The organism is Pseudomonas sp. USHLN015 (genome assembly GCF_037153275.1).
Lineage (GTDB): Bacteria > Pseudomonadota > Gammaproteobacteria > Pseudomonadales > Pseudomonadaceae > Metapseudomonas > Metapseudomonas tohonis.
This window is the reverse complement of the sequence record NZ_JBBCKP010000014.1, coordinates 111178-166358: the sequence shown is the minus strand read 5'-3', so window position 1 is coordinate 166358 and position 55181 is coordinate 111178. Positions and strand designations below refer to the sequence as shown.

The following is a 55181-nucleotide window of genomic DNA, read 5'->3' as shown; positions in this document are numbered from 1 at the left end:
CGGGCTCGCGCCGGGCCTCTCCTCACGGGGAGAGGGTGGACGTCACTTGATTTCGGTTTCGATGAAGACGATCTCGTGGTCGCTGGCGTTGATCACGTTGTGCTCGACGCCGGCCTTGCGGAAGTAGCTCCGGCCGGCCACCAGGGGGGCATGCCTGTCGCCCTCCGGGGTTTCCAGCAGCAGGGTGCCATCGGTCATCGGCACCACCACGTAGTCATGGCCGTGCAGGTGGCGACCGGTCTCGGCACCGGGGGCGAAGCGCCACTCGGTGACGATGACCTCGTCGGTGTCCACCTGCACGGTGGGCACAGCCTGGGGCCGTGCGCTCATCAGTTGACGCCTTGCAGGGCCTGGCCGACGGCGTCGAACACGCGGTCGAGCTCTTCCGGCTTGGCGTTGAAGGTGGGCCCGAACTGCAGGGTGTCGCCGCCGAAGCGGACGTAGAAGCCGGCCTTCCACAGGGCCATGCCGGCCTCGAACGGACGGACGATGGCGTCGCCGTCACGCGGGGCGATCTGCAGGGCACCGGCCAGGCCGCAGTTGCGGATGTCGACCACGTGCTTGGCCCCCTTCAGGCCGTGCAGGGCCTTCTCGAAGTGCGGAGCCAGCTCGGCTGACTGCTGGATGAGGTTCTCCTTCTCCAGCACCTCCAGGGCGGCCAGGCCGGCGGCGCAGGCGACCGGGTGGGCGGAGTAGGTGTAGCCGTGGGTGAACTCCACCGCGTATTCCGGGGTGGCCTGGTTCATGAAGGTCTCGTAGATCTCGCGGCTGGCGATCACCGCGCCCAGCGGGATGGCACCGTTGGTGATCTGCTTGGCGACGTTCATCAGGTCCGGGGTCACACCGAAGTACTCGGCGCCGGTCCACTTGCCCATGCGGCCGAAGCCGGTGATCACTTCGTCGAAGATCAGCAGGATGTTGTGCTGGTCGCAGATCTCGCGCAGGCGCGGCAGGTAGCCCACCGGCGGGACGATGGCCCCGGCGGAACCGGACATCGGTTCGACGATCACGGCGGCGATGTTGGAGGCGTCGTGCAGCTCGATCAGCTTGAGCAGTTCGTTGGCCAGCTCCACGCCACCGGTGGCGGCCATGCCCTTGGTGAAGGCCATGCCCGGCTGCAGGGTGTGGGGCAGGTGGTCGACGTCCATCAGCTGGCCGAACATCTTGCGGTTGCCGCCGATGCCGCCCAGGGCGGTGCCGGCGACGTTCACGCCGTGATAGCCACGGGCACGGCCGATCAGCTTGGTCTTCTGCGGCTGGCCTTTCAGGCGCCAGTAGGCACGGGCCATCTTGATGGCGGTGTCGGCGCACTCGGAGCCGGAGCCGGTGAAGAACACGTGGTTCAGCTCGCCGGGGGTCAGGCTGGCGATCTTCTCGGCCAGCTTGAAGGACAGCGGGTGGCCGAACTGGAAACCGGGGGAGTAGTCGAGGGTGCCGAGCTGCTTGGCCACGGCCTCCTGGATTTCCTTGCGCGAGTGGCCGGCGCCGCAGGTCCACAGGCCCGACAGGCTGTCGTAGATACGACGGCCCTGGTCGTCGATCAGCCAGCTGCCTTCGGCGGCCACGATCAGGCGCGGGTCACGCTGGAAGTTGCGGTTGGCGGAGAACGGCATCCAGTGGGCGTCCAGCTTCAGCTGGCTGGCCAGGGAGGGGGTGGAGGTCTGCGGCATGTTCATTCTTGTCTGCCTCGCGATGGGGCGTGGGTTGTGGGGGAGAACCCAGTGGTTCTTGCAGTCGACATTGCCACGGGCATAAAGTCATGAAAATTCAACTTTTCATATCTTCAGATCACGGAACACTAAACTGATGAGCACCCGTCGCCCGGAAGCGCTGGCCCAGGTCAGCGACTTCGATATCCGCCTGCTGCGCATCTTCCGCAGCGTCGTCGAGTGCGGCGGCTTCTCTGCCGCCGAAAGCGTGCTGGGCATCGGCCGCTCGGCCATCAGCCAGCAGATGAGCGACCTGGAGCAGCGCCTCGGCCTGCGCCTGTGCCAGCGTGGCCGCGCCGGCTTCGCCCTGACCGAGGAAGGCCGCGAGGTGTACCAGTCGTCGCTGCAGCTGCTCAGCGCCCTGGAGAGCTTCCGCACCGAGGTCAACGGCCTGCACCAGCACCTGCGCGGCGAGCTGAACATCGGCCTCACCGACAACCTCGTCACCCTGCCCCACATGCGCATCACCCATGCCCTGGCGCGCCTGAAGGAGCGCGGGCCGGACGTGGTGATCAACATCCGCATGACCCCGCCCAGCGAGGTGGAGCAAGGCGTGCTCGACGGCCGTGTGCACGTCGGCGTGGTGCCGCAGACCGTGGCGCTCTCGGGGCTGGAATACCAGCCGCTGTACGACGAGCGCTCGCTGCTCTACTGCGCCGTGGGCCACCCGCTGTTCTACGCCGACGACGCCCAGATCAGCGACGCGCGCCTTAACGAGCAGGAGGCCATCGCCCCCACCTTCCGCCTGCCCGCCGACATCCAGGCCCACTACCAGGCGCTGCATTGCACCGCCAGCGCCTCCGACCGCGAAGGCATGGCCTTCCTCATCCTCACCGGGCGCTACATCGGCTACCTGCCGGACCACTACGCCACCTTCTGGGTGCAGCAGGGCCGCCTGCGCGCCCTCAAGCCGAACAAGCGCTTCTACGACCTCAGCCTCGCCACCGTCACCCGCAAGGGCCGCCGCCCGCACCTGGTGCTGGAGAGCTTCCTGGAGGCGCTGGCAGCGACGGGTTGAGAGGCAAGCCACGCTCTCGACCGAGCTCCGCAACGCGCCCAGCGATGCAGTGAGCCGTAGGGTGGACATCGCTCTTTATGTCCACCAAGCGGAGCCGCACGCCCGAGTGCACCTGCCGCACCGCTCGGTGGACCGATAAGCGTGGTCCACCCGAAGTCATGCGCCCCGGCCACGGAGCGGTGACCATCACCGCACGCCCAGCAATGAAGCGCCGTACCCCGATTTGGTGCAGGAGAAACCATTCGGTCACGCCTCATGCGGCACGGGTACAGGGCCCGTAGCGCCCGCCCGCCATGGGCTTTGCGGGGCGGCGAGCGAAAAAACCTGCGCACCTGGTCAATTTTTTGCAATGAGCCGGCATCTGCCCCGGCGAGCCGCTCCGGTTCGTCGCTCCCACCTGCCGAGGCCAGCATGCACGCTGAAGAATCAAGCCACTCCGAACTCATCTACGGCCTGGACGACAAGCCGAAACCGCTGCTGGCGTTCTGCGCCGCGTTGCAGCACGTGCTGGCCAGCTTCGTCGGCATCATCACGCCGCCGCTGGTGATCGGTGCGGCGCTGGGCCTGGGCGAGCACCTGCCCTACCTGATCAGCATGGCGCTGATGGTTTCCGGCGTCGGCACCTTCCTCCAGGCACGGCGCCCGCTGGGCATCGGCGCGGGGATGATCTGCCTGCAGGGCACCAGCTTCGCCTTCCTCGGTGCGGTGCTGTCGGCGGGCTTCCTGGTGAAGAGCCGCGGCGGCAGCCCGGAAGACATCCTGGCGATGATCTTCGGCGTGTGCTTCTTCGGCGCGTTCGTGCAGGTCGTGCTGAGCCGCTTCATCGGCCACCTGCGCCGGGTGATCACCCCGCTGGTGACCGGCATCGTCATCACCCTGATCGGCGTCAGCCTGATCAAGGTCGGCATCACCGACATCGGCGGCGGCTTCAAGGCCCCGGACTTCGGCGCGCCGGGCAACCTCGCACTGGGCGGGCTGGTGCTGGCGACCATCATCCTGCTCAACCGCTCGCGCAATCCCTGGGTGCGCCTGTCGTCGATCCTCATCGGCCTGGCGGTGGGCAGCGTCGTGGCCTTCTTCAGCGGCAAGCTGGTGCCCCAGGCGCTGCCCGACCTGCCGCTGGTGAGCGTGCCGGTGCCCTTCAAGTACGGTTTCGCCTTCGACTGGACGGCCTTCGTCCCCGTGGCGCTGATCTACCTCATCAGCACCATCGAGACCGTGGGCGACCTGACCGCCAACTGCATGATCGCGCGCAAGCCGTTCAAGGGGCCGGAGTACGAGGCGCGACTCAAGGGCGGCGTGCTCGGCGATGGCGTCAGCTGCCTGCTGGCGGCCACCTTCAGCGCCTTCCCCAACACCACCTTCGCGCAGAACAACGGGGTGATCCAGCTGACCGGCGTCGCCAGCCGCCATGTCGGCCTGTACATCGGTGCCGTGCTGTTCATCCTCGGCCTGTTCCCGCTGATCGGCGCCGTGCTGCAGCAGATTCCCAAGCCGGTGCTCGGCGGCGCCACCCTGGTGATGTTCGGCAGCGTCGCGGCGGCGGGCATCCGCATCCTCGCCCAGGCGCGGCTGGACCGCCGCAGCCTGCTGGTGATCGCCGGCTCCTTCGGCGTCGGCCTGGGAGTCGCCGCGCAACCGACCCTGCTGCACCAGCTGCCGCCGATCGTGCAGAACCTGTTCGACTCGGCCATCACCTGCGGCGGCATCACCGCCATCCTGCTCAGCCTGGTCCTGCCGGAAGAGAAGCCCGCCGCCCGGACGGACGGCGCCGCCGAGCGCGCCTGAAGGCCGCCGCGCCAGGCCCCGGACGGGGTCTGGCGCGGTGCGCAACGGGGAAAAACCGACCCATCATGGTGCAGGCCCGACAAAACCTGTGGATAACCTGACCGCCGCAACAGTTTTGTCTTGTCGGCGGCCCCACGCTTGGGTTATCAGTGCATTCGCCCGCTTCCTGATACCTCTGGATGACCTATGACTGTCCTGGTCCCCGCCCACAGCCCCAGCTCCACCGGCAAGCCCGCCGGCCGCATCCGCCAGAAGAACGAAGAGACCATCCTCGCCGCCGCCGAGGAGGAATTCGCCAAGCACGGTTTCAAAGGCACCAGCATGAACACCATCGCGCTGCGTGCCGGCCTGCCCAAGGCCAACCTGCACTACTACTTCAGCAACAAGCTGGGCCTCTACGTGGCGGTGCTGAGCAACATCCTCGAACTCTGGGACAGCACCTTCAACACCCTGACGGTGGATGACGACCCGGCCGAGGCGCTGGCCCGCTACATCCGCGCCAAGCTGGAGTTCTCGCGACGCTTCCCGCTGGCCTCGAAGATCTTCGCCATGGAGGTGATCAGCGGCGGCGCCTGCCTGGAGAAGCATTTCGATCAGGACTACCGCGACTGGTTCAGGGGCCGCGCCGCCGTGTTCGAAGCCTGGATCGCCGCCGGCAAGATGGACGCCGTCGACCCCACGCACCTGATCTTCCTGCTCTGGGGCAGCACCCAGCACTACGCCGACTTCGGCTCGCAGATCTGCCGCGTCAGCGGACGCAAGCGCCTGACCAAGGACGACTTCGAAATCGCCGCGCAGAGCCTCACCCACATCATCCTCAAGGGCTGCGGCCTGACCCCGCCGACACCCGCCAGCTGATGCCCTTCACCCTTGCCGCGCCCTGCGAATACCGCGAGGAAATCCGCAAGAGCCGCTTCATCGCCCTCGCCGCGCCGGTCACCAGTGCGGCCGAGGCCCAGGCCTTCATCACCGCCGCCAGCGACCTCGCCGCCTCGCACAACTGCTGGGCCTGGAAGGTGGGCAACCAGTACCGCTTCAGCGACGACGGCGAACCCGGCGGCACCGCCGGGCGCCCCATGCTGGCGGCCATCGAAGGCCAGGACATGGACCAGGTCGCAGTGCTGGTGATCCGCTGGTACGGCGGCATCCAGCTCGGCACCGGCGGCCTCGCCCGTGCCTACGGCGGCAGTGCCGCCAAGTGCCTGCAAGGGGGCGAACGCCTGCCGCTGCTGCGCCTGTCGCGCTTCCGCTGCCACCTGGCCTTCGCCGAGCTGGCGCTGTTCAAGGCGCGCCTGGCCGACCTCCAGGCCCAGCTCGAAAGCGAGGACTACGACGCCGAAGGCGCCTGGCTGCAGCTGGCCCTGCCGGCCGCCCAGCGCGAGCCGCTGCAGCGCCTGCTCGGCGACATCAGCCGCGGCCGCAGCCAACTTGCCGCCATCGAGGACCAGGCGCCATGACCGGCAAGCTGCGCATCCACTCGCCCGCGATCCACTATTTCGACATGGTGCGCCGCTGCAATTCCATCCGCGAGGCCGCGCGCCGGCTCAACGTCGCCTCCTCGGCGGTGAACCGGCAGATCCTCAAGCTGGAGGACGAGATCGGCGCGCCCTTGTTCGACCGCCTGCCCGCTGGCCTGCGCCTGACGCCGGCCGGGGAGATCCTCACCCGCCACATCACCGTGGTGCTGCAGGACGTCGAGCGCGTGCGCTCCGAACTGGACGCCATGCAGGGCCTGCGCACCGGCCACGTGGAGATCGCCACCGTCGAAGGCGTGACCATCGACCTGCTGCCCCGCGTGCTAAAGGCCATGCACGAGCGCTACCCACGGGTCACCATCGGCGTCACCGCGATGGGCTCGCAGGCCATCCCCGAGGCGGTGCTGAGCGGCGCCGCCGACCTCGGCCTGGCCTTCTTCCTGCCCCGCAGCGCCGAGTTGCAGCAGCTCAGCGTCGGCCACTTCCGCCTCGGCGCCATCGTCCCGCGCGGGCATCCGCTGGCCTCGCTGCACGAGGTGAGCTTCGCCGCCTGCGTCGAGCACGGCCTGATCCTGGCCAAGCGCGAGCTGTCCATCCACCACCTGCTCGGCCCGCTGCAAAAGCGCATGAGCCTGGCCGACAGGCCCGTGCTGGAAAGCAGCTCGGTGGAGCTGGCCCGACAACTGGTCAAGCGCGGCATGGGCGTGGCCTTCCAGACCCGCATCGGTATCGAGGCCGACCTCGAGGCAGGCGACCTGGTGCACCTGCCGCTGACCGACAACGGCGGCATCTTCAACGACCTTGGCCTCTATGTGCGTGGCGGCCGTTACCTGCCCGTCGCGGTGGATGCGCTGGCTCGACAATTGACCGAGGAAATCACCTTGCGTGAGCGCGAAGAGCGGCCACAGCCCCGGAGCACCTCGGGCAACCGCCCGTAGGACAGGTCCCGCCCGTTTTTTCATGCCCCCGGCCCGCCACGGCCTCCCGCAGGCTGCACGGCTGCAGCCCGCGCGCTAGAGCCATCTGCGCTCGCGCTTTGTACACAATCCCGCTAAGACCCTGAAAATACTGACTTTCAAGTCAATTCGGTGATGCCGTATCGGCATCGGGATGCTCTACATTCTGTTCTTTGGCGATCAATCCGGATGTGCTGATACTTGCGCCCTCGATGCCCGAGCCACGGCATCGAGATCCCAGGAACAGGAGCCATAACAATGAAAAAAGCACTGCAGGGAGCCACGGTCGCTCTCGCCCTATTCACGGTCGGGGAAGCCTCCGCGCTGGAGTGGATGAACAACAGCATCGGGTTCCGCTACGGACAGCAGTTCACCAACCCGAACAACCCGAACAAGTTCGCCAAGCGCATCTACAGCTTCACCCACGCCAGCGGCTACCGGTACGGCAGCAACTTCTTCAACCTGGATGTCTTCCTCTCCGACAACCGCGACCCGCGCAAGGGCACCGACCATGGCGGCAGCGAGGTCTACGCGGTGTACCGCCACCAACTGTTCGCCTCGCGGGTGTTCGACCAGAAGCAGGGCGACGGCCTGATCAAGGACTACGCCTTCACCGCCGGCTTCGACGTCAACCGCAACAACAACCGCGCCTCGTCCAACAAGCGCGCTGTCGTGTTCGGCCCCACCCTCAAGTTCAACACCGTCGGCGTGCTCGACCTGAGCCTGCTCTACTACCGCGAGCGCAACCAGACCGGCATCCCCGGCGCGCGCCATGAGGAGATGACCTTCGACGGCACCTACAACCTCAACCTCACCTGGCTGCGCCCCTTCCAGGTCGGCGACCACGCCGCCAAGTTCCAGGGCTACATCAACCACGTGGGCGAGAAGGGCGAGGACTACAACGACAGGGACACCGCCGCCGAAACCCTGATGCGCACCTCGCTGATGGTCGCCGCGCGCCCGGGCAAGAACATCAAGCCCAACCTCTGGTTCGGCGTCGGCTACGAGTACTGGCACAACAAGTTCGGCGTCGACGGCGGCCGTGGCAGCCGCACCTCCACCCCGACCCTGAACATGGAGTTCAGTTTCTAAGCGCTCTCCGGGCCGCAAGCAGCACCTCGTAGGATGGGTCGGGCGGCGTTCCGCGAGCGAAGCGAAACCCATCATCGGATGCGATGGGTTTCGCGGGGCTCTACCCATCCTACGGTCCAGCACGGCGCACACGGCCATGTAGGGTGGACCACGCTTCACCGGTCCACCGAGCGGAGTTGAAGGGGCACACATACCCCTCTCCAACGGCCGGCCCCACACAACTGCATCGGATCGACTCCGCTGGTGGACATGAAGAGCGATGTCCACCCTACGTGGCGCCAGCCTGCGGAGGAAAAATCCGCTGTCTGAACCGTCCACACAAAGCGTGGACAAGCCTGTGGATAACCTTTTGAGCAATCGCCCGGGCCAGCGCCGGACGCCGCTTCGCCGGGGCTGCTCGTTTCGTGACCAGTGTGCGAGGGGCCCCGTGTCTACCGCGCAAGCATCTGAAGGGTCTAGCTTTATTTTTCCCGCTTGCGGAGCTTGACGCCGGGATACCGGCGCGACGCACCGCCATTGTCCACATCAGCCGTGGACAGTCCTGTGGATAACCTTGGGAACAACTTCTCCAGGCCAGTGCCCACGGGCGCTGCGCCTGGCTGGTCGAATTTCGTCCAGGCACCGCTGCGCCATTGGGAACCACGCCGCCCCGAAAGCGTGCAGGAAAATGCCCCCGCAATGCCCATTCCACCCGTGGATTTCCCGCAGGCGCTCACGCACGCGAGCCTGCACGGGCCTTCCTGACCCGGTGGCCAGCTTTTTGCTTTGTCAGGCCAGCTCTCTTTCCGGGAAAGACCACGATGAACAGCCCCACTCCCCCACCGCGCCTGGAGATGCTCGGCATCACCAAGCGCTACCCCGGCTGCCTGGCCAACGACCGCGTCGACCTGCGCATCGAGCCCGGCGAGATCCACGCCCTGCTGGGCGAGAACGGTGCCGGCAAGAGCACGCTGATGAAGATCATCTACGGCGTGGTACAGCCCGATGCCGGCGAGATCCGCTGGCAGGGCGAGGCGCTGCGCGTACGCGACCCGGCGCAGGCCCGGGCGCTGGGCATCGGCATGGTGTTCCAGCACTTCTCCCTGTTCGAGACCCTCACCGTGGCCGAGAACATCGCCCTGGCCCTCGGCCGCGAGGCCGGCACGCCCAGGCAGCTGGAGCCGCGCATCCGCGAGGTATCGCAGCGCTACGGCATGGCCCTGGAGCCCGGGCGCCTGGTGCATGCGCTGTCCATCGGCGAGCGCCAGCGGGTGGAGATCGTCCGCTGCCTGATGCAGGACATCCGCCTGCTGATCCTCGACGAGCCCACCTCAGTGCTCACCCCGCAGGAAGCCGACGAACTCTTCGTCACCCTGCGCCGCCTGGCCGCCGAGGGCTGCAGCATCCTCTTCATCAGCCACAAGCTGGGCGAAGTGCGCGCGCTCTGCCACAGCGCCACGGTGCTGCGCGGCGGCCGCGTGTCCGGCCACTGCGTACCGGCCCGGTGCAGCGACCTGGAGCTGGCGCGGCTGATGGTGGGCGACGCCGAAGGCCTGGTCGCCAGCTACCCCAAGGTCAGCGGCGGTGCGCCCTTCCTCAGTTTGCAGGGGCTCGACTGGCACAACCCCGATCCGTTCGGCATGTCGCTGAAGAACCTCGGCCTGGATGTGCGCAGCGGCGAGATCCTCGGCATCGCCGGGGTCGCCGGCAATGGCCAGGACGAGCTGCTCGCGCTGCTCTCCGGCGAGCGTCGCCTGCCCGCCGGCAACGCCGGCGCCATCCGTTTCGCCGGCCAGCCGGTGGGCCAGTTGCCACCGGATGCGCGCCGCGCCCGGGGCCTCGCCTTCGTCCCCGCCGAACGCCTGGGCCATGGCGCGGTGCCGGACCTGAGCCTGGCCGACAACGCCCTGCTCACCGGTTTCCAGCGCGGGTTGCTGAGCCGCGGGATGATCCGCCGCGGCAAGGTGCTGGCCTTCGCCGAAGAGATCATCCAGCGCTTCGCGGTGAAGACCCCGGACGCCCATACCGCCGCCCGCAGCCTCTCCGGCGGCAACCTGCAGAAATTCATCCTCGGCCGCGAAATCCTCCAGCAACCCAAGCTGCTGGTGGCCGCCCACCCGACCTGGGGCGTGGACGTCGGCGCCGCTGCCGCCATCCACCGCGCACTGATCGCCCTGCGCGATGCCGGCGCGGCGATCCTGGTGATTTCCGAAGACCTCGACGAGCTGTTCCAGATCAGCGACCGCATCGGCGCCCTGTGCGGCGGCGAGCTGTCGGCGCAGAAGCCGGTGGCGGACACCAGCCCGCAGGAGGTCGGCCGCTGGATGGCCGGCCAGTTCGACTCGACCCAAGCCGCCTGAGCGCCCGGAGCCTTTCATGTTGCTATCCCTGGAACCCCGCACGCAGCAGTCGCGCGCGATGCTCCTGCTGTCCCCGGTGCTGGCCGGCCTGCTGACCCTGGCCTGCGGCTCGGCGCTGTTCGTCGCCCTCGGCCATGACCCGCTGGAAACCCTCCATGCGCTGCTGGTGGCACCCATCAGCGATCTCTACGGCGTCTCCGAGCTCCTGGTGAAGGCGCTGCCCATCCTGCTCTGCGCCCTGGGCCTGGCGGTGGCCTACCAGGCGCGCATCTGGAACATCGGCGCCGAGGGCCAGCTGCTCATGGGCGCCCTGGCCGGCAGCGCGGTGGCGGTGCACCTCATCGACTGGGAAAGCCGCTGGGCCCTGGTCCTGGTGCTGGGCGCCGGCATCCTCGCCGGAGCCGCCTGGGGCGCGCTGGCAGCCTGGTTGCGCACGCGCTTCAACGCCAACGAGATCCTCACCACCATCATGCTCAACTACGTGGCGCTGAACCTGCTGCTCTTCGCCGTGCACGGCCCGCTGAAGGACCCGGCCGGCTTCAACTTCCCCGAGTCGGCGATGTTCGGCGACGCCTCGCGGCTGCCCCCGGTGTTCGAGGACCTGCGCCTGCACATCGGCCTGTACTTCGCCCTCCTCGCCCTGGTGGCGGTGTGGGTGCTGCTGCACAAGAGCTTCCTCGGCTTCCAGATCAAGGTGCTGGGCCTGGACAAGCGCGCCGCCGGCTTCGTCGGCTTCCGCGAAAAGCGCCTGGTGTGGCTGGCCCTGCTGGTCAGCGGCGGCCTGGCGGGCCTGGCCGGCGTCGGCGAAGTCACCGGCCCCATCGGCCAACTGGTGCCGCAGGTGTCGCCGGGCTACGGCTACGCCGCCATCACCGTGGCCTTCCTCGGCCGCCTCAACCCCTTCGGCATCCTCGTCGCCGGGCTGTTGATGGCGCTGCTGTTCCTCGGCGGCGAAAACGCGCAGATGGCCCTCAACCTGCCGCAGTCGATCACCCAGCTGTTCCAGGGGATGATGCTGTTCTTCCTGCTCGCCTGTGATGTGTTGATTCTGTATCGGCCACGCTTGGCGTGGAGCTACAAGCTGCAAGTGGCAAGCGCCAAGAAGCGTGCCGCCGCATGAGTCACTCCCACACCCGTTCTTCAACTCGTAGCTTGCGGCTTGCCGCTCGAGGCTTCCTTCCATGGATCTAGATCTGCTGACCAACATCCTCTACGCCATGGTCCGCTGCGGCACGCCGCTGCTGCTGGTCGCCCTGGGCGAGCTGGTGTGCGAGAAGAGCGGCGTGCTCAACCTCGGGCAGGAGGGGATGATGCTGTTCGGCGCGGTGGTGGGCTTCATCGCCGCCATCGGCACCGGCAACCTGTGGCTCGGCGTGCTGCTGGCGATGGCCGCGGGCATGCTGCTGTCCGCCCTCTTCGCCCTGGTCGCCCTCGGCTGCAACGCCAACCAGGTGGCCACGGGGCTGGCGCTGACCATCTTCGGCATCGGCCTGTCGTCCTTCGTCGGCGCCGCCTGGGTGGGCAAGCCCCTGCAGGGTTTCGAGCCGGTGGCCATCCCGCTGCTCAGCGGCATTCCGCTGCTGGGCAAGATGCTGTTCAGCCAGGACCTGATGGTCTACCTGTCCTTCGCGCTGTTCGCGCTGATCGCCTGGGCGCTGCTCAAGAGCCGCATCGGCCTGGTGCTCCAGGCGGTGGGCGAGAACCCCGATGCGGCCAGCGCCATGGGCCTGCCGGTGCTGCGCGTGCGCACCCTGGCGGTGCTCTTCGGCGGGGCCATGGCGGGCATGGCGGGGGCCTACCTGTCCCTGGCGTACACGCCGATGTGGGCGGAGAACATGACCGCCGGGCGCGGCTGGATCGCCCTCGCCTTGGTGGTGTTCGCCAGCTGGCGGGTGTTCCGCGTGCTGCTGGGGGCCTACCTCTTCGGCCTGGCCAGCATCCTCCACCTGGTGGCCCAGGGCGTGGGCCTGGCCATCCCCGCCAACCTGCTGGCGATGCTGCCCTACGTGGCGACCATCCTGGTGCTGGTGCTGCTCTCCCGCGATGCCGCGCGCACCCGCCTGTTCGCCCCCGTGTCCCTGGGCCAGCCGTGGAAGGGCGGGCATTGATAGGGCACGGCTCCCGGGCTGAACGACCGTAGGTTGGCGCCGAGCGCAGCGAGGCCCAACGGTGCGATACCCACCCTCGCTGCGTTGGGCTTCGCACCTCAGCGGAACGCCGCCCGGCCCACCTACATCGACATCCCACGCGGGCGCTCAATAAGCGGCTACTCTTGCCGGTCTTCACACGCAGAGGACCGCACATGAGCAGCACACAAACCGCATTGATCATCGGCGCCTCCCGGGGCATCGGCCTGGGCCTGGTCAAGCAACTGCAGGCCGCCGGCTGGCAGGTCACAGCCACGGTGCGCAACCCGCAGGGCGCCGGCGACCTGGCCGCGCTGGAGAACGTCGAGGTACGCACCCTGGAGCTGGACAGCGTCGCCAGCCTGGAGACCCTGGCCGGCGAACTGGATGGCCGCGCCTTCGACCTCATCCTGGTCAACGCCGGCGTCTACGGCCCGGTGCACCAGTCCGCCGTGCAGGCCACCGAGGCCGAGATCGCCCAGCTGTTCCTCACCAACGCCGTCGCCCCCATCCGCCTGGCCCAGCGCCTGAAGAGCAACCTGCTGCCCGGCGGCACCCTGGCCTTCATGAGTTCGGTGCTGGGCAGCGTGGCCGGCAACGATGCCGGCGGCCTGGCGCTGTACCGCGCCAGCAAGGCGGCGCTGAATTCCATGACCCGCAGCCTGGTGGCCGAATGGGCGGAAGCCGCGCCCACGGTGCTGAGCCTGCATCCGGGCTGGGTGAAGACCGACATGGGCGGCGAGTCCGCCGAGATCGACGTCGCCACCAGCGTCCAGGGCCTGGTGCAGCAGATCGAGGCGTATGCCGGGCGCGGCGGCCACCACTACATCGACTACCAGGGCCAGACCATTCCCTGGTGACGCACCAGCAGGCGGCGGGCAGCGCCCGTCGTGCACCATCCGCGCTCGCAGGCGGTGCACATTGCCGGCATCGAGGGGCCTGGCACGCGGCTTTGCGCGCCGCCTGTCCAGTTGGTCAATTTTTTGCAATCGCCTGGTCAGCCCACAGGGCACAGCACAGAACAACAGACCAGGAGCCCCATCCCCCATGTTCGATTCCAAGAAGAACCTGCTGCGCACGCTCGTCGCCGCCATCGGCTTCAGCGCCACCCTCGGCGCCTCCGCCGCCGACCCGCTGAAGGTCGGCTTCGTCTACGTCGGCCCCATCGGCGACCACGGCTGGACCTACCAGCACGAGGAAGGCCGCAAGGCGCTGGTGGCCAAGCTGGGCGACAAGGTCGAGACCAGCTTCGTGGAGAACGTCGCCGAAGGCGCCGACGCCGAGCGGGTCATCCGCAACATGGCCAAGGGCGGCTACGACCTGATCTTCACCACCTCCTTCGGCTACATGAACCCCACCGCCAAGGTGGCCAAGCAGTTCCCCAAGGTCACCTTCGAGCACGCCACCGGCTACAAGCAGGACAAGAACCTCGGCACCTACCTGTCGCGCTCCTATGAAGGCCGCTACGTCGGCGGCTTCCTCGCCGCGAAGATGACCAAGAGCCACAAGATCGGCTACATCGCCTCCTTCCCCATCCCGGAAGTGATCCGCGACATCAACGCCATCCAGCTGGCGCTGAACAAGTACGACCCGCAGGCCGAGATCAAGGTGGTCTGGGTCAACTCCTGGTTCGACCCGGGCAAGGAAGCCGACGCCGCCAACGCGCTGATCGACCAGGGCGTGGACGTGGTATTCCAGCACACCGACAGCCCGGCGCCGATCCAGGCCGCCGAGCGCCGTGGCGTGTACTCCGTGGGCTACGCCTCGGACATGGCGCACTTCGGGCCCAAGGCCGTGCTCACCTCCATCGTCAACAACTGGGGGCCGCACTACATCCAGGCCGCCGAAGGCGTGATGGCCGGCACCTGGAAGTCCCAGGACTACTGGGGCGGCCTGGCCGAGGACACCATCCAGCTGCCCATCAGCGACCTGGTGCCGGCCGACGTGAAGGCCGAGGCCCAGGCGATCATCGCCCGCATCAAGAGCGGCGAGTTCCACCCCTTCACCGGCCCGATCAAGGACCAGAGCGGTGCCATCAAGCTGGCCGACGGCGTGGTCGCCACCAACGCCGACCTGGCGGGCATGAACTACTACGTCGAAGGCATCAAGGCGGAACTGCCGAAGTAAGCGACGCCCTCTCCCCTGGCGCCAGGGGAGAGGGTATTGAACCCTGCGCTCCAAGGATCACCCGATGAACCAGCTTCCCCTCATCGACATCGCCGCGCTCTACGGCGACGACCAACAGGCCTGGCAGCAGGTCGCGGCGCAGATCGACGCCGCCTGCCGCGACTGGGGCTTCTTCTACATCACCGGGCACGGCATCGCGCCCGAGCGCATCGAGGCGTTGACCCGCGCGGCCAAGACCTTCTTCGCCCTGCCCGACGCCGAGAAGCTGCGGATCGACATCACCCGCACCGCGCACCATCGCGGCTATGGCGCCATCGCCACCGAACAGCTCGACCCGAGCAGGCCTAGCGACCTGAAGGAAACCTTCGACATGGGTTTCCACATGGCCGCCGACCACCCCGAGGTGCTGGCCGGCAAGCCCCTGCGCGGGCCCAACCGCCACCCCGAACTGCCCGGCTGGTCGGCGCTCATGGAACAGCACTACGCCGACATGCAGGCGCTGGCGCAGACCCTGCTGCGGGCCATCGCCCTGGCCCTGGGCATCGAGCGCGACTTCTTCGATGCGCGCTTCGCCGAACCCATCAGCGTGTTCCGCATGATCCACTATCCGCCGCGCCACACCGCCAGCTCCGTCGAGCAACAGGGCGCCGGTGCGCACACCGACTACGGCTGCGTGACCCTGCTGTACCAGGACGACGCCGGCGGCCTGCAGGTGCAGGACGTGCGCGGCCAGTGGATCGACGCGCCACCCATCGCCGGCAGCTTCGTGGTCAACATCGGCGACATGATGGCGCGCTGGAGCAACGACCGATACAAGTCCACGCCGCACCGGGTCATCAGCCCCCTGGGCGTGCACCGCTACTCCATGCCCTTCTTCGCCGAGCCGCACCCGGACACCGAGATCAGCTGCCTGCCCAATTGCTCCAGCGCCGACAAGCCGCCGAAGTACCCACCGGTGACCAGCGCCGAGTACCTGCTCTCGCGCTTCGCCGACACCTACGCCTACCGGCGGGAGGAGACGGCCTGAGCGACGCCCGATGAACACGAGCGCCCCTGCCGTACAGGCGCTCGCTCGGCGAAATCCTGTCCGGGAAGTTAAACTTGCCGTCGACCTTGCCTGATAACGAGAAACCACCATGTACGACTGGCTCAATGCCTTGCCCAAAGCCGAACTGCACCTGCACCTGGAAGGTTCGCTCGAGCCCGAGTTGCTGTTCGCGCTGGCCGAACGCAACAAGGTCGCCCTGCCCTGGCACGACGTCGAGACCCTGCGCCGCGCCTACGACTTCGGCAACCTGCAGGAATTCCTCGACCTCTACTACGCCGGTGCCGATGTGCTGCGCACCGAGCAGGACTTCTACGACCTGACCTGGGCCTACCTGCAACGCTGCAAGGCTCAGAACGTCATCCACACCGAGCCCTTCTTCGACCCGCAGACCCACACCGATCGCGGCATCCCTTTCGAGGTGGTGCTGAACGGCATCCGCCACGCCCTGGACGACGGTCGCAAGCAGCTCGGCATCAGCTCCGGGCTGATCCTCAGCTTCCTGCGCCACCTCTCCGAGGACGAGGCGCAGAAGACCCTCGACCAGGCGCTGCCCTTCCGTGACGCCTTCGTCGCCGTGGGCCTGGACAGCTCCGAGATGGGCCACCCGCCGAGCAAGTTCCAGCGCGTGTTCGACCGCGCCCGCGCCGAAGGCTTCCTCACCGTCGCCCACGCCGGCGAGGAAGGCCCGCCGGAATACATCTGGGAGGCCCTGGACCTGCTGAAGATCCAGCGCATCGACCACGGCGTGCGCGCCATCGAGGACGAGCGCCTGATGCAGCGCATCATCGACGAGCAGATCCCGCTGACCGTCTGCCCGCTGTCCAACACCAAGCTGTGCGTGTTCGACCACATGAGCCAGCACAACATCCTCGACATGCTCGAGCGCGGCGTGAAGGTGACGGTCAACTCCGACGACCCGGCCTACTTCGGTGGCTACGTCACCGAGAACTTCTTCGCCCTGCACGAGCACCTGGGCATGAGCGAGGAACAGGCCCGGCGCCTGGCGCAGAACAGCCTGGATGCCCGGCTGGTGAAGTGAACGAAAAGGGCCGCGATGCGGCCCTTCTTGCAGATGGACATGGAGGAGCGGTGGGCTGAAGCCCACCCTACGCACACCCTGCAAGCCCGTAGGATGGGTAGAGCATGGCGAAACCCATGCTGCCGGCTGATGGGTTTCGCTTCGCTCGCGGAACGCCGCCCGACCCATCCTGCGGCCCCTGCGAGGAGCTTCGCGAGCAGAGCTCGCTCCTACGACCTAGGTGAAGCTCAGGCGGCGCGTTCGCTGCGCGGCGTGATGGCGCGGAGGATGCCGTTGAGCAGCACGCCGTAGAGCGGCACGAACAGCACCAGGCTGACGCTGAGCTTCACGCCGTAGTCCACCGTGGCGATCTCCACCCAGTGCTCGGCCATGAAGGGGTTGTCGCTGTGCCAGAAGGCGACGGAGAAGAAGGTGAAGGTGTCCAGCAGGTTGCCGGCGATGGTGGACACCACCGGGGCGACCCACCACTGGCGCATCCTGCGCAGGCGATCGAAGACCTGGATGTCGAGGACCTGCCCCAGCACGTAGGCGAGGAAACTCGCGAGCGAGATGCGTGCGACGAAGAGGTTGAACTCGCCCAGGGCGCCGAAGCCCTGGAACGCCGCGTCCTGGAACAGCACCGAGACCACGTATGAAGCCGCCAGTGCCGGGAGCATGACCCGGGCGATCACCTGGCGCGCCGCCTGCTTGCCGAGCAGGCGCACGGTCAGGTCGGTGGCCAGGAAGATGAACGGGAAGCTGAATGCGCCCCAGGTGGTCTGCCAGCCGAACAGGGTCATGGGCAACTGCACCAGGTAGTTGCTGGCGATGATGATCAGGATGTGGAATGCGATGAGGCCGGTCAGCGCGGGGCGCCAGACCTTGGGGAGAGCTGCGGGCATGGTGGTTCACGTCCTTTTTGCCGATGGGGTGAGGGAACCCATGTCGCAGCCCCATGGCCACGACGGCGCGCATTCTAACTTGACCCGCGCGTCAAAAAAAGCGTCCGCAAGGGGGTTTCGTCGGCGGCTTTCTCAGCCGTGCTCCAGTGCCTCGACATACACCGCCATGCGCCCGCGCCCGCCATGCTTGGCCCGGTAGCAGGCGATGTCGGCCTGGCGCAGCAGCTCGGCCGGCTCGCTGTTGCCAGCGTGCAAGGGCGCCAGGCCGATGCTGGCGCCGACCTGGAAGGTGCGGCCTTCCCATTCGAAGCGCAGGCCGCGCACCTGCTCGATCAGCCGATCGGCGAGGATTTCCGCCTGGGCCAGGGGGCAGCTGCGCAGGATCATGGCGAACTCGTCGCCCCCCAGGCGCGCCACCAGGTCGCCGCTGCGCACCTGTTCCTGCATCAGCCGCGAGATGCGCCGCAGCAGTTCGTCACCGGCGGCATGGCCGGCGCTGTCGTTGACCTGCTTGAAGAGGTCCAGGTCGATGAAGAACAGCACGCTGTGCCCGGCGTTCTGCGTCACCTCGCGGCAGCTTTCCGCCAACGCGTCCTCGAAGGCCGAGCGGTTGAGCAGGCCGGTCAGGGCGTCGTGGCTGGCGGCATAGCGCAGGTGCTTCTGCATCGCCCGCGCCTCGCTGACATCGGTGAACACCAGCACGCTGCCGAGCAGCTCGCCCTCGGCGCTGCGTACCGGCGCCGCCTGGCCACGCAGGGCGATCAGGCCGCCGGCGGCATGGCGCAGGGACGAGAGCCCGGGGATGCTTTCCTCCGTGCCGCGCTCCAGGCACAGGCGCACCGGGCTCGGCACCGGCCGGCCCTCCTCGCTCTCCAGCGGCAGCACCCGCTCGATCTCCTGGTTGCGCGCCGCCGCCGTGCTCCAGCCGCTGAGGCGCTCGGCCACCGGGTTGAGGAAGCGCACGCGGCCATCCAGGTCCGTGGTGATCACCCCGTCGCCGATGCAGTTGAGGGTCACCTGCAGGCGCTCGCGCTCGTCGTTCAGCCGCTCGGTGAGTTCGCGCAGCTGGGTCACGTCCCAGTTGGTGCCGATCATCCGCGTCGGCTTGCCCTCGGCGTCGAGGGCCAGGCTGCCGTGCCCGCGCAGCGCACGCGTCTCGCCGTTGGGCAGGGAGATGCGGAACTCCACGTCCAGCCGCGCCAGGCCTTCGCGCACCCGCTGCAGCTCGCGGTGCAGGGCTTCGGCGTCGCCCGGGTGGACGAAGCGCGACCACTCCTCGTAGCTCACCGGCCGCCCCAGCGGGCGCATGCCGTAGAGGCGGAACAGGCTGTCGTCCCAGATCATGTCGTCGCTGACCAGGTCCCACTCCCAGACGCCCACGCCACTGGCGTCGGTGGCCAGGGAATAGCGCTGGGCGAGCTCGGCCAGCTCGGCCTCGGCACGCTTGCGCCGGTCGATGTCCTCGATCTGGGCGATGAAGTACAGCGGCTGCCCTTCGGCATCGCGCACCAGGGACACCGCCAGCAGCGCCCAGACCTCGGAGCCATCGCGGCGCAGGTAGCGCTTCTCCAGCCGATAGCTGTCGCGACGGCCGGCGAGCGCTTCCTGCACCAGCTCCAGGTCATCGGACAGGTCCTCGGCCTGGGTGATGTCCTGGAAGCTCATCGCGACCAGTTCGGCCGGCCCGTACCCGAGCATCTCGCACAGGGCGCGGTTGACCCGCTGCAGCCTGCCATCCAGCCCCACCAGGGCCATGCCGATGGCCGAGTGCTCCATGGCGTCGCGAAAACGCGCCTCGCTGATGGCCAGCTCGCGCTGGCGTCGCCGGCCCTGCTCCACGGCAGCGGCCAGCAGCAGCGGGGGCAGCAACGACAACAACAGCGGCAGGTAAAGGGTGATCTCCTGCCACAGGGGCGTCACCGGCTGCAGCGACAACCCTCCCATGGCGACCATCAGGCCGCCGCTGAAGGAGGCCAGGGTCACCAGCAGCGCAGTGCCGGCGAAGGGCAGGCGCACCGCCGCCAGCAGCAGCGGCAGCGACAGGTAGACGAAGGGCGTCGGCAGCAGGCGCAGGGATACCAGGGTCACCAGCAGCACCAGCGGCACGTAGAAGAGCAGCTCGTGGGGGCGCTTCGGCGAACGCAGGGACTGCAGGCCATGCTGCTGCAGCTGCACCGTCAGCGGCAGGATCGACAGGGTGCCCAGCACCGCGCCCTCGTACCAGGACAGCCAGACCCGGCCGAAGCCGGCGTAACCGATGCTCTGCACGATCAGCGCGCCCAGGGTCGAGCTGACCAGCGGCGGCACCATGGCCCCGAGCAGGATGAAGCGGAGGAAGGCCGACGGGCTGCGGCTCATGTTCAGGGCCACGCCGGTGCGGCGCAGCAGGAAGGCGGCGAGCGCCATCTCCAGCATGTTGGCCGGCAGGAAGCTGGCGGACATCGCCAGGGTGTCGCCCATCACCTGACCGGCCAGCATGTTGGCCACCAGCATCACGCCGAGCAGCGCCGGCCAGCGACGCAGTGGCTGGTTCCAGAGGAAGGTGATGCCGAAGGCGTTGGCATACCAGAGGGTGGCGATGGTGCCCGGCTGGCGCGCCAGCCAGACGGCGCCCAGGGCGAGCACCAGGTAGCCGAAGAAGACCAGCGCCAGGGTCGGGCCGAGGCGCGCCGGGGCGGGCGGCAGGGCGTTCACGGCCATGCGCGTCGACAAGGGCAAGGGGCTGGACGGCTGGGGATCACGGCTCATCTCCAGGGCTGGACGGCGGATAGGCGGGCTCGCCCTAGCAACAATAGCGAATGGCGCGGCCCGCACAACAGCTGGCTGTGACGCTCAGCGCGGAAGCCGGGCCACGCCCTCCCAGGGCGCGCCGACCAACAGCTCGCCACAGCGCTGGCGAAGGAACTCGCGCAGCAGGTTCACCGGCTTGCTCAACTGGGCGCGATGGGGGCAGATCAGGTTCAGCGGCGTGGGCTCGCCCAGGTGATCCTCCAGCGCCAGCTGAAGGCGCCCGGCCCGCACATCGGCGGCCACGTCGAGCCAGGACTTGTACACCAGCCCCTGCCCGGCCACCGCCCAGCGGCGCACCACGTCGGCGTCATCGCAGACCCGGTCGCCGGCCACGGTGACGGTCTGGCTGCGCCGGCCCTCGTGGAATGTCCACTGGTCGTGCACGCGGCCGCCCAGCACATAGAGCAGGCAGTTGTGCCGGTGCAGTTCCTCCGGGGTGCGCGGGTGGCCGTGCCGGGCGAAATAGCCAGGTGCGCCGCAGAGCACGCGACGGTTGCCCGGAGCCAGGGGCAGCGCCACCAGGCTCGAGTCCTCCGGCTCGCCGGAGCGGATGGCGATGTCCACCGGCTGGCGGAACAGGTCGGCCACCTGGTCGCTGAGGAACAGGCGGACGGCGAGGCGCGGGTGCTCGGCCTGGAATTCGTCCAGCCAGGGCAGCAACACGTTGCGGCCGAAGTCCGAGGGCGCCGAGAGTTGCAGCAGGCCGCCGATATCGCTCTTGCCGCCGGCCAGCTGCCGGCGGCCCTCGTCCAGGCTCTGCAACGCGGCACGGGCGTGCACCAGGTACTGCTCGCCCTCTGCGGTCAGGCGCAGGCTGCGCGTGGAGCGGGCGAACAAGCGCGCATCGAGACGCTGCTCGAGGCGCTTGAGCGCAGCGCTGGCCACGGCCGGGGAGATCTCCAGCTCGCGGGCGGCGGCCGAGAGGCTGCCACGGTCGGCGGTACGGACGAAGACGGTGAGGTCGTCGAGGCGCAGCATTTTCAAAATTCCATTGAAAGACTGTCGTCTTCTAGCTGATTTTTCTGCGCTACGAAATAGCCCAACCTATGCGCCATCGTCCCCGGAGAAGCCGCCATGACCACGCTGCACCTGATCGCCCATATAGACGCCCAACCCGGCCAGGCCGAGGCGGTGGAAGCCGCCCTGCGCGAGCTGGTTACCGCCAGCCGCAGCGAGCCCGGCTGCCTGCAGTACGACCTGCACCGCGACCGCGCTGACGCGCTGAGCTTCGTCATGCTGGAAACCTGGCGCGACGAAGCCGCCCTCGACGCGCACAAGGCCACCGCCCATTACCGCCACTTCGGCGACGCCCACGGCAGCCGCCTCAAGGGCGTCACCCTCACCCTTCTCGATCGCCTCGCCTGAGCCCAGGAGCCCCCGATGAAAGCCATCGCCTATTACCAGTCCCTGCCCATCGACCATGCCGATTCGCTGCAGGATATCGAACTGCCCGCCCCCACGCCCGGAGCCCGTGACCTGCTGGTGGAGGTCCGCGCCATCTCGGTGAACCCGGTGGATACCAAGATCCGTCGCAACGTGCAGCCGGAGAACGGCCAGGCCAAGGTGCTGGGCTGGGACGTCGCCGGCGTGGTCAAGGCGGTGGGCAGCGAGGTGAGCCTGTTCCAGCCCGGTGACGAGGTGTTCTATGCCGGCGCCCTGACCCGCCCGGGTGGCAACGCCGAGCTGCACCTGGTGGACGAACGCATCGTCGGCAAGCGCCCGCAGGGCCTGGACTTCGCCCAGTCCGCCGCCCTGCCGCTGACCGCCATCACCGCCTGGGAACTGCTGTTCGACCGCCTCGGCATCACCGAGGGCCGAGCCGACCAGGGCCAGAGCCTGCTGGTGGTCGGCGCGGCCGGCGGCGTGGGCTCCATCCTCGTGCAACTGGCCCGCCAGCTCACCGGCCTGACCGTGATCGGCACCGCCTCGCGCCCGGAAACCCAGGCCTGGGTCCGCGAGCTGGGCGCCCACCACGTCATCGATCACAGCCAGCCGCTGGCGGCCGAACTCAAGCGCATCGGCATCGACAGCGTCACCCACGTCGCCAGCCTGACCCAGACCGACCAGCACCTGGAGCAACTGGTGGAAGCCCTTGCGCCCCAGGGCAAGCTCGCCCTGATCGACGACCCGGCCGGCCTCGACGTGCTCAAGCTCAAGCGCAAGAGCATCTCGCTGCACTGGGAGTTCATGTACACCCGCTCGATGTTCGAGACCCGCGACATGATCGAGCAGCACAAGCTGCTCGGCCGCGTCAGCGAGCTGATCGACGCCGGCGTGCTGAAGACCACCGTCGGCGAACACTTCGGCCGCATCGACGCCGCCAACCTCAAGCGCGCCCATGCGCTGCTGGAGAGCGGCAAGGCCAAGGGCAAGATCGTGCTCGAAGGGTTCTGAGATACGCCCGTCGCTGGGGTGCCCTCCCGGGCGCCCCAGCGCGAATGAATTCCCACAACAGCGAACCCCTGCGTGGACATGACCACCGCGTAGGGTGGAGGTCGCTTTTTACCTCCACCAAGCGGGGCCGCGAATGGCATGTCGTTTTGCCTGAGGCTCTGAACCGATGGGTTTCGCTGGGCTCGCGGAACGCCGCCCGACCCATCCTACGAATACGCCGAGCCCACGAGGGAGAGATATCGAGGCGAAACCCGAGCTGGCAGGGTGCACTTCGTGGGCCCGGCGCCCTCAGCCGAACGGTCTTACGCCACCAGTCGGCAATTTGACCCGGATCATTTTCTGTCATCTACCCGGGTCTACACTGGGGGCTCACTTTCTCAGGGAGAGGGCACCATGAAAATCATAGTCCGACCGCTCCGCACCACCCAGGGCAACAGCTGGCAGGTCTGCATGGACCAGCACGCGGTGAGTTTCCGCAGCGAGGCCGAGGCCCGGCGCTTCGTCGCCACGCTGGAAGCGCGCCTCAAGGCGCCCCACGTCCTGCCGGAACCGGCACGACGGGCCGCGGGCTAGCCGAGCACCGACGGCTGGCCACGGGTCAGCCGCCAGGTGATCAGCGACGCACACACGGCTCCGGCGCCGCACAGGCAGATCACCATCGCCATCGGCATCGCCGAGCCATCGTGCAACACCCCGACCAGCGCGGCGGCGCCCGCCGCCACGCTGAACTGCAGGCTGCCCATCAACGCCGACGCACTGCCGGCATGGCGGCCCTGGCCGGCCATCGCGCTGGCCGAGGCGTTGGGGATGATGATGCCCAGGCTGGCGATGCAGCCGAACAGCGGCACCAGCAATGGCCACAGCGCCTCGGTATGCGCGTGGGCTACCGCCAGCAGCGCCAGTGCGCACCCCAGGTAGAACCACACCACCCGACGCATCCAGTAGGCCGGCCCGCCGAAGCGCATCAGCCAGGCGTTGACCTGGGCCACCAGGATGAAGCCCAGGGCGTTGCCGCCGAACAGCCAGCCGTAGTGCTCCGCCGGCACGCCGTAGAGTTCGATGAAGACGAAGGGCGAGCCGGCGATGTAGGCGAACATGCCGGCCATCGACAGGCCGCCGGTCAGGGCGTAGCCGATGAACACCCCGTCCCCCAGCAACCGCTTGTACTGGCCCAGGGCACCGCGCAGCGGCGGCCGCTCGTCGCCCGTGGTGAGGGTCTCCGGCAACCACAGATAGACGCCGGTGAGCACCAGGGCGCTGAACAGGGTCAGCCCGAAGAAAATCGACGGCCAGCCGAACAGGTCCAGCAGCAGCCCGCCGCCCAGGGGCGCGAGGATGGGCGCCAGGCCCATCACCAGCATCAGTTGCGAGAACACCTTGGCCGAGGCGATGGGGTCGCAGAGATCGCGCACCACCGCCCTCGAGACGACCATGCCCGCGCAGCCGCCCAGGGCCTGGACGAAGCGCGCGCCGATCAGCCACTCCAGGCTCGGCGCCATCGCGCAGGCCACCGACGCCAGGGTGAACAGGCTCACCCCCACCAGCAGCGGCAGGCGCCGGCCGAAGCGGTCGGCGATCGGCCCGTAGAGCAGTTGCCCGATGGCCAGGCCGATGAAGTAGGACGCCAGGCTCAGCTGCACGTGCTCGACGTCGGTGGAGAAGGCCAGGGCCAGCGCCGGGAAGCTCGGCAGGTAGAAATCGATGGCCATCGGGCCGAAGGCACTGAGCGACCCGAGGATCAGCAGGATGCGGAAATTCATGGTTCACCTGAAAACAGGGCGCCGCCCCGAGGGCGGCGCCGTTGACTGCAAAAGAGACCGTGGAGCGGGCGTGCGGTTCGATGTCCGGTGGCCTCCCGCGTGCGCGGGGATGGCGCCGGACGTCATTCGGCGGCCGGTGCCTTCTTCTTGCGCCCCAACCTGTCGGCGGCGGATTCCACCAGCAGGTAGAACATCGGGATGAGGAAGGTTGCCAGCAACGTGGCGGCAAGCATACCGCCAATCACGCCGGTACCGATCGAATGTCGGCTCGCCGAGCCCGCGCCGCTGCTGATGGCCAGCGGCACGCACCCGAGGATGAAGGCCAGCGAGGTCATGACGATGGGTCGGAAGCGCAGCTTGGCCGCCTCCAGCGCCGACTCGAAGATGCCCATGCCTTCTTCGCGGCAGAGCACGGCGAACTCGATGATGAGGATGGCGTTCTTCGCCGCCAGGCCGATCAGCGTCACCAGCCCGACCTGGAAGTACACGTCGTTGGACAGCCCGCGCAGCCACACCGCGAGGATGGCGCCGAACACCGCGAAGGGCACCGCGGTGACCACGGCGATGGGCAGGGTCCAGCGTTCGTACTGGGCGGCGAGGATGAGGAACACCAGGATCAGGCCGAAGACGAAGGCCTTGCTGCCCGAGCCCTGGGTCGCCAGCTCCTGGTAGGCCGAGCCGATCCAGCCGATGCTGTAGTCCTCGCCCAGCACCTCGTCCGCCACCTCCTGCATCGCCGCCAGTGCCTGGCCGGAGCTGTAGCCCGGTGCCGGTCCGCCAAGGATCTTGGCCGCCGGGTAGACGTTGAAGCGTGCGTAGGAGTCCGGCCCGAGGATGCGCTGCACGCGCACCAGGGACGACAGCGGCACCAGGTCGCCGGAGGCCGAGCGCACGTACACCTGGCTCAGGTCCTCGGGCTTGCGGCGGAACTCGGACTCGGCCTGCAGGCTCACCTGCCAGGTGCGCCCGTAGAGGGTGAAGTCGTTGACGTAGTAGCTGCCGAAGGTGGACTGCATGGCGGTGAACACATCGTTCACCGCCACCCCAAGCGCACGGGCCTTGGTGCGATCCAGGTCGACGTAGTACTGCGGCACGTTGGCGTTGAAGGTGGTATTGACCCCCACCAGCTCCGGGCGCTTGGAGATGGCGCCGATGAACTTGGTGACCGTCTCCTCCAGCTGCGCGACGCTGCCGCCGGAGCGGTCCTGGATGTACGCCTCGAAGCCGCCGGTGGTGCTCATGCCGGTGATCGGCGGCGGGTTGAAGGTCATCACCACGCCGTCCTTCTGCCCGGCGCCCATGGCCATGAAGGCGGGCGGCAGGTTGCGCGCGTCCAGCTCGTCGGTGGTGCGCTCCTTCCAGTCCTTCAGCGGCACGAAGGACACGCCGGCGTTGCTGCGGGTGCCGAAGGTGAGCACGTCGAAGCCGGCGAAGGTGACCACGTCCTGCACCGCAGGGTGCTTCATCAACTGCTCGGTCACCGCGCTGGTGACTTCCTCGGTGCGGGTCAGGGAGGCGGCCGGCGGCAGGAAGTAGGCGTTGATCACGTAGCCCTGGTCCTCATCCGGCACCAGCGAACCGGGCACGCGGCCGAACAGCAGCACCATCAGCGCGATCATTCCGCCGAACAGGAGCACGCCGATGACGCTGCGTTTGAGGAAGAAACGCACGCCCGCGGTATAGCCGTCGGTGGCGCGGTCGAAGAAACGGTTGAACCAGCGGAACGGCGCCGCCGGTTCGTGATGGGTGGGCTTGAGCAGCAGGGCGCAGAGCGCTGGCGAGAGGGTCAGCGCGACGATGCCTGAGATCACCACCGACACCGCGATGGTGATCGCGAACTGCTTGTACATCTGCCCCGCCAGGCCGCCGAGGAAGCCCACCGGGATGAACACCGCGCAGAGCACCAGGACGATGGCGACGATGGGCCCGGTGACCTCCTCCATGGCCTTGATCGAGGCGTCGCGCGGGCTGAGCTTCTCGGTGCGCATCACCCGCTCGACGTTCTCCAGCACCACGATGGCGTCATCCACGACGATGCCGATGGCCAGCACCATGCCGAACAGGGTCAGCAGGTTGATCGAGAACCCGAGCATGTACATGCCGGCGAAGGTGCCGATCAGCGATACCGGGATGGCCAGCACCGGAATCAGCGTGGCACGCCAGTTCTGCAGGAAGATGAACACCACCAGCATCACCAGTACCAGCGCCTCGACGAAGGTGTGGATCACCTCCTCGATGGAGACCTTGACGAACTTGGTGGTGTCGTAGGGGATCTTGTAGGCGATGCCGTCGGGGAAGCGCTTCTCCAGGCGCTTCATGGTGGCCTCGACCGCCTCGGCGGTGTTCAGGGCGTTGGCGCCGGGCTGCAGGTAGATGCCGAAGGCGGCGTTCTGCTGGCCGTTCAGCGAGGTCATCAGCGAGTAATCCTGGGCACCCAGCTCGACCCGTGCCACGTCCTTGAGCAGCAGGCTGGCGCCGGTGGGGTCGGTGCGCAGGATCACGCTCTCGAACTCCTTCGGCTCGGTAAAGCGGCCCTTGGTGGTGACGGTGTAGGTGAAGTCCTGGGGCTGGTTCAGCGGCTGCTTGCCGAAGCTGCCGGCGGCGAACTGGGAGTTCTGCTCCTGGATGGCCTTGACCACGTCGGTGGGGGTCAGGTCGTACTGCGCCAGCTTGTCCGGCCGCAGCCAGATGCGCATGGAGTAGTCCTTGGAGCCGAACTGGCTGGCATCGCCCACGCCGGGGATGCGCTTGAGCTCGTCGATCACGTTGATCAGCGCGTAGTTGCTGATGTAGATCGGGTCGCGGGAATTGTCCGGGGAGAACAGCGTCACCACCTGGAGGATGTCGGAGGACTTCTTCTCCACCTTCACGCCCTGGCGGCGCACTTCCTCGGGCAGCTTGGCCAGCGCGGCCTGGACCTTGTTGTTGACGTCGATGGTGGCCTGGTCCGGGTCGGTGCCCACCTGGAAGTACACGGTCAGGCTCATGGCACCGTTGCTGTCGGAGTTGGACAGCTGGTAGATCATGCCCTGCACGCCGTTGATCTCCTGCTCCAGCGGCGCCGCCACGGTTTCGGCGATCACCTGGGAGCTGGCGCCCGGGTAGCTGGCGGTGACCGAGACCTGCGGTGGCAGGATCTCCGGGTACTGGGCGATGGGGAGCGCGCGCATGGCCGCGAGGCCGCCGAGGATGATGACGATGGAGATGACTGCGGCGAACACCGGGCGGTCGATGAAGAAGCGTGAGATCACGGCGGACGCTCCTCAGGGCTGTTTCGGCTGGGCGGCGGGCTTGTCCTGCGCTTCGACGGCCTTGACGGGCGAGTCGGGCCGCACCTTCGGCAGGCCCTCGACGATGACCCGATCGCCTTCGGCGATACCGGACTCGATGACCCAGCGCCCCTCGGAGGTGTCCCCGGTCTTCACCTCGCGCATGCGCGCCACGCCATCCTTGTCCACCACGTAGACGAAGGTACCGCGCGGCCCCTGTGCCAGGGCGCGCTCGGGCACGGTGATCGCCCTGGGCCGGCTCAAGCCCTTGACCAGTACCCGCACGAACTGCCCGGGCAGCAGCTTCTGCTCGGGGTTGGGCACCACCGCGCGTGCGCTGACGGTGCCGGTACCGGTGTTGACGAAGCTGTCGGTGAAATCGACGCGGCCCTCCAGCGGGTAGGTGGAACCATCGCCGAACTTGAGCACGGCGGCCATCTTGCCGCCCTCTGGCAGGGTCAGCTTGCCGGTCTGCACGTCCTCGCGGATGCGCTCGGCCTCGGTGTCCGGGTAGCCGAAATTGACGTAGATGGGGTCGAGCTGAGTGAGCTGGGTCAGCAGGCTGGAGTTGGGATCGCCGGCCACCACCAGGCTGCCCTCGGAGCGGGTCTCCTTGCTGGTCATGCCGGTGATGGGCGCCTCCACCGTGGTGTAGTCGAGGTCGATCTGCTTGGCCTGCACGTTGGCCTCGGCGGCCTGCACGTTGGCCTTGCTCTGCTCGAAGTTGGAGACGGCGTTGTCCAGCTCGCTCTCGCTGGCGAAGCCCTTCTTCTGCAGCTCGCGGATGCGCTTGAGGTCACGCTCGGTCTGGCGGTAGCGCGCCTGCTCCTGGGCCAGCGCGCCCTTGGCGCTGGCGAGGGCGGCCTGGTAGGTGCGGGGGTCGATGCGGAACAGCACCTGGCCCTTCTGCACCTTGCTGCCCTCCTGGTAGGTGCGCTCCTGAAGGATGCCGCTGACCTGGGCGCGGACCTCGACCTCGCGATAGCCGGCGGTACGCCCGGCGTACTCCAGGGTCATCGGCAAGGCAGCCGCCTTCACCGTTTCCACCAACACCTCCGGCGGCGGCGGGGCCGCCTTGGCCGGAGCATCGGCTGCCTCGGCGACCAGGCTCAGCGTGGCCAGGGCAAAGGCGCAGAACCGCAGGGGAAAGGTGAAAGAGGGTGTAAACGGCATCGTGCGTCTCCATTCCATGACAGCGCCTGGTTGGCAAAAACAGGAATCAGGTCAAGGCTGGATACATGCATTCACGTGTGTAAAAGCAGTATCCGACTGCAAAATCGGTAAACTCTGGCCCCCGAACAGAAGCCTAGACAGTATTCGTCCAACTGCTATGCGCAGAACCAAAGAAGAAGCGGAGAAGACCCGCAGCGATATCCTGGCCGCCGCCGAGGTCCTGTTCCTCGAGAACGGCGTCGCCCACACGTCCCTCGAGCAGATCGCCCGGGCGGCGGGTGTTACCCGTGGCGCCGTCTACTGGCACTTCCAGAACAAGGCCCATTTGTTCCACGAGATGCTCAACCAGGTGCGCCTGCCACCGGAACAGATGGCCCAGCGCCTGCACGGCGCCGAAGGCCGCGACCTGCTGCAATCGCTGCTCGAGTTGTGCGTGGAGGCCATCACCTCCCTGGCACTGGACCAGCAGCGCCATCGCATCTTCACCATCCTCCTGCATCGCTGCGAGTTCACCGAGGAACTGCGCGAGGCGGAGGATCGTCACAATGCCTTCGTCAACCAGTTCATCGACCTGTGCGAGGCACTGTTCGCCCGCCCGGGCTGCGTCGAGCGCCTCCTGGATGGGCTCACCCCGCGCCTGGCATCGCGCGCCTTGCACGCGCAGATGATCGGGCTGTTCACCGACTGGACGCGCGACCCCGAGCTGTTCGATCCGCAGCGCGAGGCCGGCGTGCTGGTGGGCACCCTGTTCCGCGGGCTGTTCCGCGACTGGGACCAGGGCGCCTGACCGGACCTCAGGCCGCTTCGGCCGCGTAGCCCTCCTCGCGGATGGCCGCCAGCATCTCGTCCAGGGGCAGCCGGCTGGCCACGCGCACCTCGCCCGCGCCCAGGTCGACCTGGACCTCGGCCGCCGGGTCGCGGCTCTGCAACGACTGGGTGATGGCGCGGACGCAGTGGCCGCAGGACATGCCGCTTACCTTGAGAATCTGCATGATCGACTCCTGATTTGATGAGACTGGAGCCAGTCTCGGGCTTGCCACCGTGGCAAGGTCAAGCATGCCGCGATCCCCTACACTCGATGCATGCCGTCCCGGAGTCGCCGCCATGTCCCCCACCCGCCTCTGCCTGATCGCCCTGCTCGCCCTCGCCGGCTCGGCGCAGGCCCAATCCCCCATCGACTATGGCGTGCTGATCGTCAGCCGCGAACGCGTCGAACTGCCCACCAGCTGCGATGTCGGCCTCTACCTGCAGGACCAGCTCGCTGCGCGCCTGGTGCAGGGTGAAAGCATCGCCTTCAACCTCCCGCCAGGGCCGGTCGCCATCCGCCTCGGCCTGCTCGGCCCCGGCCGCTGCAAGCCCGGCATCGAGCAGCAGCGCCTGCAGTCCATCAGCCTGGAAGCCGGCGAAGTCCGCAGATACCGCCTGGCGATGAACACCGCCGGCCTGTACCTGACCCCGGCGCTGGCCAATCCCTGATCGACAGCGCCGGCCCAAGCGGGGCCTCCCGGCTCGCGAGGATGCAGGTGAACGCACCGTCATTCCCGCGAACACGGGAACCCACTGGAAAGGGAGGCCGGGCCATCGCGGATGAATCCGCTCCCACAAAGAAACACGTGCTCATGAGGACGCCGTGCGCGCCGGGTGGATCGCTGGGCGAATGAATTCGCCCCTACAGATGGGGCACCGAAGCGATGCGACAACTCGCCGCTTGACCTTGCCCTCGTGTCAAGGTCGATCCTGTGGGCAATCCAGGAGGAATTGCCCATGAGCCCATCCGTTTCGTTCGACCTGCCCATCGCCGGGATGACCTGCGCCAGCTGCGCCGGACGCGTGGAGCGCGCCCTGGCCAAGGTGCCGGGCGTGGAGACCGCCAGCGTCAACCTCGCCACCGAGCGGGCCCGCGTGCAAGCGCCGGGCGACAGCCTGCCGGCCCTGCGCGCGGCGGTGGAGGCTGCCGGCTACGAAGTGCCGGGCCAGCGCCTGGAACTGGCCATCGACGGCATGACCTGCGCCAGTTGCGTGGGCCGCGTCGAGCGCGCCCTGGCCAAGGTGCCTGGGGTCGGCGAGGTGACGGTGAACCTCGCCACCGAGCGCGCCCACCTGCTGCTGCTCGGCGAGGTGGAACGCAGCACGCTGCTGCAGGCCGTCGAACACGCCGGCTACCAGGCCCGCACCCTGGATACGGGTGCGCCGCGCGGCGATGACAACGCCAGCCGCCTGCGCCACGAGCGCTGGGCGCTGATCGTCGCCCTCGCCCTGGCCGCTCCGCTGGTGCTGCCGATGCTGGTGGAACCCTTCGGCCTGCACTGGATGCTGCCCGCCTGGGTGCAGTTCGCCCTGGCCACGCCGGTGCAGTTCATCCTCGGGGCACGCTTCTACCGCGCCGCCTGGAAAGCCGTGCGCGCCGGCGCCGGCAACATGGACCTGCTGGTGGCCATCGGCACCAGCGCGGGCTACGGCCTGAGCCTCTACCAGTGGTGGACGGCCCACCCCGGCCACGTGCCGCATCTGTATTTCGAAGCCTCTGCCGTGGTCATCGCCCTGGTGCTGCTGGGCAAGTACCTGGAGAGCCGCGCCAAGCGCCAGACCAGCGCCGCCATCCGCGCCCTGGAAGCCCTGCGCCCCGAGCGCGCCATCCGCCTGCGCGACGGCCGCGAGGAAGAGATCGCCATCGCCGAACTGCGCCTGGGCGACGAGGTGCTGGTGAAGCCGGGTGAACGCTTCCCGGTGGACGGCGAGGTGCTGGAAGGCCAGAGCCATGCCGACGAGGCCCTGATCAGCGGCGAAAGCCTGCCGGTGCCCAAGGCCCCGGGCGACCGCGTCACCGGCGGCGCCATCAACGGTGAGGGGCGTCTGCGGGTGCGCACCACCGCCCTGGGCGGCGAGACGGTGCTGGCGCGGATCATCCGCCTGGTGGAGGACGCCCAGGCGGCCAAGGCGCCGATCCAGAAGCTGGTGGACCGGGTCAGCCAGGTGTTCGTCCCGACGGTGCTGCTGATCGCCCTGGCCACCCTCGGCGGCTGGCTGCTGGCCGGTGCCGCGCTGGAGACCGCGCTGATCAACGCCGTCGCCGTGCTGGTGATCGCCTGCCCCTGCGCCCTCGGCCTGGCCACGCCCACGGCGATCATGGCGGGCACCGGCGTCGCGGCCCGCCACGGCATCCTGATCAAGGACGCCGAAGCCCTGGAGGTGGCCCATGCCGTCACCGCCGTGGCCTTCGACAAGACCGGCACCCTCACCTCCGGCACCCCGCGCATCACCAACCTGGCGGCCGCCGATGGCGACGAAGCCGCCCTGCTGCAATGGGCCGGCGCCCTGCAGCGCGGCAGCGAACACCCGCTGGCAAAGGCGGTGCTGGACGCCTGCGACGAGCGCGGGCTGACGGTGCCCGAGGTGAACGACAGCCAGTCCCTCACCGGGCGCGGCATCCGGGGCGGGGTCGAGGGCCGCCTGCTGGCACTGGGCAACCGCCGGCTGCTGGAGGAACAGGAGCTCGATGGCGGCGCCCTGCTGGAATCGGCCACGGCCTGGGAAGCCCAGGGCCGTACCCTCTCCTGGCTGCTGGAACTGCAACCCGAGGTGCGGGTGATCGGCCTCTTCGCCTTCGGCGACGGCCTCAAGGACGGTGCCCGCGACGCCGTGCAGGCCCTGCGGGAACGCCACATCGCCAGCCACCTGATCACCGGCGACAACCGTGGCAGTGCCCGGGTGGTGGCCGAGGCGCTGGGCATCGACGACGTGCACGCCGAAGTGCTGCCCGCCGACAAGGCCGCCGAGGTGGCGCGGCTCAAGGCCGGCGGCGCGGTGGTGGCGATGGTCGGCGACGGCATCAACGACGCCCCCGCCCTGGCCGCCGCCGATGTCGGCATCGCCATGGGCGGTGGCACCGACGTGGCCATGCACGCGGCCGGCATCACCCTGATGCGCGGCGACCCGCGCCTGGTCCCCGCCGCGTTGGAGATCGCCCGGCGCACCTATGGCAAGATCCGCCAGAACCTGTTCTGGGCCTTCATCTACAACCTGGTGGGCATCCCGCTCGCCGCCGCCGGCATGCTCAACCCCGTGGTCGCCGGCGCGGCGATGGCGCTCTCCAGCGTCAGCGTGGTGAGCAACGCGCTGCTGCTGAAGACCTGGAAACCGGCCGGGTACGAACCCAAGGAAGACTGAAGCCAGGACGCTGTTCTGGTAGGGGCGAATTCATTCGCCAAGCGCCCCGCAAGGGGCGCCCAGACACCTCAACCCAAGAGGACAGATGCATGAACATCGGCCAGGCCGCGAAGAAGAGCGGGCTCACCGCGAAGATGATCCGCTACTACGAATCCATCGGCCTGCTGCCGGAGGCCGGTCGCAGCGACAGCGGCTACCGCCAGTACAGCCAGCAGGACCTGCACAGCCTGGCGTTCATCCGCCGTTCACGGGACCTGGGCTTCTCCCTGGAGGAAGTCGGCAAGCTGCTGCAACTGTGGCAGGACCGGGGCCGCGCCAGTGCCGACGTCAAGGCGCTGGCCCGCGACCATATCGACGAGCTGAACCGCAAGATCGCCGAGCTGGCCGGCCTGCGAGACACCCTGCAGGAACTGGTGGACCACTGCCAGGGCGACCACCGCCCCGACTGCCCGATCCTCAAGGACCTGGAGTCGGGCGGCTGCTGCCACTGACCAGGCGGCCCAGCAGCCCCTTGGGCAGCACGGTGATCGCCAGGCCGACGAAGACGATGACGCAGGCCAGCCAGCCCGACGGGCTCAGCGCCTCGTCCAGCAGCAGCCAGCCGGAGAGCAGCCCCGAGATCGGCACCGCCAGGGCGAAGGGGGTCACCAGGCTCGCCGGGTGACGGCTGAGCAGGAAGCTCCAGATGGCGAAGCCCAGGGTGGTGGCACCGAAGGCCACAAACAGCAGCGAGCCGTAGCCCACCAGGGTCGCGTGCTCGAACGCGGCGGCCATCGCCTGCGGCCCCTCGAACACCCAGGACAGCGCCAGCAGCGGCAAGGGCGGCACCAGGCTCACCCAGCAGATCAGCCGCAGCATGTCGCTGGCGCCCGCGCGCTTGGTGGCGATGTTGGCGAAGGCCCAGGCCAGCGCGGCCACCAGCACCAGCGCGAAGGCCAGCAGGCTGTCACCCATGGGCCGCTCCAGGCCGATCAGCACCAGGCCGGAGGCGGCCAGGGCCAGGCCGAGCACGCCGCGCCGGCTGGGCCGCTCGCCCAGCAGCAGGGCGGCGATGAGGATGGTGAAGAACACCTGGCTCTGCAGCACCAGGGACGTGAGCCCCGCCGGCATGCCGATCTTCATGCCGATGAACAGCACGCCGAACTTGAACACCCCCAGCAGCAGGCCGATCTGCACGATCCGCCACAACGGCGCCGGCATCGGCCCGCGCAGGAACAGCAGCGGCGTCGCCGCCAGGGCGAAGCGCAAGGCGCAGAACAGCAGCGGCGGGAATTCCGCGAGGCCGAGCTTGATGACGACGAAGTTGACACCCCAGACCAGGGTGACCAGCAGGGCGAGGAGGATGTGCGGCAAGGGCATGGCGTGCACTCGTAGGGCGGGCAGGCAACGCTAGCAGCTCATCGGGCACCTGTATGGATACAGATGCCCGCAAATGGCGTGATACAGGGATGCGGCCATGAAAAAGCCCCCGGAGGCGCGTCTCTCGGGGAGACGCCCCTCCGAGGGCTCGGCGTGAGTCGGTGCGGACCCGATCAGGCCTGGGATTGCAGGTAGTTCTCCAGGCCCACGCGGTCGATCAGGCCCAGTTGCTGTTCCAGCCAGTAGGCGTGGTCTTCCTCGGTGTCCTGCAGCTGTAGGGCGAGGATGTCGCGGCTGACATAGTCCTTGTGCTTCTCGCACAGGGTGATGCCCTTGCTCAGCGCGGCACGGACCTCGTATTCGAGGTTGAGGTCCGAGCGCAGCATCTCCGGTACGGTGGCGCCGGGATGGATGGCCTTGGGCGTCATGTCCGGGGTGCTTTCGAGGAAGAGGATGCGCTTGAGCAGGGCATCGGCGTGCTCGGTCTCCTCCTCCATCTCGTGGTTGATGCGCTCGAAGAGCTTGGTGAAGCCCCAGTCCGCGTACATCCGCGAGTGCAGGAAGTACTGGTCGCGAGCGGCCAGCTCGCCGCGCAGCAGATCCTTCAGGTATTCGACGACTTCGAGTTGCCCTTGCATGCGTGTTCTCCCCTGCAAACGCGGTGATCCGAGGGCGCAATGGTCCTGCGCGGATCGGCCCCGGTCAAGCGAGCCGATGCCGCAGTGTCAATTCTGCATCCAGGGCGGCGGTGGCGGCTCGTCGCGGGCCTTGTCCTCGTCCTCGTTGAGCAGCGCCTGGCGCCGGGCTTCCTCGGCCAGGGCGGCCTTGATCTCGCGCATCACCGCGTCGACGTCGGCGGAATCCTCCGGCTCGGCGAACTCGCCGGTGAGCTTCGAATCCGGGGTCAGCTTGCCGTCCTCGTAGAGCGCCCACATTTCCTTGGCGTAACGGGTGTAGAGCAACTCGGGGGCGAACTGCCCGAAATAGGACGCCATGTTGCCGACATCGCGCTCCAGCATGCGGAAGGCGTGGTTGTTGCCGGCGGCATCCACCGCCTGGGGCAGGTCGATGATCACCGGACCGTACGGGTCGAGCAGGACGTTGAACTCCGACAAGTCGCCATGGACCAGGCCGGCGCAGAGCATCTTGACGATCTCGCCGATCATGAAGGCGTGGAATTCGCGGGCATCCTCGGGCGTCAGGTCGACGTCGTTGAGGCGCGGCGCGGCATCGCCGTAGCCGTCGGTGACCAGCTCCATCAGCAGCACGCCATCAAGGAAGTCATAGGGCTTGGGCACGCGCACGCCCGCCGCGGCCAGGCGGAACAGGGCCGCGACCTCGGCGTTCTGCCAGTTCTCCTCCTGCTCCTTGCGCCCGTACTTCGAGCCCTTGGCCATGGCCCGGGCGTCACGGCTGTTACGTACCTTGCGGCCCTCCTGGTACTCGGCAGCCTGGCGGAACCCGCGCTTGTTGGCCTCCTTGTAGACCTTCGCGCACCGCAACTCGCCGCCACAACGCACAACGTAGACCGATGCTTCCTTGCCACTCATCAGGGGCCTGACCACTTCGTCGATCAGGCCGTCTTCCACCAACGGTTCAATGCGTTTTGGAGTCTTCATGCTGCTTTGTAGCCAATCCTCTGTTTGCGGGCGGACATCGTCCGACTTTATACGGCATGCGGGCCCGCGCGACTATCCGCGACGCGCCAGACTGTGGCGCAACGCATCCATGGCGTAGCGCACCTTGGCCGGCTGGGCGTCGCGGCGCGGGGTGACGATGTAGAGCCCGATGGGGCCGGGCTGCCAGTCCGGCAGCACACGCAGCAGGCGACCGCTGGTCAGTTCCTCGCTGATCTCCGGTTCCGGCTGCAGCGAGAGGCCGAAGCCGGCCAGGGTGAAGCTGCGGGTGGACAGGATGTTGTTGCACACCACCCGGCTCTCGATGCGCAGGCGCTGCACCTCGCCGCCCGGCCCGTGCAGCGTCAGCGGCCCCTGGTGGCGATCGCTGCCGAGTGTCACCCAGTCCAGCGCCAGCAGTTGCTCCGGGCGCTGGATGCCGGGGTGCCGGGCCAGGTAGGCCGGTGCGCAGCACAGCAGCATCGGCCAGTCGCCGACATGCCGCGCCACCAGGCTGGAGTCGTCCAGGGTGCCGACGCGGATGGCCAGGTCGATGCGCTGCTCCACCAGGTCGATCTGCTCGTCGTGGAAGAACAGCCGCAGGCTCAGCCCCGGGTGCGCCTCCAGCAGGGGCGCCAGGGCGTCGGTCACCACGCGGCCGGAAAAGCCCACGGGCGCTGCGATGCGCAATTCCCCCACCGGCGCGTCACGCAGCTCCGCCAGGCGCTGCTCGGCCTGCTGCGCCAGTTCCAGCACCTGGGCGCAGCTGCGGTAGAACAGGCTGCCGGCCTCGGTCAGGGTCAGCTTGCGGGTGGTGCGATGGAGCAGGCTGACCCGGGTCGACTCCTCCAGCCGGCGGATCTGCTGGCTGACCGCCGAGGCACTCATGCCCAGCGCCTCGCCTGCGGCGACCATCGAGCCCTTCTCCACGACCATGGCGAACACCGCCATGCGTTTGAGCTGCTCCATTCGTAAGCCCTGCTTAATTGTGAAAGCGCTTTCTGCCACTTTTTCCGCTGATTATCCAGAAGTCATGATTCATCACCTCGAATCACCGCCTCGATCCCTGGAGAACAGCATGAAGATCGCCCTCATCGGTGCCACCGGTTTCGTCGGCTCCGCCGTGCTCACCGAAGCCCTGCAACGCGGCCACCAGGTCACCGCCCTGGTCCGCCACCCGGAAAAGCTCGCCGCCCAAGAACACCTGAAGGCCGTAAAAGCCGACATCCACGACGCCACCGCCACCGCGCCGCAACTGGCCGGCCATGACGCGGTGATCCATGCCTTCAACCCGGGCTGGGGCCGCGACGACATCCGCGAGCAGTTCATCGCCGGCACCCGTTCGATCTTCGAAGCCGTGAACCGGTCCGGCGTGCGTCGCCTGCTGGTGGTCGGCGGCGCCGGCAGCCTCTATGTCGCCCCTGGCGTGCAACTGATCGATACCCCGAACTTCCCCGCCGAATACAAGGAAGGTGCCGAGGGCGCGCGCCAGGCGCTCAACCTGATCCAGGCCGAAACCGCGCTGGACTGGAGCTTCATCTCGCCGCCCGCCCTGCTGCAGCCCGGCGAGCGCACCGGCCGCTTCCGCCTCGGCGGCAACGAGCTGCTGATGGACGGCGACCACCCGGCGAGCCTCTCCGTGGCCGACCTGGCCGTGGCCATCATCGACGAGCTGGAAAACCCGCAGCACATCCGCCAGCGCTTCACCGCGGGTTATTGAAGGTTTTCCAGCGGGCCCCCGCTTGGCGGGGATGACGACGGGGCACTCCAGCCGTGGCGTCACCCTCGCGAACGCGGGGGCCCACTGAACGGCCCGCCGCTCCACACGACGAACAGGAACCCAGCATGAGCCTCACCGCCTCCGCCCATGTCGCCACCGACACCCCGGCGCGCTATATCAGCCGCCTGTGCAAGCACTTCGCCCACCGCATCCCGGTCAGCTTCGACCAGCACCAGGGCCGCATCGAGTTCGACTTCGGCCTCGGCACCCTGCACGCCGAAGCCGGCGGCCTGACCCTCAAGGTCGAAGCCGCCGACAACGAGAAGCTGGAACGGATGAAGAACGTGATCGCCAGCCACTTCGAACGCTTCGCCTGGCAGGAAGCCCTGCAGCTGGACTGGCGCTGAGCCTCACTCCGGCAACGTCAGCTCGATGCTTTCGGCGATGGAGTCCTCAAGACGCTGCAGCTCGCCCTCGATGGCGCTGCGGCTGTCGGCGTGGCGTTCCGCGATTCGGGCGAAGCCGTCGGCCACTTCGAGGAAGGCCAGCACCACCAGCGGGTCGAACTCGCTGCCACTGCCGGCGCTGATGCGCATCACCGCCTCGTCGCCGCTCAGGCGGCTGCGGTAGGGGTGGTAGCGGGTGAGCTCGTCGTAGCAATCGACCAGGGCCATCAGGCGTGCGGACAGCGGGGTCTGGTCGCCACGCAGGCCCTGTGGATAACCCGAGCCGTCCCAGCGCTCGTGGTGGCCGTACTGGATCTCCTTGGCATAGGCGAGGAAGCTCTGCCCCACCCCACCCAGGCGCGCCTCGGCGCGCTCCAGCGCTTCGCGGCCGAGCCGGGTATGGCTCTGCATCAGGCGCAGGTCGTCGCCCTCCAGTTGCCCCGGGTTGAGCAGCACGCGATCGGGCAGCGCCACCTTGCCGATGTCGTGCAACAGCGCCGACTTGGCCATCAGCGCGATACGTTCCTCGGTCAGCTCGTCCGCCATCCCCGGCTGCTGCCGCGCCAGCGCCCCAGCCAGCAGGCGCATGTACAGCTCGACGCGCAGCAGGTGGTTGCCGTCGGGGTTGTCGCGCATGTCGGCCAGGCCGGCCAGGGCCTCGATCGTGGCGTAGTGCAGGTGATGGATCTCGCGGGTGCGGCGGCGCACCTCCAGCTCCAGGTATTCGCTCTTGTCGCGCAGGAAGTCGGCCGTGGCCTTGAGCTGCAACTGCGCCTGGACCCGCGCCAGGACGATGGGCGGGCTGATCGGCTTGGTGATGTAGTCCACCGCGCCGAGGTCGAAGCCCTTCTGCTCGTCGGCGATCTCGCTGCGGGCGGTGAGGAAGATCACCGGGATATCGCGGGTGGCGGCATCGGCCTTGAGCCGCGCACAGACTTCGTAGCCGTCCATCTCCGGCATCATCACGTCCAGCAGGATCAGGTCCGGGCGCATGTTCCCGGCGGCGATCCTCAGCGCCTTGGCACCACTGCCGGCGACCTTGACCCGATAGCGGTCCATCAGCAGCTCGCTCATGAGCTCGAGGTTGTCCGGGGTGTCGTCCACCACCAGGATCACCTCGCGATCCGGTCTGTCCAGCATGCCGACCATGTGGCGCACCTCGTCAGAGTGAAATGTCGCGTTGCCCCGCCATCTCCCGCAGCACCGCCAGGGCGGTCTCGAAGTCGTAACCCCGCACCGCCGCCTCCAGGGGGCCATAGCCTTCATTGAAGGCGCTGCGCAGCAATTGCGCCTGTTCTTCGAAGAGCTTTCCGGCGCGCGGATCGTCGTCTTCGAACAGCTGCGCCAGCCGCTTGCACAGGGGCACCAGGTGCGTCGGGTCGCAGGCGGCGGCCTCGGGCTCCGGGCGTTGCTCGCGCAGGAGTTCGTCGATGGCTCCGACCAGCGCCAGCAACGGCGGTTCCAGCTCCAGCAATGGGCGCTCCAGCTGGGCCAGGCGCGCCCCCTGGCGGATGCCGCGCTCCAGCTCACCGGCCTGGGCCTGCAACTGCGCCGCGCCCAGGTTGCCGGCCAGCCCGCGCAGGCTGTGGGCCAGGCGCTCGGCGCGCTCGCGGTCGCCATCGCCGAGGGCCTGGCGCAATTCGCCGACGAACTGGCGCTGGCCCTTGGCGAATTTGCCCAGCAGCCCCAGGTAGGCCTGCTGCTTGCCCAGCACCCGGCGCAGGCCGCTGGCGAGGTCGATGCCCGGAAGCCGCCAGTCCGGCAGGCCGACGGCGGCGCCCGTCTTCACCTCGCCCCGCGGCCCGTCGCTGCGCAGCCAGCGGCGGAGGGTGGCCCACAGCTCCAGGGGCTCGATGGGCTTGCCGACGTGGTCGTTCATGCCCGCCTGGAGGCAACGTTCGCGGTCCCCGGGCAGGGCGTTGGCGGTCATGGCGATGATCGGCAGGTCGCGCAGGCGCGGGTCGCGGCGCAGCTCGCGGGTGGCTTCCAGGCCGTCCATCTCCGGCATCTGCATGTCCATCAGCACCAGCGCGTAGTAGTCGGGCGGCTGCCAGCGCAGGCGGTCGATGGCATCCAGCCCGTTCTCCGCCTGGTCGATGCGCAGGCCGCTCTCCTCCAGCAGCGCGGTGGCCACCTCGCGGTTCAGCGCGTGGTCCTCGACCAGCAGCACGCGCTGGTTCTCGAAGCGCGGCATGGCCTCCAGCAGCGCGGCGGTGCCGGTCGGCTCGGGACTGCGCCGCCGCCCCAGGCTGCTGAGGGAGGCCTCCAGCAGCACCGACGGGTTGAGCGGCTTGTGCAGCACCTCGTCGATGCCGACCTTGCCGGTGTCGCCCAGGTCGTCGAAGCCATGGGCGGTGACCAGCAGCAGGCGCGGCGGCTTGGCCAGGCCCAGCAGGCGCAGGCGGCGGGCGGTCTCGACACCGTCCAGCCCGGGCATCTGCCAGTCGATGAAGACGATCTCGAACGGGTCGCCCTCGCGCTCGGCCTCGGCGACCCGCAGCAGCGCCTCCTCGCCGGACTGCACCGCCTCGACCCGCAGCGCCAGGCTGGCGAGCATGTCGTTGATCACCTGGCGCGCGGCGTCGTTGTCGTCCACCACCAGCACCCGGCGATCGAGCAGGTCGGGCTGCAGCAGCAGCTCGTGGGGCTGGCGCGCGGAAACCTGCACCGGCAGTCGGCACCAGAACAGGCTGCCGACGCCCACCCGGCTGTCGACGCCCACCTCGCCGCCCATGGCCTCGGCCAGGCGCCGGCAGATGGCCAGGCCCAGGCCGGAGCCGCCATAGCGCCGGGTGGTGGAGTTGTCCGCCTGCTGGAAGGATTCGAACAGGCGCCCCTGCTGCTCGGCGTCGAGGCCGATGCCGGTGTCGCGCACCGCCAGGTACAGCTCCAGCTCGCGCCCGCCACGCGGCTCGCCGCGGACGATCACCTCCACCTCGCCCTGCTCGGTGAACTTGACCGCGTTGTTGGCGTAGTTGATGAGGATCTGGCCGATGCGCAGCGGGTCGCCCACCAGCTGCAGGGGCAGTTGCGGGTCGACGTTGAACACCAGTTCCAGCTGCTTGCAGGCGGCCTTCTCGCTGACCAGCCCGGAGAGGTTCTCCAGCACCTGCTGCAGGTCGAAGTCGATGCGCTCGATGTTCAGCTTGCCGGCCTCGATGCGGGAGAAGTCTAGGATGTCGTTGATCACCCCCATCAGGTGCTGGCTGGCCTGCTGGATCTTGCCCAGGTACTCGCGCTGCCGGGGTTCGGGGCCCGCCCGCAGGGCCAGGTGGGTCATGCCGATGATGGCGTTCATCGGGGTGCGGATCTCGTGGCTCATGTTGGCGAGGAAGTCGGCCTTCGTCCGGGCCGCTTCCTCGGCCAGTTCCTTGGCCTGGGCCAGGGCCTCTTCGCTGTGCTTGCGCGCGGTGACGTCGCGGCTGACGCCCACCAGGCCCAGCAACTGGCCCTTGTCGTCCTGGAAGGTGGCGCGGATGGTGTCGAACAGCACCTTGCGTCCATCGCGCTGCACCACCCAGTCCTCGCTCTCGAACGGCAGGCTCAGGGCCAGCGCCGCCTGGTCCTGGATCAGCCGCATGCGCGCCCGTTCGGTGGGCAGCAGTTCGGCGTCGGTGCGCCCCTGCAGTGCCTCGCGGCTCTGGCCGATGAGGTCGGCGAACGCCTGGTTGGCGCCAAGGTAGCGGCCATCGGCGTCCTTGAACCAGATCGGGTCGGGGATGGCGTTGACCAGCGCCAGCAGGGTGCTGCGCTGGCGTTCCGCCTCGGCCTCGGCGCGGCGGCGTTCCTCCACCTGCACCGCCAGCCGGCGGTTCCACAGCAGCACGAAGCCCACCAGGGCGATCACCCCCAGCGCGTAGGGCCAGCCCACCTCCGCGGCCTTGCGCCAGTTGAACTCGGTGAGCGGCGGCAGCCAGCGATCCATGATCGCCTCGCGCTCCTCGCGGTCGATGCTGGCCAGGGCGTGGTCGATCAGCCCGGCCAGCTGCTGCCAGTCGCGGCGCACGGCGAAGTGCAGCTGGCTGCTGCCCAGGCCGGACTCGCCGCGCAGCTCCAGGTTGCTCAGGTTGAGCTGCCGGATCAGGTAGCTGGCGACGATCATGTTGCCCACGTAGGCATCGGCGCGCCCGGAGGACACGGCGCGCAACGCCGCCTCGGTGTCGGCCGCCTCCACCAGCAACAGCCCCGGTGCACGCTCGCGCAGCTTGCCCTGCACGGCGTAGCCACGCTCCACCGCGACACGCTTGCCGGCCAGGTCGCCCAGCCCCTGCCATGCACTCTCGCGACGGGTGAAGAGCAGGCTGGTACTGACCAGGTAGGGCTCGCTGAAGGCCGCCCAGGATTCCCGCGAGGCCACCTTGGCCATGGATGGCAGGACATCGACACGGCGCTCGCGCAGTGCGTCCTGGGCCTGCTGCCAGTCATCGAAGAGCACCGGCTCGATGCCCAGGCCGAGGCGCTCCCCCACCAGGCGCAGGAAGTCGGCACTGATGCCCTGGTAGCTGCCGTCGGCGTCGACCAGGTCGAACGGCGGCCAGCCATGGCGCGGCACGCCGACGCGCACGCGCGGGTGGTCCTGCAGCCAGGCCGCCTCGCCCGCATCGAAGTCGAGCCGCGCGGACCCGCCCAGCACCAGGGGCGCCAGCAGCATCAGCACCAGCCAAACAGAGGCACGCAACATGGGTCTGTCCTTGTGCTCGTCCACCGCAATTCAGCTTAGCCAGCGGCCGGCGGTTGGAAAGGCGGGGCCCGGCGTTCAGTGGAGTCGAGCGCCCGAGTGCGCCTGCAACTCCCGCAGGGTGGGTCGAGCGGAGCGAAACCCATGGCTCTGTCTGCGTTAAGTGTTGCTAGAGGATTTGGAGCCCGGTTGATTGCCGAGTCTTGCGGAGGGGCTTTTTGCCGCTGCCTCACCACCGGGTAAACGCAGCGGCGGGCGGCTTTCGTAGGATGGTGTAGAGCGAAGCGAAACCCATGCGGCGGGCGTTGCAGGAATCCAGAATGGCCCTGAAAGGACCGTGCTTGAGCCTTTTCGAAATCCACAACAGCTAACGCAGACAGAGCCAAACCCATCACCGGAGCCAATGGGTTTCGCGGGGCTCAGGGAAACCGCACCCGACTCAAGGACCTGTCGGAGCGGGCTGCGTCAGCGGAACAGCTCCCCCGGCGTCACCCCGAACAGGCCCTTGAAGGCGGCGATGAAGGCCGAGGGCGAGTCGTAGCCGCTGCCGAGGGCGACCTGGGTGACGCTGTCGCCCTGCTCCAGCGGTTGCAGGGCGGCGAGCAGGCGCAGGCGCTGGCGCCATTGGCGGAAACTGAGCCCGGTCTCGCGCTGGAAGGCGCGCATCAGGGTCTTTTCCGACATGGCGAGCAGGCCGGCCCATTCGCTGAGGGGGCGGGCCAGGTCGGGCTGGGCCACCAGTTCGTTGCACAGGCGCAGCAGGCGCGGCTCGCAGGGCATGGGCAGGGAGAAGCCCGCCTCCGGCAGGGCACGCAGCTGGTCCAGCAGCACCGCCACCAGGCGGGCTTCGGGGCTGTCGCCCTCGGGGTATGCCACCGGCAGTTCGCAGAAGCCCTTGATCAGCTCACGCGCCAGCGGCGTCACCTCCAGCACCCGGCAGTGGTCCGGCGCCCAGGTGCAGGCGTCGCGGCGCACGTAGAGGCTGCGCATCTCGGCATGCATGGAGGTGACCACCTCGTGCTCCAGGCCCGCCGGCACCCAGATCGCCCAATGCGGCGGGGCGAAGAAGCTGCCGGCGGCGGTGTGCACACCGAGCACGCCGCTGATGGCGTAGGAGAGCTGCACCCAGTCATGGCTGTGGCGCGCCGTCCAGGAGCCGGCGCGCAGGCTTTCCGCACGGGCGTAGAGGGGCCGGGGCAACGCGCTGAGGTCGGGGATGCTGCGTTGCAGGTCGAGCTGTCCGTTTGGCGACATCTTCTGATCCGCTGTCGTTAGACGGCCGGATTGTGCGCCCGTTAACCTGCCGCCTCAATCCCATCGGCTGCCCGGAGGTTCCATGTCGGCACTCAAACCCCTCAAGCGCCTGGTCACCGACTGGTTCCTCGGCGGCATGCTGCTGGCCGTGGCGCTGGCCTGGCTGTTCCCGGACATCGGCCGCCACGGCGGCACGCTGCATGCCGAAAGCCTGATCAACGCCGGGGTGTTCCTGGTGTTCTTCCTGCACGGGATCAACCTGTCCACCGAGCAGATCCGCAAGGGCCTGAGCAACTGGCGCCTGCACATCATGGTGCAGGTGTTCACCTTCGGCCTGTTCCCGCTGGCCTGGCTGGCGGTGGACCGGCTGTTCGGCACGCACCTGCCGCCGGCGCTGATGCTGGGCTTCTTCTACCTCTGCGCCCTGCCCTCGACCATCTCCTCCTCGGTGGCGCTGACCGGCAGCGCGGGCGGCAACGTACCGGCGGCGATCCTCAACGCCAGCCTGTCGAGCCTACTGGGGGTGTTCCTCACGCCCTGGCTGATCAGCCTGGTGGCCGACGCCAACGGCAGCATCGACCTGGGCGAGACGCTGATCGACCTGAGCCTGCTGCTGCTCCTGCCGCTGGTGCTGGGCCAGGCGCTGCGCCCGCTGTGGGGCAGGTTCTTCGCCCGCTACAAGCGCTACACGGCGGTGTTCGACAAGCTGGTGATCCTGCTGCTGGTGTTCGCCTCGTTCAGCGATTCGGTGGCCGGCGGCATCTGGCAGCAGCAGGGACCGGCCACCCTGGTCATCGCCTTCGTCGGCAGCGCCCTGCTGCTGGCGGCGATGCTCTGGGCCACCACCCGTTCGGCACGGGCGCTGGGCTTCAACCATGAGGACGAGATCGCGGCGGTGTTCTGCGCCACCAAGAAATCCCTGGCGGCCGGCGCGCCCATGGCGGCGATCATCTTCGGCGCCAACCCGGCACTGGGCCTGATCCTGCTGCCGATCATGCTCTACCACCAGATGCAGCTGATCGTCTGCTCGGTGATGGCCGAGCGCTACGCCAGCCGCGGCCACGCGTTGGCCAGGGCACAGGCAAGCGCCGCCTGACGCAGGCTGGCCCGGGCATCGCACCGTTGGGCCTCGCTGCGCTCGGCGCCAACCTTCGGCGCGTGCGCCCTCGAAAAACGGGCGAAAAAAAGGGCGGCCCAACCAGTGGGCCGCCCTAAATCACGGAGTTGCTTACATCACGCGGCCAGCGATGAATTGCGGCCACGGGTATTGGATTACTTTTCGAGGATCGCGGTCACACCTTGGCCGCCTGCGGCGCAGATAGAGATCAGCCCGCGCCCCTTTTCCGCCACCGAAAGCAGCTTCGCCAGGTTGGCGACGATGCGCCCGCCGGTGGCGGCGAAGGGGTGGCCGGCGGCCAGGGAGCTGCCCTTGACGTTCATCTTGCTGCGGTCGATCGAGCCCAGCGGCTGGTCGAGGCCGAGGCGGGTCTTGCAGTAGTCGGCGTCTTCCCAGGCCTTGAGGGTGCAGAGCACCTGGGCGGCGAAGGCCTCGTGGATCTCGTAGTAGTCGAAGTCCTGCAGGGTCAGGCCGTTGCGTGCCAGGAGGCGCGGCACCGCATAGACCGGCGCCATCAGCAGCCCTTCCTTGCCGCTGACGAAATCAACCGCCGCCGCCTCGCCGTCCTTGAAGTAGGCGAGGATCGGCAGGCCGCGTGCCCTGGCCCACTCCTCGCTGGCCAGCAGCACCACCGAGGCGCCGTCGGTGAGCGGGGTGGAGTTGGCGGCGGTCAGGGTGCCGCGCGGCCCCTTCTCGAACACCGGCTTGAGGGTGGCGAGCTTCTCCGGGTTGATGTCCGCGCGCAGGTTCTGGTCGCGGGTCAGGCCGAGGAAGGGGGTCAGCAGGTCGTTCTGCCAGCCTTCGGCATAGGCCGCGGCGAGCTTCTGGTGGCTGGCCACGGCCAGGGCGTCCTGCTCGTCACGCGGGATGGACCAGGTCTGCGCCATCAGCTCGCAGGACTCGCCCATGGACAGCCCGGTGCGCGGCTCGCCGTTACGCGGGATGTGCGGCGCCAGGTGGCGCGGGCGCACCTTGAGCAGGCTCTTGATCTTGTCGCCGGTGGTCTTGCCGCGATTGGCCTCCAGGAGGATCTTGCGCAGCTCCTCGTGCACGCCGATGGGCGCGTCGGAGGTGGTGTCGACGCCGCCGGCGATGCCGCTGTCGATCTGCCCGAGGGCGATCTTGTTGGCCACCAGGATGGCGGCCTCCAGGCCGGTACCGCAGGCCTGCTGGATGTCGTAGGCGCTGGTCTCCGGGGCCAGGCGCGAACCCAGCACGCATTCGCGGGCCAGGTTGAAGTCACGGGAATGCTTGAGCACGGCACCGGCGACGAACTCGCCGATGCGCTCGCCGTGCAGGTTGTAGCGTTCCACCAGGCCTTCCAGCGCGCTGGTGAGCATCTGCTGGTTGGTGGCGGTGGCGTACACCGTGTTGGAACGGGCGAACGGAATGCGATTGCCGCCGACGATGGCGACCCGGCGCAGCTGGGTCATGGGTGACTCCTTGCCTGGGGAATGGATTGCGGTGCGCAACGTTGGCCACAAGACTAGCCGCCCGCCTGGCCGTCGCATTGGCCGCCTTGCCAACAGAGTGGTCAACACGGTCAATTGCGCGATTGTGTTGTCTGCGTAGAGTGAGCCCCACTTCTTATGCGTGCAGGAGCCTGCCCCCATGTCCGACCGTTATCTCGCCTTCGCCAACTCCAATGCCGGCCGACGCCTGGTCGGCGCCCTCGGGCTGCCCGCGCCGATGCGCCTGGAGCGCTGGATGGCGGGCCGCACCCGGCCGGTGGATGGCGCCCTGCTGCTGGGGGGTGAAGGGGCCCTGGCCGAAGCCGCCAGCGCTGTGCTGAACAAGCTCACCGACAAGTCCTTCGCCACCGAGGAGGGCCGCTTCGGCCTGGCCCGCTGGACCGCCGAGCACGGCCCCAAACTCAAGGCGCTGGTGTTCGACGCCAGTGGCCTGACCCGTTTCGAGCAGCTGATCGAGCTGCGCAACTTCTTCCAGCCGGCCTTCAAGGGCCTGGGCAAGTGCCCGCGCGTGGTGGTCCTGGGCCGCCCGCCGGAGTCGCTGAAGGACACCGTGGCCGCCGCCGTGCAGCGCTCGCTGGAAGGCTTCACCCGTTCCCTGGGCAAGGAGATCCGCCGCGGCGGCAACGTGCAGCTGGTGTACGTCGGCAAGGGTGCAGAGGACCAGCTCGAAGGCGCCCTGCGCTTCTTCCTCTCGCCCAAGAGCGCCTACGTTTCCGGCCAGGTGCTGCGCCTCTCGGCCAGCAGTGCCCAGGTCAGGGACTGGAGCCGCCCGCTCAATGGCCTGAAGGCACTGGTCACCGGCGCCTCCCGCGGCATCGGCGCGGCCATCGCCGAAACCCTCGCCCGCGACGGCGCCGAGGTGGTGCTGCTGGACGTGCCCCAGGCCAAGGAATCCCTCGACGCCCTGGCCGCCCGCCTGGGCGGGCGCGGCATCGCCCTGGACATCTGCGCCGCCGACGCCGCCGCGCAGCTGGTGGAGGCGCTGCCCGACGGCCTCGACATCGTGGTGCACAACGCCGGCATCACCCGCGACAAGACCCTGGCGAAGATGAGCGATGCCTTCTGGGACTCGGTGATCAACGTCAACCTCAACGCCCCGCAGGTGCTGACCCAGGCCTTGCTCGACGCCGGCAAGCTGCACGACAACGGCCGCGTGGTGCTGATCGCCTCCATCAGCGGCATCGCCGGCAACATGGGCCAGACCAACTACGCGGTGAGCAAGGCCGGCGTGATCGGCCTGGCACAGGCCTGGGCCCCGGCCCTGGCCAAGCGCGGCATCACCATCAACGCCGTCGCGCCGGGCTTCATCGAGACCCAGATGACCGCCGCCATCCCCCTGACCATCCGCGAAGCCGGCCGCCGCATGAACTCCATGAGCCAGGGCGGCCTGCCCCAGGACGTCGCCGAAGCCGTGGCCTGGTTCGCCCAGCCCAGCTCCGGCTCGCTGACCGGGCAGGTGATGCGGGTGTGTGGGCAGAGTTTGTTGGGGGCTTAAAGGCAGCTGCAAGCTTCAAGTTGCAAGCGGCAAGTAAGAGCTCGGAGTGGCTGGGAGTGGGTGGCCCAGCCTATGCATTTGAGGGGCTCGGATAGCTGGAAGCTGGAAGCTGGAAGAAAGAGCATGGCGTGGCGGGGAGTCGGTGGCACTCGTAGGGTGGGCTTCAGCCCACCAGCGATGCAATCGGGGCGCCTAGGAGCAGCTAAAAGCTTCAAGCTGCAAGCGACAAGAAAAAGCCGGGACCTGTGCCCGGCTTTGATGTTGCGGTGTGATCGGTGGGCTGAAGCCCACCCTACGCGCGGCCCTTGCTTGCGGCTTGAAACTTGCCGCTTGTAGCTAGTTCCCCGCTGGCCTCCCCCGTCGCCGGAACTCCACCGGCGTCTCCCCCACCCAGCGCTTGAAGGCGCGGTAGAAGGTGCTCGGTTCGGAGAAGCCGGTGCGCTCGACTATCACTTCGATGCGCTCGTCGGTTTTCAGCAGCAGTTCCTTGGCCAGCCGGCAGCGGTAGTCGGTGACCAGGTCGTTGAAGCGCACGCCGGCCATGGCCAGGCGTTCGCGCAGGCGGCGGGCGGGCATGTTGAGGCGGGCGGCGACCTGTTCCAGGGTGGCGCCGCCGTCTACCAGCAGTTCGCCGATCAGCTCGCGCACCTTGCGCACCAGGTCCAGGCGTTCCACTTCGGCCAGTTGGCGACGGGCCAGGGATTCGTGCATGCGCAGCAGTTCCGGGGCGGCGTGGCGCGAGGGTTTGTCCAGCACGGCGGCATCGAACACCAGCGCGTAGCGCTCGGCGCCGAGGCGCGCGGGGCAGCCGTACACCGCCAGGTAACGCTCGGCGGCCGCGCCCTCGGTGTGCATCAGCTGCACTTCGCAGGCCTTGAAATCGCCCTCGGTGAGGGCGTCGAACAGGCGGATCACAGCGCCGGCGAGCATCTCCGGGAAGTGGCGGTTGATGCTGGCGTCCTGCCCCAGGGACAGCACGGCGCGCTCGCCCTCGACCTCCAGGCGCGCGTTGAGGGTGTCGGACAGCAGCCGCACGTAGCGCAGCGCGTGGCGCAGGCCTTCGCCGAAGGTCTCGCTGGAGAGGAAGAGGTATTCGAGCAGCAGCCCGTGGAAGGCCGGCAGGTGACCGGCCAGGTGCAGGCCGACGTGTTCCTCGGCGCACTCCTCGGCGGCGGCCTTCCAGAACTGGGTCTGCGCCGCATGGGGGAAGCGGCCGGCGGGCAGCCCGCCCGGCGGCAGGCCGACACGCACCAGCACCTTGTCAGGGTCGGCACCGCTGGCTCGCAGGGCGTCGATCACCGGGCGCATCAGCGCCACGTCGTCGGTCAGATCACGCATCATTTTCTGAATGTTCTTGTTATGCGGGGCGGGGGCCATCTTATGCATCTTCAGGCCCCCCGCTCAAGGCGCGGATAGCGATTGCAGACGGATTGACTCGCCTGCCAGCGCCCCCTGCCCCACGGCCAATGCACCCCGCCTGCGGGCGGCTAAGCTGCACCGGTCCGCAACGAGGAGACTGCCCATGGCCACCGACTGGCTCGACCTGCCCGCACCACCCGCCCTGCCCGGCCTGTTCGCCCGCGCAGCCCTGCGCCGTGGCGCCACCGGCCGCACCCTGCCGGACCTCGGCCTGCGCAGCCAGGTGGACGTGGACGCCCGGCGCCTGGCGCGCTACCGGCAGGTCTGCGGCTTCAAGGACAACGGCCAGCTGCCGCCCACCTACCCGCACATCCTCGCCTTCCCGCTGCAGATGCAACTGCTCACCGACAAGCGTTTCCCCTTCCCGTTGCTGGGCCTGGTGCACCTGGAGAATCGTATCCGCGTATTGCGCACCCTCGGCGGCCTCGGGCCCTTCCGCGTCAGCGTCGCGGTGGAGGGCCTGCGCCCCCATGACAAGGGCGTGACCTTCAGCCTGATCACCCGCCTGGAAGACCAGCTCGGCCTGCTCTGGGAAGGCGACAGCCGCATCCTCTTCCGCGGCATGCGCCTCGATGGCAGCGCCCCCGAGCGTGCGGAAAGCGAAGCCCTGGCGCTGGAAGAGATCGACCACTGGCGCGCCCCGGCGGACATCGGACGGCGCTACGCCAAGGTCGCCGGCGACTACAACCCGATCCACCTCTCGGCGCCCACCGCCAAGCTGTTCGGCTTCCCCCGCGCCATCGCCCACGGCCTGTGGAACAAGGCGCGCACCCTGGCCGCCCTCGCCCCGCGCCTGCCCGATGCCGGCTACGAAGTGGAGGTGCGCTTCCAGAAGCCGGTGCTGCTACCCGCCGAGGTGCGCCTGCTGGCCAGCGCGCCCGCCGCCCTGGGCCAGTTCGCCCTGCGCGGCAAGGACGACCTTCCGCACATGGCCGGCAGCTGGGGCCCGCTGCAGGGCTGACGGCCGACGCTTGCGCGGCGCCAGCCGCCGCACCAAGCTATGCGGCTCCAGGAGAGCCGCATGAACCTCGCAGAACTGACCCAACGCCTGCACGCCATCCGTGACCACAACGATTGGCGGCCATTCCACAGCCCGAAGAACCTGGCCATGGCCGCCAGCGTCGAGATGGCCGAACTGGTGGAAATCTTCCAGTGGCTGAGCGAGGACCAGTCCCGCCAGTTGCCCGCCGACGCGCTCGAACACGCCGGCCAGGAAGTGGGCGACATCGTCCTCTACCTGCTGCTGATGTGCAGCGAACTGGGCATCGACATGGAGCAGGCGGTCCGCGCCAAGCTGGCCGACAGCGAGAGGCGCTTCGTCCGATGAGCGCCCCGACCCCCGACGACCGCCACTTCGACGAACTCGCCACGCGCTTCGCCGAGAAGATCTACGGCGGCGCCAAGGGCGCCATCCGCCTCGCGGTGCTCCAGGCCGACCTCGCCGAGGCCCTGCCCGACCGCCCGCTGCGGGTGCTGGATGTCGGCGCCGGCCTCGGCCACATGAGCCTGTGGCTGGCGCAGCGCGGCCACCAGGTGACCCTCGCCGAACCCGCCGAGCCCATGCTCGAAGGTGCCCGCGCGCGCTTCGCCGAGGCCGGCGTCGAGGCCACCTTCATCCAGGCGCCCTGGCAGGAGTTGCTCGGCCAGCTCACCGAGCCCTACGACCTGGTGCTCTGCCACGCCGTGCTGGAATGGCTCGCCGAGCCCCACGCCATCCTCCCCGTGCTGCACCAGCTGACGGCGCCGGGCGGCTGGTTGTCCCTGGCGTTCTACAATCGTGATGCGCTGATCTACCGCAACCTGCTCAAGGGGCATTTCCGCAAGCTGCGGCGCAACCGCTTCGCCGGCGAAGGCCAGAGCCTGACTCCGCAACAGCCGCTGGACCCGAGGGAGCTGGCCGGGCAACTCGACGGCCTGTGGCAGGTCGAAACCCGGAGCGGCGTGCGGGTCTTCCATGACTACATGCCGAGTGAATTCCAGGCCAAGGCCGAGTTGGTCGACCTCCTGGAAATGGAGCTGGCCCACCGTCGCCACCCGAGCTTCATGGGGTTGGGGCGGTACCTGCACTGGATCTGCAGACCCCAATAAGAGAGCCCGCTGCGGGCTCGCCTCGACGGAGGCCCCATGAAACGCACTGCCCTTCCTGCATTCACCGCCCTCGCCCTGCTGGCCCTCGCCGGCTGCCAGAGCGCCAACCCCTACAAGGCCGAATCCAGGCCGATGCCGCCGGCCCCACCGGAGGCGGCCACCACCTTCGACCGCTCCGCCTACCCGGCGCCGCCGCGCGACTTCGGCCGCTACCGCAACTGGACCTGGCTCAACGGCCGCCTGCCCGCCGGCAACAGCTGGGCGACGCCGGAGCAGATGGTCGACATCGTCAACTCCGGGCTGGACCAGCACGGCCTGCGCCAGTCCCGCGAGCCCGCCGCCGCCGACCTCAAGGTCGCCGCCAGCCTTCGTTTCGAGAAGCGCCTGCGCCAGTACAACGACTCCAGCGGCGCCTACTACGGCAACGGCCCCTACCGCGACCAGTACGGCGCCTGGGCCACCGTGCCCCTGGTGCGCACCTACGAGCAGGAAGTGGCGGTGGTCTACCTGGAGTTCTACGACGCCCGCGACAACCAGCCGGTGTGGAGCGGCAGCGCCGAGAGCGATGCCAGCGGCAGCCGCAGCGACCGCACCACCGCGCTGCGCGAAGCCATCAGGGAAGCCCTGGAGAACTACCCGCCGCGCTGAGCCGTGAAGGCGACCCGACCACCGCTTCGCGGCCCGAAAAGCGGAACCGCCGCGCGCCGTCGCGATCCACATGCACGCCATTGCCGGCCTGCACGAAATCTTCTTGCCGGCCGCTCTGGCTTGCGCTTGGATAGTGATTCCGGCAGAGGAGATCCAACCATGTTCCGCCGTCTGTTCATCGCTTCCGCCCTCCTGCTCCTGGCCGCCTGCCAGAGCTACGAGATCAACCGCGACTACGACCGCAACCGCGACTTCGCCGCCTACCGCAGCTGGAGCTGGAAGGAGCCCGCGCTGCAGTACAGCCCCGACGACCCGCGCATCAAGAGCGACCTCACCGAGCAGCGCATCCGCGAAGCCGTGGCCCAGCAGCTCGACCAGCGCGGCCTGCGTCCCGCCGCCAACGGCGCGGCCGGGGACCTCAAGGTGCAGAGCTGGCTGATCGTCGACGATCGTCAGCAGCAGGTGACCACCGGCTACGGCGGCTACTGGGGCGGTTACTGGGGCAACTACTGGGGCGGCCCGGCGATGACCGAGACCCGCACCTACGACTACAAGGTCGCCACCCTCCAGGTCGACCTCTACGACGGCAAGGACGGCAAGCTGGTCTGGCGCGGCAGCGCCGGGCAGATCATGCGCACCGACCCGCCGACCCCGGCCGAACGCGAAGCCGCGATCCGCGAGACCGTCGCCAAGGTCCTCGCCCAATACCCTCCGCAATGACCGAGCACCGATGACCGCACTCGATACCGCCCTCAGCCACCGCCCCGCCCAGGCCGCCGATCTCGACGAGGTCGTCGGCTTCCCCCAGGACCGCGACGAACTGTTCTTCTGCTACCCCAAGGGCATCTGGCCGCTCACCGTCGGCCAGCTCGCCGCGGTGATGGCCGAGCGCCGCGACAACACCGTGGTGCTGCTGGAGGGCCGCGTCGCCGGCTTCGCCAACTTCTACCAGTGGCAGCACAACGACTTCTGCGCCCTCGGCAACCTCATGGTCGCGCCCTGGGCGCGGGGCCACGGCGTGGCCCAGTACCTGGTCGGCGTCATGGAGAACCTCGCCCGCGAGCACTACCACGCCACCCGCCTGCGCATCTCCTGCTTCAACGCCAACGCCGCCGGGCTGCTGCTCTATGCCCGCCTGGGCTACCAGCTCAACGGCATCGCCGAACGCCAAGACCCGGACGGCCGTCGCGTCGCCCTGGTGCTGATGGACCGCGCACTGACCCCGAGCGACTGACCGCCATGCCAGGAACAGGGATGACCCCGCCAGCCGATGAACCCACCTTCGACGGCACCCACTGGAGCAATGCAGGCAGCGACCGCATCGAGGTGGTCGACCCGGACCCCGACTGGCCCCGCCGCTACCGCGAGGAAGCCACCGCCATCAGCGACGCCCTGGCGATCCCGGGCCTGCGCCTGGAGCACTTCGGCAGCACCTCGGTCCCCGGCCTCGCCGCCAAGCCGGTGATCGACATCCTCCTTCTGCCCCCGCCCGGCTACGACTGGCAGCGCCTGGTCGCCCCGCTGGAAGCGCTCGGCTACCAGTTCTGGCGCGACAACCCGGCCACCGACCGCATGTTCTTCGTCAAGGGCATGCCCCCCAGGGGCAGGGGCCGTACCCACCACGTCCACGTGATGACCCAGGCCAACGCCGTGCGCCACCTGCTGTTCCGCGACCACCTGCGCAACCACCCCGAGGACGCCGCCGAGTACGCCCGGGTCAAGCGCCAGCTCGCCGAGCGCTTCCCCACCGATCGAGACGCCTACACCGACGGGAAGGACGAGGTGGTCGGTGCCATCCTCGGCCGGGCCACGGCGGCCATGCATGAAGCGGGCGGGATACAGGGTGGCGATGAAGGCGGGCCGGTGAGGGGCTGAGATCGAAAGCCAAGTGAGGTGCTGACGCAGAAAAATGAATCGGTGCCGACCATCGCTGCCGCGACATCACCTATGATCCGCTGCCCTCTCAGGATCGTGGCCATGCTGGAATGGAACGCCCTCAACCCCAGGCAGCGCGTCTCGGTGCTCTGCCTTCTCGGCTTCGCCCTGACCTACGCGCTGATCACCCTGCCGTTCATCGCCGCCCTCGAAAGCACGTCCATGATGGTGCGCGGCCTCTGTGAATGGCTGGCCATCATCGCCCTGTTCAGCGCCATCGCACTCGACCCGATGTTCGTCAGGGGGCAACTGCTGCAACTCCGCCCCCGCCGCTTCCCGTTCTTCTGCAAATGCCTGTGGGTAGCGGTCATCCTGCTGTTCGGGCTGGGGAACCTCATGCGGATCGCTGCCAGCTGATACCCGGCAAACGGATATATCGGGAAGCCCAGTGCTAAGCTTCCTTGGCAAAATTTGCCAATGAGGAGCTCCCCAATGAGCACCATGAACATCTCCCTGCCCGAGGCGCTCAAGAGCTTCGTCGATGAGCAGGTCAGCCAACGCGGCTATGGCACCAGCAGCGAATACGTGCGCGAGCTGATCCGCAAGGATCAGGACCGCCAGCGCCTGCGCGGCCTGCTGCTGGAGGGCGCCACTTCCGCACCTGAAGCCCCGGCTGACGAGCATTACTTCGAGAGGCTGCGCAACCGGGTGCGCAACGGCCAAGCATGAAGGCCAGGACCGTCGTTCCGCGGGTACGAGCCAGCCAGGATGTCGACGACATCATCCGCCACTACCTGAGCGAAGACGCCGAGCAGGCGGCACTTCGCTTCATCGATGCACTCG

52 protein-coding genes (1 of these 52 running past the window's edge) are annotated in these 55181 nt (G+C 68.5%); 34 read left to right on the top strand and 18 right to left on the bottom strand.

Features of this window, described 5'->3' with window-relative positions; all coding sequences use genetic code 11:
* Positions 1–42 precede the first annotated feature (42 nt).
* Together WFQ67_RS26280 and WFQ67_RS26275 are read right to left on the bottom strand one after the other, a co-directional pair.
* On the bottom strand, positions 43–330 hold the full coding sequence (locus WFQ67_RS26280) for a cupin domain-containing protein (protein WP_111261989.1): 288 nt from the start codon (positions 328–330) through the stop codon (positions 43–45).
* Complete coding sequence (locus tag WFQ67_RS26275; RefSeq protein WP_337058621.1) at positions 330–1676, bottom strand: aspartate aminotransferase family protein; 1347 nt, start codon at positions 1674–1676, stop codon at positions 330–332. Before WFQ67_RS26275 ends, WFQ67_RS26280 begins: the two co-directional genes overlap by 1 nt.
* A 130-nt stretch (positions 1677–1806) precedes the next feature.
* On the opposite strand from WFQ67_RS26275, the gene WFQ67_RS26270 reads away from it, so the two are divergent.
* The 13 genes from WFQ67_RS26270 to WFQ67_RS26210 all read left to right on the top strand — a co-directional run bounded on the left by WFQ67_RS26270 (position 1807) and on the right by WFQ67_RS26210 (position 16717).
* A complete protein-coding gene (locus WFQ67_RS26270; RefSeq protein WP_173171644.1) occupies positions 1807–2727 on the top strand; it encodes a LysR family transcriptional regulator in 921 nt (306 codons plus the stop codon).
* A 411-nt stretch (positions 2728–3138) separates the two neighbouring features.
* On the top strand, positions 3139–4515 hold the full coding sequence (locus WFQ67_RS26265; protein WP_271104085.1) for a uracil-xanthine permease family protein: 1377 nt from the start codon (positions 3139–3141) through the stop codon (positions 4513–4515).
* Positions 4516–4701: 186 nt separating this feature from the next.
* Positions 4702–5373 carry a TetR/AcrR family transcriptional regulator gene (locus WFQ67_RS26260; RefSeq protein WP_111261993.1) on the top strand — a complete coding sequence of 224 codons (672 nt, stop codon included), beginning with the start codon at positions 4702–4704 and terminating at the stop codon, positions 5371–5373.
* Entirely contained in the window at positions 5373–5972 is a 600-nt protein-coding gene (locus tag WFQ67_RS26255; protein ID WP_337058620.1) for an IMPACT family protein, read from the top strand. Before WFQ67_RS26260 ends, WFQ67_RS26255 begins: the two co-directional genes overlap by 1 nt.
* Entirely contained in the window at positions 5969–6928 is a 960-nt protein-coding gene (locus WFQ67_RS26250; RefSeq protein WP_111261995.1) for a LysR family transcriptional regulator, read from the top strand. Before WFQ67_RS26255 ends, WFQ67_RS26250 begins: the two co-directional genes overlap by 4 nt.
* Before the next feature lie 276 nt (positions 6929–7204).
* Positions 7205–8038, top strand: a complete 834-nt coding sequence (locus tag WFQ67_RS26245) for a nucleoside-binding protein (RefSeq protein WP_337058619.1) — start codon at positions 7205–7207, stop codon at positions 8036–8038.
* 800 nt (positions 8039–8838) lie between these two features.
* Positions 8839–10377: an ABC transporter ATP-binding protein gene (locus WFQ67_RS26240; RefSeq protein ID WP_213626386.1), complete on the top strand. Its 1539-nt coding sequence runs from the start codon at positions 8839–8841 to the stop codon at positions 10375–10377.
* A 16-nt stretch (positions 10378–10393) separates the two neighbouring features.
* Positions 10394–11497: an ABC transporter permease gene (locus WFQ67_RS26235; RefSeq protein WP_337058618.1), complete on the top strand. Its 1104-nt coding sequence runs from the start codon at positions 10394–10396 to the stop codon at positions 11495–11497.
* Positions 11498–11558: 61 nt separating this feature from the next.
* Entirely contained in the window at positions 11559–12485 is a 927-nt protein-coding gene (locus tag WFQ67_RS26230) for an ABC transporter permease (RefSeq protein ID WP_213626388.1), read from the top strand.
* A 194-nt stretch (positions 12486–12679) separates the two neighbouring features.
* On the top strand, positions 12680–13363 hold the full coding sequence (locus WFQ67_RS26225; RefSeq protein WP_213626389.1) for an SDR family oxidoreductase: 684 nt from the start codon (positions 12680–12682) through the stop codon (positions 13361–13363).
* 187 nt (positions 13364–13550) lie between these two features.
* Complete coding sequence (locus tag WFQ67_RS26220; RefSeq protein WP_337058617.1) at positions 13551–14630, top strand: BMP family ABC transporter substrate-binding protein; 1080 nt, start codon at positions 13551–13553, stop codon at positions 14628–14630.
* 64 nt (positions 14631–14694) lie between these two features.
* Positions 14695–15657, top strand: a complete 963-nt coding sequence (locus WFQ67_RS26215) for a 2-oxoglutarate and iron-dependent oxygenase domain-containing protein (protein ID WP_337058616.1) — start codon at positions 14695–14697, stop codon at positions 15655–15657.
* A 109-nt stretch (positions 15658–15766) separates the two neighbouring features.
* Positions 15767–16717 (top strand): adenosine deaminase, encoded by a 951-nt coding sequence (locus tag WFQ67_RS26210; RefSeq protein ID WP_213626392.1) that lies wholly within the window; start codon positions 15767–15769, stop codon positions 16715–16717.
* Between the two features lie 227 nt (positions 16718–16944).
* Here the strand turns inward: WFQ67_RS26210 and WFQ67_RS26205 are convergent, their stop codons facing one another.
* The 3 genes from WFQ67_RS26205 to WFQ67_RS26195 form a co-directional block, all read right to left on the bottom strand.
* Positions 16945–17598, bottom strand: a complete 654-nt coding sequence (locus WFQ67_RS26205) for a 7-cyano-7-deazaguanine/7-aminomethyl-7-deazaguanine transporter (protein WP_285960703.1) — start codon at positions 17596–17598, stop codon at positions 16945–16947.
* A 132-nt stretch (positions 17599–17730) separates the two neighbouring features.
* Complete coding sequence (locus WFQ67_RS26200; protein ID WP_337058615.1) at positions 17731–20346, bottom strand: PAS domain S-box protein; 2616 nt, start codon at positions 20344–20346, stop codon at positions 17731–17733.
* A gap of 84 nt (positions 20347–20430) precedes the next feature.
* Entirely contained in the window at positions 20431–21366 is a 936-nt protein-coding gene (locus WFQ67_RS26195; RefSeq protein WP_213626395.1) for a LysR family transcriptional regulator, read from the bottom strand.
* A 96-nt stretch (positions 21367–21462) separates the two neighbouring features.
* On the opposite strand from WFQ67_RS26195, the gene WFQ67_RS26190 reads away from it, so the two are divergent.
* From WFQ67_RS26190 to WFQ67_RS26180, 3 genes are all read left to right on the top strand, one after another.
* Positions 21463–21753 carry a putative quinol monooxygenase gene (locus WFQ67_RS26190; protein ID WP_337058614.1) on the top strand — a complete coding sequence of 97 codons (291 nt, stop codon included), beginning with the start codon at positions 21463–21465 and terminating at the stop codon, positions 21751–21753.
* 15 nt (positions 21754–21768) lie between these two features.
* Positions 21769–22782 (top strand): zinc-binding alcohol dehydrogenase family protein, encoded by a 1014-nt coding sequence (locus WFQ67_RS26185; RefSeq protein ID WP_337058613.1) that lies wholly within the window; start codon positions 21769–21771, stop codon positions 22780–22782.
* 393 nt (positions 22783–23175) lie between these two features.
* The gene (locus WFQ67_RS26180) at positions 23176–23355 is read left to right on the top strand and encodes a hypothetical protein (protein WP_213626397.1); all 180 of its coding nucleotides are present in this window, start codon (positions 23176–23178) and stop codon (positions 23353–23355) included.
* Here the strand turns inward: WFQ67_RS26180 and WFQ67_RS26175 are convergent.
* From WFQ67_RS26175 to WFQ67_RS26165, 3 genes are all read right to left on the bottom strand, one after another.
* Entirely contained in the window at positions 23352–24542 is a 1191-nt protein-coding gene (locus WFQ67_RS26175; RefSeq protein ID WP_236208393.1) for a multidrug effflux MFS transporter, read from the bottom strand. The genes WFQ67_RS26180 and WFQ67_RS26175 overlap by 4 nt on opposite strands.
* 122 nt (positions 24543–24664) lie before the next feature.
* Positions 24665–27793 carry an efflux RND transporter permease subunit gene (locus tag WFQ67_RS26170; RefSeq protein ID WP_280527442.1) on the bottom strand — a complete coding sequence of 1043 codons (3129 nt, stop codon included), beginning with the start codon at positions 27791–27793 and terminating at the stop codon, positions 24665–24667.
* Between the two features lie 12 nt (positions 27794–27805).
* Positions 27806–28984 carry an efflux RND transporter periplasmic adaptor subunit gene (locus WFQ67_RS26165; protein WP_213626399.1) on the bottom strand — a complete coding sequence of 393 codons (1179 nt, stop codon included), beginning with the start codon at positions 28982–28984 and terminating at the stop codon, positions 27806–27808.
* A 157-nt stretch (positions 28985–29141) separates the two neighbouring features.
* Between WFQ67_RS26165 and WFQ67_RS26160 the strand changes: the two genes are divergently transcribed.
* Positions 29142–29771, top strand: a complete 630-nt coding sequence (locus WFQ67_RS26160) for a TetR family transcriptional regulator (RefSeq protein ID WP_213626400.1) — start codon at positions 29142–29144, stop codon at positions 29769–29771.
* A 7-nt stretch (positions 29772–29778) separates the two neighbouring features.
* Here WFQ67_RS26160 and WFQ67_RS26155 read toward each other — a convergent pair whose 3' ends face one another.
* Entirely contained in the window at positions 29779–29976 is a 198-nt protein-coding gene (locus WFQ67_RS26155) for a heavy-metal-associated domain-containing protein (RefSeq protein ID WP_213626401.1), read from the bottom strand.
* Positions 29977–30088: 112 nt separating this feature from the next.
* Between WFQ67_RS26155 and WFQ67_RS26150 the strand changes: the two genes are divergently transcribed.
* From WFQ67_RS26150 to cueR, 3 genes are all read left to right on the top strand, one after another.
* Positions 30089–30460 (top strand): hypothetical protein, encoded by a 372-nt coding sequence (locus tag WFQ67_RS26150; RefSeq protein WP_213626402.1) that lies wholly within the window; start codon positions 30089–30091, stop codon positions 30458–30460.
* Between the two features lie 288 nt (positions 30461–30748).
* Positions 30749–33151 carry a heavy metal translocating P-type ATPase gene (locus WFQ67_RS26145; RefSeq protein WP_337058612.1) on the top strand — a complete coding sequence of 801 codons (2403 nt, stop codon included), beginning with the start codon at positions 30749–30751 and terminating at the stop codon, positions 33149–33151.
* A gap of 89 nt (positions 33152–33240) precedes the next feature.
* Positions 33241–33642: a Cu(I)-responsive transcriptional regulator gene (gene cueR, locus WFQ67_RS26140; protein WP_173171598.1), complete on the top strand. Its 402-nt coding sequence runs from the start codon at positions 33241–33243 to the stop codon at positions 33640–33642.
* Here cueR and WFQ67_RS26135 read toward each other — a convergent pair.
* From WFQ67_RS26135 to WFQ67_RS26120, 4 genes are all read right to left on the bottom strand, one after another.
* The gene (locus WFQ67_RS26135) at positions 33608–34510 is read right to left on the bottom strand and encodes an EamA family transporter (RefSeq protein WP_263151341.1); all 903 of its coding nucleotides are present in this window, start codon (positions 34508–34510) and stop codon (positions 33608–33610) included. The two genes, cueR and WFQ67_RS26135, sit on opposite strands and share 35 nt — an antisense overlap.
* A gap of 173 nt (positions 34511–34683) precedes the next feature.
* Entirely contained in the window at positions 34684–35148 is a 465-nt protein-coding gene (bfr, locus tag WFQ67_RS26130) for a bacterioferritin (RefSeq protein ID WP_111262019.1), read from the bottom strand.
* Positions 35149–35235: 87 nt separating this feature from the next.
* Positions 35236–36129 carry a PA4780 family RIO1-like protein kinase gene (locus tag WFQ67_RS26125; protein WP_173171594.1) on the bottom strand — a complete coding sequence of 298 codons (894 nt, stop codon included), beginning with the start codon at positions 36127–36129 and terminating at the stop codon, positions 35236–35238.
* 72 nt (positions 36130–36201) lie between these two features.
* Positions 36202–37095, bottom strand: coding sequence for a LysR family transcriptional regulator (locus tag WFQ67_RS26120; protein WP_263151342.1), 894 nt, complete (start codon positions 37093–37095; stop codon positions 36202–36204).
* A 109-nt stretch (positions 37096–37204) separates the two neighbouring features.
* On the opposite strand from WFQ67_RS26120, the gene WFQ67_RS26115 reads away from it, so the two are divergent.
* Positions 37205–37846, top strand: a complete 642-nt coding sequence (locus tag WFQ67_RS26115) for an NAD(P)-dependent oxidoreductase (RefSeq protein ID WP_337058611.1) — start codon at positions 37205–37207, stop codon at positions 37844–37846.
* 125 nt (positions 37847–37971) lie between these two features.
* Positions 37972–38253 (top strand): DUF2218 domain-containing protein, encoded by a 282-nt coding sequence (locus WFQ67_RS26110; protein ID WP_337058610.1) that lies wholly within the window; start codon positions 37972–37974, stop codon positions 38251–38253.
* Between the two features lie 3 nt (positions 38254–38256).
* Here WFQ67_RS26110 and WFQ67_RS26105 read toward each other — a convergent pair whose 3' ends face one another.
* From WFQ67_RS26105 to WFQ67_RS26095, 3 genes are all read right to left on the bottom strand, one after another.
* Positions 38257–39441 carry a two-component system response regulator gene (locus WFQ67_RS26105; RefSeq protein ID WP_213626409.1) on the bottom strand — a complete coding sequence of 395 codons (1185 nt, stop codon included), beginning with the start codon at positions 39439–39441 and terminating at the stop codon, positions 38257–38259.
* A gap of 13 nt (positions 39442–39454) precedes the next feature.
* Positions 39455–42973, bottom strand: a complete 3519-nt coding sequence (locus tag WFQ67_RS26100) for a response regulator (protein WP_337058609.1) — start codon at positions 42971–42973, stop codon at positions 39455–39457.
* A gap of 462 nt (positions 42974–43435) precedes the next feature.
* Complete coding sequence (locus tag WFQ67_RS26095) at positions 43436–44224, bottom strand: AraC family transcriptional regulator (protein WP_337058608.1); 789 nt, start codon at positions 44222–44224, stop codon at positions 43436–43438.
* Positions 44225–44306: 82 nt separating this feature from the next.
* Between WFQ67_RS26095 and WFQ67_RS26090 the strand changes: the two genes are divergently transcribed.
* On the top strand, positions 44307–45320 hold the full coding sequence (locus WFQ67_RS26090; protein ID WP_337058607.1) for a bile acid:sodium symporter family protein: 1014 nt from the start codon (positions 44307–44309) through the stop codon (positions 45318–45320).
* A gap of 176 nt (positions 45321–45496) precedes the next feature.
* On the opposite strand, the gene WFQ67_RS26085 is transcribed toward WFQ67_RS26090, so the two are convergent.
* Complete coding sequence (locus WFQ67_RS26085) at positions 45497–46774, bottom strand: acetyl-CoA C-acetyltransferase (protein WP_263151350.1); 1278 nt, start codon at positions 46772–46774, stop codon at positions 45497–45499.
* Between the two features lie 178 nt (positions 46775–46952).
* Between WFQ67_RS26085 and WFQ67_RS26080 the strand changes: the two genes are divergently transcribed.
* Entirely contained in the window at positions 46953–48308 is a 1356-nt protein-coding gene (locus WFQ67_RS26080; protein ID WP_337058606.1) for a 3-oxoacyl-ACP reductase, read from the top strand.
* 336 nt (positions 48309–48644) lie between these two features.
* Here WFQ67_RS26080 and WFQ67_RS26075 read toward each other — a convergent pair whose 3' ends face one another.
* Entirely contained in the window at positions 48645–49646 is a 1002-nt protein-coding gene (locus WFQ67_RS26075; protein WP_263154504.1) for an AraC family transcriptional regulator, read from the bottom strand.
* Between the two features lie 184 nt (positions 49647–49830).
* Between WFQ67_RS26075 and WFQ67_RS26070 the strand changes: the two genes are divergently transcribed.
* From WFQ67_RS26070 to WFQ67_RS26025, 10 genes are all read left to right on the top strand, one after another.
* The gene (locus WFQ67_RS26070; protein ID WP_337058605.1) at positions 49831–50688 is read left to right on the top strand and encodes a MaoC family dehydratase; all 858 of its coding nucleotides are present in this window, start codon (positions 49831–49833) and stop codon (positions 50686–50688) included.
* Positions 50689–50748: 60 nt separating this feature from the next.
* Positions 50749–51054, top strand: coding sequence for a nucleotide pyrophosphohydrolase (locus WFQ67_RS26065; protein ID WP_213626419.1), 306 nt, complete (start codon positions 50749–50751; stop codon positions 51052–51054).
* Positions 51051–51815, top strand: coding sequence for a methyltransferase domain-containing protein (locus WFQ67_RS26060; RefSeq protein WP_337058604.1), 765 nt, complete (start codon positions 51051–51053; stop codon positions 51813–51815). Before WFQ67_RS26065 ends, WFQ67_RS26060 begins: the two co-directional genes overlap by 4 nt.
* 36 nt (positions 51816–51851) lie before the next feature.
* Entirely contained in the window at positions 51852–52463 is a 612-nt protein-coding gene (locus WFQ67_RS26055) for a DUF4136 domain-containing protein (protein ID WP_173171570.1), read from the top strand.
* 159 nt (positions 52464–52622) lie between these two features.
* Positions 52623–53183: a DUF4136 domain-containing protein gene (locus WFQ67_RS26050; protein ID WP_213626420.1), complete on the top strand. Its 561-nt coding sequence runs from the start codon at positions 52623–52625 to the stop codon at positions 53181–53183.
* A gap of 10 nt (positions 53184–53193) precedes the next feature.
* The gene (locus tag WFQ67_RS26045) at positions 53194–53697 is read left to right on the top strand and encodes a GNAT family N-acetyltransferase (RefSeq protein WP_213626422.1); all 504 of its coding nucleotides are present in this window, start codon (positions 53194–53196) and stop codon (positions 53695–53697) included.
* 20 nt (positions 53698–53717) lie between these two features.
* Complete coding sequence (locus tag WFQ67_RS26040; RefSeq protein ID WP_213626424.1) at positions 53718–54338, top strand: GrpB family protein; 621 nt, start codon at positions 53718–53720, stop codon at positions 54336–54338.
* Positions 54339–54440: 102 nt separating this feature from the next.
* Complete coding sequence (locus tag WFQ67_RS26035; RefSeq protein WP_213626426.1) at positions 54441–54755, top strand: hypothetical protein; 315 nt, start codon at positions 54441–54443, stop codon at positions 54753–54755.
* A gap of 75 nt (positions 54756–54830) precedes the next feature.
* The gene (locus tag WFQ67_RS26030; protein WP_213626428.1) at positions 54831–55067 is read left to right on the top strand and encodes a type II toxin-antitoxin system ParD family antitoxin; all 237 of its coding nucleotides are present in this window, start codon (positions 54831–54833) and stop codon (positions 55065–55067) included.
* Positions 55064–55181: the 5' end (the start) of a type II toxin-antitoxin system RelE/ParE family toxin gene (locus WFQ67_RS26025; protein ID WP_213626430.1), read on the top strand. The gene runs 203 nt beyond the window's last position; the window shows 118 of its 321 coding nt (coding positions 1–118); its start codon is at positions 55064–55066; its stop codon lies off the right edge, out of view. The genes WFQ67_RS26030 and WFQ67_RS26025 overlap by 4 nt, the downstream gene beginning before the upstream one ends.

What these genes read in the sequence shown, in the direction of transcription:
- WFQ67_RS26275 (WP_337058621.1), bottom strand. Translation starts at nt 1,676, where the DNA reads ATGAACATGCCGCAGACCTCCACCCCCTCCCTGGCCAGCCAGCTGAAG.
- WFQ67_RS26150 (WP_213626402.1), top strand. Translation starts at nt 30,089, where the DNA reads ATGTCCCCCACCCGCCTCTGCCTGATCGCCCTGCTCGCCCTCGCCGGC.
- WFQ67_RS26180 (WP_213626397.1), top strand. Translation starts at nt 23,176, where the DNA reads ATGAAAATCATAGTCCGACCGCTCCGCACCACCCAGGGCAACAGCTGG.
- WFQ67_RS26235 (WP_337058618.1), top strand. Translation starts at nt 10,394, where the DNA reads ATGTTGCTATCCCTGGAACCCCGCACGCAGCAGTCGCGCGCGATGCTC.
- WFQ67_RS26075 (WP_263154504.1), bottom strand. Translation starts at nt 49,646, where the DNA reads ATGCGTGATCTGACCGACGACGTGGCGCTGATGCGCCCGGTGATCGAC.
- WFQ67_RS26205 (WP_285960703.1), bottom strand. Translation starts at nt 17,598, where the DNA reads ATGCCCGCAGCTCTCCCCAAGGTCTGGCGCCCCGCGCTGACCGGCCTC.
- WFQ67_RS26110 (WP_337058610.1), top strand. Translation starts at nt 37,972, where the DNA reads ATGAGCCTCACCGCCTCCGCCCATGTCGCCACCGACACCCCGGCGCGC.
- WFQ67_RS26155 (WP_213626401.1), bottom strand. Translation starts at nt 29,976, where the DNA reads ATGCAGATTCTCAAGGTAAGCGGCATGTCCTGCGGCCACTGCGTCCGC.
- WFQ67_RS26065 (WP_213626419.1), top strand. Translation starts at nt 50,749, where the DNA reads ATGAACCTCGCAGAACTGACCCAACGCCTGCACGCCATCCGTGACCAC.
- WFQ67_RS26195 (WP_213626395.1), bottom strand. Translation starts at nt 21,366, where the DNA reads ATGCTGCGCCTCGACGACCTCACCGTCTTCGTCCGTACCGCCGACCGT.
- WFQ67_RS26185 (WP_337058613.1), top strand. Translation starts at nt 21,769, where the DNA reads ATGAAAGCCATCGCCTATTACCAGTCCCTGCCCATCGACCATGCCGAT.
- WFQ67_RS26040 (WP_213626424.1), top strand. Translation starts at nt 53,718, where the DNA reads ATGACCCCGCCAGCCGATGAACCCACCTTCGACGGCACCCACTGGAGC.
- WFQ67_RS26055 (WP_173171570.1), top strand. Translation starts at nt 51,852, where the DNA reads ATGAAACGCACTGCCCTTCCTGCATTCACCGCCCTCGCCCTGCTGGCC.
- cueR (WP_173171598.1), top strand. Translation starts at nt 33,241, where the DNA reads ATGAACATCGGCCAGGCCGCGAAGAAGAGCGGGCTCACCGCGAAGATG.
- WFQ67_RS26210 (WP_213626392.1), top strand. Translation starts at nt 15,767, where the DNA reads ATGTACGACTGGCTCAATGCCTTGCCCAAAGCCGAACTGCACCTGCAC.
- WFQ67_RS26060 (WP_337058604.1), top strand. Translation starts at nt 51,051, where the DNA reads ATGAGCGCCCCGACCCCCGACGACCGCCACTTCGACGAACTCGCCACG.
- WFQ67_RS26115 (WP_337058611.1), top strand. Translation starts at nt 37,205, where the DNA reads ATGAAGATCGCCCTCATCGGTGCCACCGGTTTCGTCGGCTCCGCCGTG.
- WFQ67_RS26125 (WP_173171594.1), bottom strand. Translation starts at nt 36,129, where the DNA reads ATGAAGACTCCAAAACGCATTGAACCGTTGGTGGAAGACGGCCTGATC.
- WFQ67_RS26220 (WP_337058617.1), top strand. Translation starts at nt 13,551, where the DNA reads ATGTTCGATTCCAAGAAGAACCTGCTGCGCACGCTCGTCGCCGCCATC.
- WFQ67_RS26070 (WP_337058605.1), top strand. Translation starts at nt 49,831, where the DNA reads ATGGCCACCGACTGGCTCGACCTGCCCGCACCACCCGCCCTGCCCGGC.
- WFQ67_RS26095 (WP_337058608.1), bottom strand. Translation starts at nt 44,224, where the DNA reads ATGTCGCCAAACGGACAGCTCGACCTGCAACGCAGCATCCCCGACCTC.
- WFQ67_RS26250 (WP_111261995.1), top strand. Translation starts at nt 5,969, where the DNA reads ATGACCGGCAAGCTGCGCATCCACTCGCCCGCGATCCACTATTTCGAC.
- WFQ67_RS26175 (WP_236208393.1), bottom strand. Translation starts at nt 24,542, where the DNA reads ATGAATTTCCGCATCCTGCTGATCCTCGGGTCGCTCAGTGCCTTCGGC.
- WFQ67_RS26165 (WP_213626399.1), bottom strand. Translation starts at nt 28,984, where the DNA reads ATGCCGTTTACACCCTCTTTCACCTTTCCCCTGCGGTTCTGCGCCTTT.
- WFQ67_RS26230 (WP_213626388.1), top strand. Translation starts at nt 11,559, where the DNA reads ATGGATCTAGATCTGCTGACCAACATCCTCTACGCCATGGTCCGCTGC.
- WFQ67_RS26240 (WP_213626386.1), top strand. Translation starts at nt 8,839, where the DNA reads ATGAACAGCCCCACTCCCCCACCGCGCCTGGAGATGCTCGGCATCACC.
- WFQ67_RS26120 (WP_263151342.1), bottom strand. Translation starts at nt 37,095, where the DNA reads ATGGAGCAGCTCAAACGCATGGCGGTGTTCGCCATGGTCGTGGAGAAG.
- WFQ67_RS26105 (WP_213626409.1), bottom strand. Translation starts at nt 39,441, where the DNA reads ATGGTCGGCATGCTGGACAGACCGGATCGCGAGGTGATCCTGGTGGTG.
- WFQ67_RS26135 (WP_263151341.1), bottom strand. Translation starts at nt 34,510, where the DNA reads ATGCCCTTGCCGCACATCCTCCTCGCCCTGCTGGTCACCCTGGTCTGG.
- WFQ67_RS26100 (WP_337058609.1), bottom strand. Translation starts at nt 42,973, where the DNA reads ATGTTGCGTGCCTCTGTTTGGCTGGTGCTGATGCTGCTGGCGCCCCTG.
- WFQ67_RS26200 (WP_337058615.1), bottom strand. Translation starts at nt 20,346, where the DNA reads ATGAGCCGTGATCCCCAGCCGTCCAGCCCCTTGCCCTTGTCGACGCGC.
- WFQ67_RS26030 (WP_213626428.1), top strand. Translation starts at nt 54,831, where the DNA reads ATGAGCACCATGAACATCTCCCTGCCCGAGGCGCTCAAGAGCTTCGTC.
- WFQ67_RS26255 (WP_337058620.1), top strand. Translation starts at nt 5,373, where the DNA reads ATGCCCTTCACCCTTGCCGCGCCCTGCGAATACCGCGAGGAAATCCGC.
- WFQ67_RS26265 (WP_271104085.1), top strand. Translation starts at nt 3,139, where the DNA reads ATGCACGCTGAAGAATCAAGCCACTCCGAACTCATCTACGGCCTGGAC.
- WFQ67_RS26085 (WP_263151350.1), bottom strand. Translation starts at nt 46,774, where the DNA reads ATGACCCAGCTGCGCCGGGTCGCCATCGTCGGCGGCAATCGCATTCCG.
- WFQ67_RS26145 (WP_337058612.1), top strand. Translation starts at nt 30,749, where the DNA reads ATGAGCCCATCCGTTTCGTTCGACCTGCCCATCGCCGGGATGACCTGC.
- WFQ67_RS26280 (WP_111261989.1), bottom strand. Translation starts at nt 330, where the DNA reads ATGAGCGCACGGCCCCAGGCTGTGCCCACCGTGCAGGTGGACACCGAC.
- WFQ67_RS26045 (WP_213626422.1), top strand. Translation starts at nt 53,194, where the DNA reads ATGACCGCACTCGATACCGCCCTCAGCCACCGCCCCGCCCAGGCCGCC.
- WFQ67_RS26215 (WP_337058616.1), top strand. Translation starts at nt 14,695, where the DNA reads ATGAACCAGCTTCCCCTCATCGACATCGCCGCGCTCTACGGCGACGAC.
- WFQ67_RS26245 (WP_337058619.1), top strand. Translation starts at nt 7,205, where the DNA reads ATGAAAAAAGCACTGCAGGGAGCCACGGTCGCTCTCGCCCTATTCACG.
- WFQ67_RS26090 (WP_337058607.1), top strand. Translation starts at nt 44,307, where the DNA reads ATGTCGGCACTCAAACCCCTCAAGCGCCTGGTCACCGACTGGTTCCTC.
- WFQ67_RS26035 (WP_213626426.1), top strand. Translation starts at nt 54,441, where the DNA reads ATGCTGGAATGGAACGCCCTCAACCCCAGGCAGCGCGTCTCGGTGCTC.
- WFQ67_RS26160 (WP_213626400.1), top strand. Translation starts at nt 29,142, where the DNA reads ATGCGCAGAACCAAAGAAGAAGCGGAGAAGACCCGCAGCGATATCCTG.
- WFQ67_RS26190 (WP_337058614.1), top strand. Translation starts at nt 21,463, where the DNA reads ATGACCACGCTGCACCTGATCGCCCATATAGACGCCCAACCCGGCCAG.
- bfr (WP_111262019.1), bottom strand. Translation starts at nt 35,148, where the DNA reads ATGCAAGGGCAACTCGAAGTCGTCGAATACCTGAAGGATCTGCTGCGC.
- WFQ67_RS26260 (WP_111261993.1), top strand. Translation starts at nt 4,702, where the DNA reads ATGACTGTCCTGGTCCCCGCCCACAGCCCCAGCTCCACCGGCAAGCCC.
- WFQ67_RS26270 (WP_173171644.1), top strand. Translation starts at nt 1,807, where the DNA reads ATGAGCACCCGTCGCCCGGAAGCGCTGGCCCAGGTCAGCGACTTCGAT.
- WFQ67_RS26225 (WP_213626389.1), top strand. Translation starts at nt 12,680, where the DNA reads ATGAGCAGCACACAAACCGCATTGATCATCGGCGCCTCCCGGGGCATC.
- WFQ67_RS26080 (WP_337058606.1), top strand. Translation starts at nt 46,953, where the DNA reads ATGTCCGACCGTTATCTCGCCTTCGCCAACTCCAATGCCGGCCGACGC.
- WFQ67_RS26050 (WP_213626420.1), top strand. Translation starts at nt 52,623, where the DNA reads ATGTTCCGCCGTCTGTTCATCGCTTCCGCCCTCCTGCTCCTGGCCGCC.